General features: G+C 72.7%; 50 protein-coding genes and 1 pseudogene (2 of these 51 running past the window's edge). 25 read left to right on the forward strand and 26 right to left on the reverse strand.

Translation table 11 applies throughout. The features are described from left to right. Together ACIGA3_RS15720 and ACIGA3_RS15725 are read right to left on the reverse strand one after the other, a co-directional pair. A protein-coding gene (locus ACIGA3_RS15720) for an N-acetylmuramoyl-L-alanine amidase (RefSeq protein WP_399715189.1) crosses the window boundary here: on the reverse strand, positions 1 to 1,239 show its 5' portion. It extends 729 nt beyond the left edge of the window; 1,239 of the gene's 1,968 nt are visible here — the first part of the coding sequence; it begins with the start codon at positions 1,237 to 1,239; its stop codon lies off the left edge, out of view. Positions 1,240 to 1,503: 264 nt separating this feature from the next. Next, a complete protein-coding gene (locus ACIGA3_RS15725; RefSeq protein ID WP_399715192.1) occupies positions 1,504 to 2,640 on the reverse strand; it encodes an aminoglycoside phosphotransferase family protein in 1,137 nt (378 codons plus the stop codon). A gap of 314 nt (positions 2,641 to 2,954) precedes the next feature. On the opposite strand from ACIGA3_RS15725, the gene ACIGA3_RS15730 reads away from it, so the two are divergent. After that, positions 2,955 to 4,448, forward strand: a complete 1,494-nt coding sequence (locus ACIGA3_RS15730; RefSeq protein WP_399715194.1) for a hypothetical protein — start codon at positions 2,955 to 2,957, stop codon at positions 4,446 to 4,448. Between the two features lie 12 nt (positions 4,449 to 4,460). On the opposite strand, the gene ACIGA3_RS15735 is transcribed toward ACIGA3_RS15730, so the two are convergent. The 3 genes from ACIGA3_RS15735 to ACIGA3_RS15745 all read right to left on the reverse strand — a co-directional run bounded on the left by ACIGA3_RS15735 (position 4,461) and on the right by ACIGA3_RS15745 (position 8,278). After that, on the reverse strand, positions 4,461 to 5,723 hold the full coding sequence (locus ACIGA3_RS15735) for a PP2C family protein-serine/threonine phosphatase (protein ID WP_399715197.1): 1,263 nt from the start codon (positions 5,721 to 5,723) through the stop codon (positions 4,461 to 4,463). Between the two features lie 282 nt (positions 5,724 to 6,005). Further along, positions 6,006 to 6,530 (reverse strand): DUF4232 domain-containing protein, encoded by a 525-nt coding sequence (locus tag ACIGA3_RS15740; RefSeq protein WP_399715199.1) that lies wholly within the window; start codon positions 6,528 to 6,530, stop codon positions 6,006 to 6,008. A 104-nt stretch (positions 6,531 to 6,634) separates the two neighbouring features. Continuing rightward, positions 6,635 to 8,278, reverse strand: a complete 1,644-nt coding sequence (locus ACIGA3_RS15745; protein ID WP_399715201.1) for an alpha/beta hydrolase — start codon at positions 8,276 to 8,278, stop codon at positions 6,635 to 6,637. A gap of 311 nt (positions 8,279 to 8,589) precedes the next feature. On the opposite strand from ACIGA3_RS15745, the gene ACIGA3_RS15750 reads away from it, so the two are divergent. From ACIGA3_RS15750 to ACIGA3_RS15760, 3 genes are all read left to right on the forward strand, one after another. Next, positions 8,590 to 9,339: a chaplin gene (locus ACIGA3_RS15750; RefSeq protein WP_399715204.1), complete on the forward strand. Its 750-nt coding sequence runs from the start codon at positions 8,590 to 8,592 to the stop codon at positions 9,337 to 9,339. 212 nt (positions 9,340 to 9,551) lie between these two features. Then, positions 9,552 to 10,406 carry a GNAT family N-acetyltransferase gene (locus ACIGA3_RS15755; protein WP_399715207.1) on the forward strand — a complete coding sequence of 285 codons (855 nt, stop codon included), beginning with the start codon at positions 9,552 to 9,554 and terminating at the stop codon, positions 10,404 to 10,406. Positions 10,407 to 10,469: 63 nt separating this feature from the next. After that, complete coding sequence (locus tag ACIGA3_RS15760; protein ID WP_399715209.1) at positions 10,470 to 11,246, forward strand: GNAT family N-acetyltransferase; 777 nt, start codon at positions 10,470 to 10,472, stop codon at positions 11,244 to 11,246. An 8-nt stretch (positions 11,247 to 11,254) separates the two neighbouring features. Here the strand turns inward: ACIGA3_RS15760 and ACIGA3_RS15765 are convergent, their stop codons facing one another. The 3 genes from ACIGA3_RS15765 to ACIGA3_RS15775 form a co-directional block, all read right to left on the reverse strand. Further along, on the reverse strand, positions 11,255 to 11,521 hold the full coding sequence (locus ACIGA3_RS15765) for a GlsB/YeaQ/YmgE family stress response membrane protein (protein WP_399715212.1): 267 nt from the start codon (positions 11,519 to 11,521) through the stop codon (positions 11,255 to 11,257). Between the two features lie 145 nt (positions 11,522 to 11,666). Continuing rightward, positions 11,667 to 14,390 carry a glycosyl hydrolase 2 galactose-binding domain-containing protein gene (locus ACIGA3_RS15770; RefSeq protein ID WP_399715453.1) on the reverse strand — a complete coding sequence of 908 codons (2,724 nt, stop codon included), beginning with the start codon at positions 14,388 to 14,390 and terminating at the stop codon, positions 11,667 to 11,669. 326 nt (positions 14,391 to 14,716) lie between these two features. Next, positions 14,717 to 15,343, reverse strand: a complete 627-nt coding sequence (locus ACIGA3_RS15775) for a sigma-70 family RNA polymerase sigma factor (RefSeq protein WP_399715215.1) — start codon at positions 15,341 to 15,343, stop codon at positions 14,717 to 14,719. Between the two features lie 102 nt (positions 15,344 to 15,445). On the opposite strand from ACIGA3_RS15775, the gene ACIGA3_RS15780 reads away from it, so the two are divergent. After that, entirely contained in the window at positions 15,446 to 16,447 is a 1,002-nt protein-coding gene (locus tag ACIGA3_RS15780; RefSeq protein WP_399715217.1) for a MerR family transcriptional regulator, read from the forward strand. On the opposite strand, the gene ACIGA3_RS15785 is transcribed toward ACIGA3_RS15780, so the two are convergent. Continuing rightward, the gene (locus ACIGA3_RS15785) at positions 16,422 to 17,798 is read right to left on the reverse strand and encodes a cryptochrome/photolyase family protein (RefSeq protein ID WP_399715220.1); all 1,377 of its coding nucleotides are present in this window, start codon (positions 17,796 to 17,798) and stop codon (positions 16,422 to 16,424) included. The two genes, ACIGA3_RS15780 and ACIGA3_RS15785, sit on opposite strands and share 26 nt — an antisense overlap. Before the next feature lie 70 nt (positions 17,799 to 17,868). Then, a complete protein-coding gene (locus tag ACIGA3_RS15790) occupies positions 17,869 to 19,455 on the reverse strand; it encodes an SDR family oxidoreductase (RefSeq protein ID WP_399715222.1) in 1,587 nt (528 codons plus the stop codon). Positions 19,456 to 19,651: 196 nt separating this feature from the next. Here ACIGA3_RS15790 and ACIGA3_RS15795 point away from each other — a divergent pair, with 196 nt between their 5' ends. Beyond that, positions 19,652 to 19,819 carry a hypothetical protein gene (locus tag ACIGA3_RS15795; RefSeq protein ID WP_399715225.1) on the forward strand — a complete coding sequence of 56 codons (168 nt, stop codon included), beginning with the start codon at positions 19,652 to 19,654 and terminating at the stop codon, positions 19,817 to 19,819. 68 nt (positions 19,820 to 19,887) lie between these two features. Here the strand turns inward: ACIGA3_RS15795 and ACIGA3_RS15800 are convergent. Then, positions 19,888 to 20,187, reverse strand: a pseudogene (locus ACIGA3_RS15800) (beta-glucosidase); the annotation flags it as partial. Positions 20,188 to 20,427: 240 nt separating this feature from the next. Here ACIGA3_RS15800 and ACIGA3_RS15805 point away from each other — a divergent pair. The 3 genes from ACIGA3_RS15805 (at position 20,428) to ACIGA3_RS15815 (ending at position 24,734) form a co-directional block, all read left to right on the forward strand. Further along, positions 20,428 to 22,548, forward strand: coding sequence for an MMPL family transporter (locus tag ACIGA3_RS15805; RefSeq protein ID WP_399715228.1), 2,121 nt, complete (start codon positions 20,428 to 20,430; stop codon positions 22,546 to 22,548). Positions 22,549 to 22,698: 150 nt separating this feature from the next. After that, entirely contained in the window at positions 22,699 to 24,066 is a 1,368-nt protein-coding gene (locus tag ACIGA3_RS15810; protein WP_399715231.1) for a sensor histidine kinase, read from the forward strand. After that, positions 24,063 to 24,734, forward strand: coding sequence for a response regulator (locus ACIGA3_RS15815; RefSeq protein WP_399715234.1), 672 nt, complete (start codon positions 24,063 to 24,065; stop codon positions 24,732 to 24,734). Before ACIGA3_RS15810 ends, ACIGA3_RS15815 begins: the two co-directional genes overlap by 4 nt. A gap of 359 nt (positions 24,735 to 25,093) precedes the next feature. Here ACIGA3_RS15815 and ACIGA3_RS15820 read toward each other — a convergent pair whose 3' ends face one another. Next, entirely contained in the window at positions 25,094 to 26,125 is a 1,032-nt protein-coding gene (locus ACIGA3_RS15820; protein WP_399715237.1) for an acyl-CoA dehydrogenase family protein, read from the reverse strand. A gap of 53 nt (positions 26,126 to 26,178) precedes the next feature. Between ACIGA3_RS15820 and ACIGA3_RS15825 the strand changes: the two genes are divergently transcribed. The 3 genes from ACIGA3_RS15825 (at position 26,179) to ACIGA3_RS15835 (ending at position 28,685) form a co-directional block, all read left to right on the forward strand. Then, positions 26,179 to 27,087 (forward strand): aldo/keto reductase, encoded by a 909-nt coding sequence (locus ACIGA3_RS15825; protein WP_399715240.1) that lies wholly within the window; start codon positions 26,179 to 26,181, stop codon positions 27,085 to 27,087. Positions 27,088 to 27,183: 96 nt separating this feature from the next. Beyond that, entirely contained in the window at positions 27,184 to 27,579 is a 396-nt protein-coding gene (locus tag ACIGA3_RS15830; protein WP_399715242.1) for a VOC family protein, read from the forward strand. 35 nt (positions 27,580 to 27,614) lie between these two features. Beyond that, positions 27,615 to 28,685 carry an adenosine deaminase gene (locus tag ACIGA3_RS15835; protein WP_399715244.1) on the forward strand — a complete coding sequence of 357 codons (1,071 nt, stop codon included), beginning with the start codon at positions 27,615 to 27,617 and terminating at the stop codon, positions 28,683 to 28,685. On the opposite strand, the gene ACIGA3_RS15840 is transcribed toward ACIGA3_RS15835, so the two are convergent. Together ACIGA3_RS15840 and ACIGA3_RS15845 are read right to left on the reverse strand one after the other, a co-directional pair. Further along, entirely contained in the window at positions 28,667 to 29,182 is a 516-nt protein-coding gene (locus ACIGA3_RS15840; protein ID WP_399715247.1) for a DinB family protein, read from the reverse strand. The two genes, ACIGA3_RS15835 and ACIGA3_RS15840, sit on opposite strands and share 19 nt — an antisense overlap. A gap of 45 nt (positions 29,183 to 29,227) precedes the next feature. Next, on the reverse strand, positions 29,228 to 30,130 hold the full coding sequence (locus ACIGA3_RS15845) for a LysR family transcriptional regulator (protein WP_399715249.1): 903 nt from the start codon (positions 30,128 to 30,130) through the stop codon (positions 29,228 to 29,230). Positions 30,131 to 30,272: 142 nt separating this feature from the next. On the opposite strand from ACIGA3_RS15845, the gene mgrA reads away from it, so the two are divergent. From mgrA to ACIGA3_RS15860, 3 genes are all read left to right on the forward strand, one after another. Then, entirely contained in the window at positions 30,273 to 31,265 is a 993-nt protein-coding gene (gene mgrA / locus ACIGA3_RS15850) for an L-glyceraldehyde 3-phosphate reductase (RefSeq protein WP_399715252.1), read from the forward strand. Positions 31,266 to 31,676: 411 nt separating this feature from the next. Beyond that, entirely contained in the window at positions 31,677 to 32,087 is a 411-nt protein-coding gene (locus ACIGA3_RS15855) for a hypothetical protein (protein ID WP_399715254.1), read from the forward strand. 151 nt (positions 32,088 to 32,238) lie between these two features. After that, on the forward strand, positions 32,239 to 32,697 hold the full coding sequence (locus ACIGA3_RS15860) for an ATP-binding protein (RefSeq protein ID WP_399715257.1): 459 nt from the start codon (positions 32,239 to 32,241) through the stop codon (positions 32,695 to 32,697). A 213-nt stretch (positions 32,698 to 32,910) separates the two neighbouring features. Here ACIGA3_RS15860 and ACIGA3_RS15865 read toward each other — a convergent pair whose 3' ends face one another. Next, the gene (locus ACIGA3_RS15865; RefSeq protein ID WP_399715259.1) at positions 32,911 to 33,801 is read right to left on the reverse strand and encodes an RNA polymerase sigma factor SigF; all 891 of its coding nucleotides are present in this window, start codon (positions 33,799 to 33,801) and stop codon (positions 32,911 to 32,913) included. 289 nt (positions 33,802 to 34,090) lie between these two features. On the opposite strand from ACIGA3_RS15865, the gene ACIGA3_RS15870 reads away from it, so the two are divergent. Continuing rightward, positions 34,091 to 34,573, forward strand: coding sequence for a VOC family protein (locus ACIGA3_RS15870; protein ID WP_399715261.1), 483 nt, complete (start codon positions 34,091 to 34,093; stop codon positions 34,571 to 34,573). Between the two features lie 17 nt (positions 34,574 to 34,590). Here the strand turns inward: ACIGA3_RS15870 and ACIGA3_RS15875 are convergent, their stop codons facing one another. Continuing rightward, positions 34,591 to 35,493, reverse strand: a complete 903-nt coding sequence (locus ACIGA3_RS15875; protein ID WP_399715264.1) for an aminoglycoside phosphotransferase family protein — start codon at positions 35,491 to 35,493, stop codon at positions 34,591 to 34,593. A gap of 133 nt (positions 35,494 to 35,626) precedes the next feature. On the opposite strand from ACIGA3_RS15875, the gene ACIGA3_RS15880 reads away from it, so the two are divergent. From ACIGA3_RS15880 to ACIGA3_RS15900, 5 genes are all read left to right on the forward strand, one after another. Then, positions 35,627 to 36,421: a VOC family protein gene (locus ACIGA3_RS15880; protein WP_399715266.1), complete on the forward strand. Its 795-nt coding sequence runs from the start codon at positions 35,627 to 35,629 to the stop codon at positions 36,419 to 36,421. A gap of 33 nt (positions 36,422 to 36,454) precedes the next feature. Then, a complete protein-coding gene (locus ACIGA3_RS15885; protein WP_399715268.1) occupies positions 36,455 to 37,165 on the forward strand; it encodes a ribonuclease H in 711 nt (236 codons plus the stop codon). Positions 37,166 to 37,261: 96 nt separating this feature from the next. Continuing rightward, positions 37,262 to 38,473 carry an FAD-dependent monooxygenase gene (locus ACIGA3_RS15890; protein ID WP_399715270.1) on the forward strand — a complete coding sequence of 404 codons (1,212 nt, stop codon included), beginning with the start codon at positions 37,262 to 37,264 and terminating at the stop codon, positions 38,471 to 38,473. A gap of 108 nt (positions 38,474 to 38,581) precedes the next feature. Beyond that, the gene (locus ACIGA3_RS15895; RefSeq protein WP_399715273.1) at positions 38,582 to 40,069 is read left to right on the forward strand and encodes an MFS transporter; all 1,488 of its coding nucleotides are present in this window, start codon (positions 38,582 to 38,584) and stop codon (positions 40,067 to 40,069) included. Further along, the gene (locus ACIGA3_RS15900) at positions 40,066 to 40,632 is read left to right on the forward strand and encodes a TetR family transcriptional regulator (protein WP_399715275.1); all 567 of its coding nucleotides are present in this window, start codon (positions 40,066 to 40,068) and stop codon (positions 40,630 to 40,632) included. Before ACIGA3_RS15895 ends, ACIGA3_RS15900 begins: the two co-directional genes overlap by 4 nt. A 1-nt stretch (position 40,633) precedes the next feature. Here ACIGA3_RS15900 and ACIGA3_RS15905 read toward each other — a convergent pair whose 3' ends face one another. Next, entirely contained in the window at positions 40,634 to 41,518 is an 885-nt protein-coding gene (locus ACIGA3_RS15905; protein WP_399715277.1) for a LysR family transcriptional regulator, read from the reverse strand. Between the two features lie 148 nt (positions 41,519 to 41,666). Here ACIGA3_RS15905 and ACIGA3_RS15910 point away from each other — a divergent pair, with 148 nt between their 5' ends. Then, a complete protein-coding gene (locus ACIGA3_RS15910) occupies positions 41,667 to 42,551 on the forward strand; it encodes an SDR family oxidoreductase (RefSeq protein WP_399715279.1) in 885 nt (294 codons plus the stop codon). Between the two features lie 64 nt (positions 42,552 to 42,615). After that, positions 42,616 to 43,110: a DUF6328 family protein gene (locus ACIGA3_RS15915; RefSeq protein ID WP_399715282.1), complete on the forward strand. Its 495-nt coding sequence runs from the start codon at positions 42,616 to 42,618 to the stop codon at positions 43,108 to 43,110. Here ACIGA3_RS15915 and ACIGA3_RS15920 read toward each other — a convergent pair. From ACIGA3_RS15920 to ACIGA3_RS15945, 6 genes are all read right to left on the reverse strand, one after another. Continuing rightward, positions 43,107 to 43,766: a DUF2238 domain-containing protein gene (locus ACIGA3_RS15920; protein WP_399715284.1), complete on the reverse strand. Its 660-nt coding sequence runs from the start codon at positions 43,764 to 43,766 to the stop codon at positions 43,107 to 43,109. The two genes, ACIGA3_RS15915 and ACIGA3_RS15920, sit on opposite strands and share 4 nt — an antisense overlap. Positions 43,767 to 43,863: 97 nt before the next feature. Beyond that, on the reverse strand, positions 43,864 to 44,898 hold the full coding sequence (locus ACIGA3_RS15925) for a hypothetical protein (protein WP_399715286.1): 1,035 nt from the start codon (positions 44,896 to 44,898) through the stop codon (positions 43,864 to 43,866). Between the two features lie 129 nt (positions 44,899 to 45,027). Beyond that, positions 45,028 to 46,029 carry a polyprenyl synthetase family protein gene (locus ACIGA3_RS15930; protein WP_399715288.1) on the reverse strand — a complete coding sequence of 334 codons (1,002 nt, stop codon included), beginning with the start codon at positions 46,027 to 46,029 and terminating at the stop codon, positions 45,028 to 45,030. Then, entirely contained in the window at positions 46,026 to 47,066 is a 1,041-nt protein-coding gene (locus ACIGA3_RS15935; protein ID WP_399715290.1) for a tetratricopeptide repeat protein, read from the reverse strand. The genes ACIGA3_RS15930 and ACIGA3_RS15935 overlap by 4 nt, the downstream gene beginning before the upstream one ends. Positions 47,067 to 47,242: 176 nt before the next feature. Then, a complete protein-coding gene (locus ACIGA3_RS15940) occupies positions 47,243 to 47,920 on the reverse strand; it encodes an AIM24 family protein (protein ID WP_399715292.1) in 678 nt (225 codons plus the stop codon). 72 nt (positions 47,921 to 47,992) lie between these two features. Further along, positions 47,993 to 49,204 carry a serine hydrolase domain-containing protein gene (locus tag ACIGA3_RS15945; protein ID WP_399715294.1) on the reverse strand — a complete coding sequence of 404 codons (1,212 nt, stop codon included), beginning with the start codon at positions 49,202 to 49,204 and terminating at the stop codon, positions 47,993 to 47,995. A gap of 314 nt (positions 49,205 to 49,518) precedes the next feature. On the opposite strand from ACIGA3_RS15945, the gene ACIGA3_RS15950 reads away from it, so the two are divergent. Beyond that, positions 49,519 to 51,315 carry a M4 family metallopeptidase gene (locus ACIGA3_RS15950; protein WP_399715296.1) on the forward strand — a complete coding sequence of 599 codons (1,797 nt, stop codon included), beginning with the start codon at positions 49,519 to 49,521 and terminating at the stop codon, positions 51,313 to 51,315. A 145-nt stretch (positions 51,316 to 51,460) separates the two neighbouring features. Continuing rightward, positions 51,461 to 52,669: an SGNH/GDSL hydrolase family protein gene (locus tag ACIGA3_RS15955; protein ID WP_399715297.1), complete on the forward strand. Its 1,209-nt coding sequence runs from the start codon at positions 51,461 to 51,463 to the stop codon at positions 52,667 to 52,669. Positions 52,670 to 52,678: 9 nt separating this feature from the next. Here ACIGA3_RS15955 and ACIGA3_RS15960 read toward each other — a convergent pair whose 3' ends face one another. The 3 genes in view from ACIGA3_RS15960 to ACIGA3_RS15970 are tightly spaced (at most 11 nt apart) and all read right to left on the reverse strand, a layout consistent with a single transcriptional unit that may run on beyond the window. After that, entirely contained in the window at positions 52,679 to 53,029 is a 351-nt protein-coding gene (locus tag ACIGA3_RS15960; protein ID WP_399715300.1) for a UBP-type zinc finger domain-containing protein, read from the reverse strand. Continuing rightward, positions 53,026 to 54,471 (reverse strand): ATP-binding protein, encoded by a 1,446-nt coding sequence (locus ACIGA3_RS15965; RefSeq protein WP_399715455.1) that lies wholly within the window; start codon positions 54,469 to 54,471, stop codon positions 53,026 to 53,028. The genes ACIGA3_RS15960 and ACIGA3_RS15965 overlap by 4 nt, the downstream gene beginning before the upstream one ends. Positions 54,472 to 54,482: 11 nt before the next feature. Continuing rightward, positions 54,483 to 55,746 carry the 3' portion of an FAD-dependent oxidoreductase gene (locus tag ACIGA3_RS15970; RefSeq protein ID WP_399715303.1) on the reverse strand. Its footprint extends 413 nt past the window's final position, so only the last 1,264 of its 1,677 coding nucleotides appear in the window; its start codon lies off the right edge, out of view — the gene reads right to left on this strand; it ends in the stop codon at positions 54,483 to 54,485.

A 55,746-nucleotide genomic window follows, 5' to 3' on the forward strand; every position in this document is an offset into this window, starting at 1 on the left:
GGTGGAGGCGGTCGGACCGGGCACGTTCTCATGGCCCAGGATGTGCTGCCGGTCCAGCGGCACCCCGTACGCGCGGGACAGGTACTTCACCAGCCGTGCCGAGGACCGGTACATGGCCTCCGTGTACCAGGCGTCCGGCGCGGTGAGGAAACCCTCGTGCTCGATGCCCACGGAGCGGGCGTTCACATCCCAGTTCCCCGCGTGCCAGGCGACGTCCTTCGCCTTCACATGCTGGGCGATCAGACCATCGGTCGAGCGAATGGTGTAGTTCCAGGACACATAGGTCGGGTCCTGGATCAGGTTCATCACCCCGTCCCAGCCGCCCTCGGTGTCATGGATGACGATGTACTTGACGCGCTGGGCCGCGGGCCGGACCCCGAGGTCGTGGTTGCCGTAGTCGTTGTCGCCGAACTCCTCGTACGGCGCCGGGACCGACACGCACGACACCGACCTCGGACACTCGACATCGCCCGCGCGTGCCGCACGCAGCCCGGTCCGCTTCAACTGGGCGGTATCGGCGCTGAGTCGAGGGCTCGCCGTCAGCTCGACCCGCTGGCCGGCGTCGGTGGTGCGCCGCTCTCCGGTGCGCAGCACGTCGTACACGTCGTCCGCGTACGCGGCGGCCGTCGCCTGGTCGTCGGCGGCGGAGAAGCGGGCCACCGCGCCGTACCAGACGGCCGGGTCGGCGCTGAGCGGCTCGCCCAGCTCCCGCTGCGCGGCCGCCAGCAGTGCGGCGCCGCCGGCGATGTTGGCGGCCGGGTCGGCGCGCAGCCGGGCCGCCGGGAGACCGGTCAGCTCCGCCGCGCGGCGCAGCGTGGTCAGCCGGGCGGGCAGCTTCGACGGGGCGGGCGCCTTGGCCTCGGGGTGCAAGGGAGTACGGGTGCTGTCGCCTCGCGCGTCCTCCGTGCCCTCCGCGTGATGCTCGGTCGCGGCCAGCGCGGTACGCGCGTCGGTGAGGTGCATCGGGCCGTAGCCGCCGCTCACGCTGGGCGCCCCGGCGTGCGCGTCCCAACGGGACTGGAGGTAGGAGACGGCCAGCAGCACGCTCCGGGGCACACGGTACTCGGCGGCCGCACTGCCGAAGGCGCGCTGGAGCTGATCGGCCGGGGGAGCGGTGGGCGCGGCCGGGGCGGCGCCGAGCAGCGGCAGCACCAGGGCGGCCGAGACGAGCGTGCCCGCGGTCCGCTTCAGGCGTCTGACGCCGGGTACGGACGACGGGGCGGGGGCGAATCCTCGCAATGCGGCCTCCTGTGACGGGCGGGGCGTGGCGGGACGGGCGGCGCCGAGCTGGGTCAGTGGTACCGGCTTGCCGACGATCCGTCAATGATGCCCTCGGGAAGATGATTTCCCACGTCACAAAGGGTTTCGGGCGAGTTTCGCGCTGATGGCGCGCGGGCCTGCGAGGCGTCAGTGGCGTATACCAGTGACCCCCGCCCCGCAGGCCCGGCACCCGGAACCGCGGTACGCCGCCGCTCGGGCGCACCGCGGTGCTCTGGGCCCGCTCTAGCGGGTGCCGACCGCCGCGCGCACGGCCCGGCGGGCCATGTGGCAGTCGTCGTGCAGCCTCCGCAGCAGCAGCCGCTGCTCCTCACCGGAGGGCGTCACGCCCGACGGGGCCGGGGCCGGGGGAGTGCCGTGCATCGAACGCTGCACGGCCGTCTCGTAGGTGCGGATCTCGCGGGTCAGCACCAGCATCAGGTTCACCAGGAAGGCGTCGCGCGAGGCCGGGCCCCCCGACTGGGCGAGCTGGCTGATCTGACGGCGCGCGTCCGGGGCGTCACCGAGGACCAGCCACAGCGTGGCCAGGTCGTACCCCGGCAGATACCAGCCCGCGTGCTCCCAGTCGACCAGCACCGGACCGGCCGGGGACATCAGGATGTTGGACAGCAGCGCGTCGCCGTGGCAGAACTGGCCCGTGCCCTGGCGGCCGGCCGCGTGCGCGATGCCATGCAGCAGCTTCTGGAGGTCGCCCAGGTCGCGGTCGGTGAGCAGTCCCAGCTCGTGATAGCGGGAGATGCGGGCCGCGTAGTCCAGTGGGGCGTTGAAGGTGCCCGCCGGGGGGCGCCAGGCGTTCAGCCGGCAGATCGCGCCGAGCGCGGCGCGGATGTCCGCGCGCGGCGGGGTCTCCAGCGGGTGGCGGCGGTGCGAGGCCACCCGGCCGGGCATCCGCTCGATCACCAGTGTGCAGTTGTCCGGATCGGCCGCGATCAGCCTCGGCACGCGCACCGGTGGACGGTGCCGGACGAAGGAGCGGTAGGCAGCTATTTCGTGCCGGACGCGCTCCGCCGCGGCGGGCGCGTGGTCCAGCAGGCACTTGGCGACCGCCGTGCTGCGGCCTGTCGTACCGACGAAGGTGACGGACCGTCCGCTGCGGCGCAGCACCTGCACCGGGGCGAACTCCGGGCAGATCCGCTGGACCGAGGCGATGGCGGTGCGGAGTTGGGCCCCCTGGGGGCCGGACAGGTCCAGCCTGCCGCTGAGCGGCTGGGAGCCGGGCTGCCCGGGAATGCGTGGTGCCCGGCCCACGCCCAGGAGGGGTGCTCCGGGTCGCGCCGCCGGGTCCAGATACGGTCCGCCGCCCACGGGGCGGGGACGTGGTGGCCGGGGCGGGGCGGACACGGAGGACGATGCTGCGTACATGGGAGATACAGATCCCTTCGTGTGCCTGCTGTGCCTGCCTGTGCGTCGCTTGCGCTGAAGCCGTCGTGAAGTCTTCCGGTACGAAGCCTTCTCGGGGGAAGCCTGCTGACGAGCTGTGCGCCCACCCGTCCCGGTCCTCCCTGGCGCACCCTGGGGAATGTCCCTGGGCGGCCGGGCCGGGGTGGCGCTTTCCTACCTGACACCCGACGTCCACTGGCACACCATCTGGCGCACCCTGGCGAACCCTGGCGAATAGTCGCCCGGCAACCTGCACGGGGCTACTGTCAACTCAGCCGAGAACCTGGGGGCTTGACGTGAGCGGACAACCCAATACCCGGTTTGCGGACCTGTTCGGCCTGGCCGGCTGGTCCAAGGGCGAACTCGCGCGGCTGGTCAATCGGCAGGCGGCGGCCATGGGCCACCCCCAGCTGTCGACGGACACCTCGCGGGTGCGGCGGTGGATCGACATGGGAGAGATCCCGCGCGATCCGGTGCCGCGGGTGCTGGCGGCTCTGTTCACCGAGCGTCTCGGCCGTGTCGTGACCATGGAGGACCTCGGTCTGGTACGGCACGGGCGTGCGGGGAAACGGCAGGGCGACGGGAAGAGCGATGATCCCGACGGCGTGTTGTGGGCGCCCGAACGAACCGCCGCGGTCCTCACCGAATTCACGGGAATGGACCTCATGCTCAACCGACGCGGCTTGGTGGGCGCGGGTGCCGCGCTCGCCGCGGGAGCCACACTCAGCAGCGCCATGCACGACTGGTTGCACACCGACCCCACGCTCCGGGCCGACGCCCCCGTCCTCGACAACCCCCTGTACGCGGAACCCGCCGGATTCGACCGCTACGAGGCCGCCCCCATCGGGTCCCAGGAGGTCGAGGAACTGGAGGGCTCGGTAAAGGTGTTCCGGGCCTGGGACGCCGCCCGTGGCGGCGGCCTCCAGCGCAAGGCGGTCGTGGGCCAGCTCAACGAGGTGGGCGGCATGCTCGCCTACCACCATCCACCCCAGCTCCAGCGGCGCCTGTGGGGCGTCGCCGCCAATCTCGCCGTTCTCGCGGGCTGGATGTCCCACGACGTGGGTCTGGAGCCCACGGCGCAGAAGTACTTCATCATCGCCACGCACGCCGCGCACGAGGGCGGCGACCGCCCGCGGGCCGGGGAGGCGCTGTCGCGGGCGGCCCGCCAGATGGTGCATCTGGGCCGCCCGGACGACGCCATGGACCTGATGAAGCTGGCCCAGTCCGGCTCGGGGGAGGAACTGCAGCCCAGAACGAAGGCCATGTTCCACACCATCGAGGCGTGGGCGCAGGCGGCGATGGGCAAGGGCCAGGCGATGCGCCGCACCCTCGGCCAGGCCGAGGACCTGTTCGTCTCCGACCGCCAGGAAGGCCGGCAGCCGGACTGGATGCAGACCTTCAAGGACGAGGATCTGTACGGCATGCAGGCCCTCGCCTACCGCACGCTCGCCGAGCACGACCCGAGCGCGGCCGTGCACGCCCAGCACTACGCCCAGAAGGCGCTGGCGCTCAGGATCGACGGGCGGGAGCGGTCGAAGATCTTCGACCATCTCTCCATGGCCTCGGCCTGCTTCATCGCGGACGACCCCGAACAGGCGGACCGGTACGCCCGGTTGGCGCTGATGGCGATGGGAGCCAACTCCTCCCGCCGTACCTGGGACCGGCTGCGCGAGATGTACCGGCTCACCGCCGAGTACGCGAGCTATCCGAAGGTCGGCGAACTGCGGGAGGAGATCAGGCAGGCCCTGCCCAAGCCCAGGAGCCGGGACGGAGGCGCGGCGCCGGCGTAAAGAAGGTACGCGCTACCCGGAGACCCTGACGACGAGCACACAGGCGTCGCCGTGCTGCCCCGCGCCCAGCTCCCCGGCCAGCAACCGCACGCACTCCCGCGCGGTACGGGCCGTGCACAGGCGTGGGCCGAGACCGAGCAGGCGGTCCACGTCCGTGTCGTTCAGCCGGTCGGTGTGCAGTACGAGCAAGTCACCGGGTCGCAGGGTGAGTTCGTCCTGCCCGTAGGGGGAGTGTGCGCTTGGGGGCGGGTCGTCCGGTGCGGTCAGCCGGCGGCCCGTCCCATCGCGGAACAGCAGCGGGACGGGGTGGCCGGACCGCGCCCAGGTGAGGGTACGATTCTGCGGCTCGTAACGGCAGCAGACCGCGCCACGCAATGAGGTGGCTGGGCCCAACTGATCGAGTATGGCGAGCAGTCGACCGGGGCGGGTGCCCGCCAGTGCCATGCCGTGCACGGCGCCGAGCAGCGTGGCGGGGTCCGGGCCGGTGAGGTCACCGACACTCAACAGGGCGGCCCCACCCGGTAGTTCGAGCACATCACACCAGTCGCCCGCCGCCGTGACAGGAGGTGAGCCCGGCAGGTGGTGCGCCGCGAGGTCGAGAGTCGGCGGTCCCTGGATGAGACGCTGCCGGGCAGGAGGCGGTCCCGGGACCTCGCGTACCGACCTGCCGTGGAGGCGTAGTTCGCTCACGTCCCGGACCACGGCCCACATGGAGACGGTGCCGCCGTCCGCACCCAGCACGGGTTCGCCCATCATGTGCACGGTCCGCACCGAGTCGTCGGGCCGCAGTACGCGGAACTCGCCGTCGATCGGCCTGGCGTCCACCAGGCAGTCCGTCACCATCGCGGTGAGCCGCGGCCGGTCCTGCTCGTGCACCAGCGCCGGGAGTTCATCCAGGGTGAGCGCGGGTACGGACGGCTCCAGGCCGAGGATGCGGTACAGCTCGACCGACCACTCCGCCTCGTCCGTGAGGAGACCCCACTCCGCCCGGCCCACCAGGCCGAACGGCGCGCCCCCGGGTGGCGCGGCAGCTGCCGGGCCGTCCCGTAACTGCTCCAAGTGGGCGTCGAGATCATCGAGTTGATGCAGGGCGAGGTCGTACAGGGCGCGCTGCCAGCGTCCCTCGGGGTCCTGGTCCGTTCCGTTCCCGCGCACGTCCCGCCGTACGGCGTCCACGTCGCCCTTCAGTCGCCGCGTCTGCGAGATCAGCGCCTCGACCGGGCCGCGTCCTGGCGGCTGGGCGGGTGGGCGGTCCGCGGAGACTGGGGGCGGCATGACGCACTCCGAGGGGACGGTAGGGCCAGGGGGAACGGAGGGACCGCTACGACTGTGGCACAGCCCGCGATGCCCCGTAAGGGATTTGGCAACACACGATACGGGGATGCTTCAGGCATATGCCAGAGTCTTCCCGGGGTGGTCCACATGGTCCCGAAGGCTAAGCGCCGTGCCGGTCAAGTCGTAGTGAGAATACGGGACTTGGCCCATGCGCCTGGACTCCGGCACGGCACTCGGCCGGGCGTTCGCCGCTCACCTGTTCCCGTCGTCGGCTTCCCGTCGTCAGCCGAGGCCGATGGCCTTGTCGGCCTTGGCGCGCGTCGGCTGCCACCAGGTCGTCACCGGCTCCCAGACCCGGACGTCGCGCCCGGTGCCGAGCTGCGCGGCCGAGAAGGCGCGGCCCCACTGGGACGCCGAGGCCGACACACCGATCGAGGTGGACCGCCGCGCCTCCGGGTCGGCCGGGTCGCCGATGGTGCGCACCGCTCCGTAGGCCGTCTTCCCGGCGTCCAGCCGGTAGGTGCCCCGGCCGCCCTCGGGCGTCGGCAGCGCGGCCCCGTCAAGATCACCGAAGGTGATCGTGGGAACCCGGTCCACGAGACAGGCGCGGGAGCCGGAGTTGGTCACCGAGAAGCGGACGACGGTCGTCTTCCCCTTCACCGCCTTGGCGTGAAGGGTGAGCGCCTTCTCGGCGCACCGGGCGGGCGCGGCCTGGTGCTGTGGGGCGGCCTGGCCGGGCGCGGCGGCCAGCAGCAGGGCGGCGGATGCGGCGAGGACGGGCACGGTGTGGACGGTACGGAAACGCATGAAGGATGTCCCCCTGTCACGATCGGGTCCGGTCGGCGGGCTGGGGCCGCGCCTACCCAGTGTGACGCCGGACATGACCCCGGAGTTGCGGCGTCACCCTTCGCTCAGGGGTCCGTCGACACGGTGGAGCTCCACGCCTTCCCGTCCGCCGGGCACGAGCTGCCGTTGGGCGGCAGCGTGCCGTACATCAGGAAGTCGTCGACCTTGCGGTGCACACACTTGGACGAGGTGTAACCGGTGTGGCCGTCGCCCTTGTTGTCGAGCACCACGGCGGAGGAACCCAGCCGGCGGGCCGTCTCCTCGGTCCAGCGGTACGGCGTCGCCGGGTCGCCGCGTGTGCCGACCAGCAGTATCCGGGAGGACGGCACGTCCTTCACCGCGTCCCGTATGTAGTCGGTGCCCTTGGGGCGGCCGTAGCACATCAGCAGCTGGGTGAGCCGGTAGCGGCCGAAGACCGGCGACGCCGCCTCGTAGGAGGTGCGCAGCTCGGCGAGGTCCTTGGTGAGGCGGGCGGCGGAGGGCCGGTCGGGGTCGTCCGCGCAGTTGATCGCCATCAGCGCGGCCGTGAGGTTGTCGATCGGCACCTGCTGCGGATCGGTCAGGCCGCCGTTGTTCTTGCCGGACCCGTTCGCGCGCATCGGCAGTCCGAAGCCGCCCGAGGCGAAGCTGAGCACCCGGCGCGCGTCCCCGTCCTCCACCAGCGTGGCGAGCGCCCGCTCCAGGGACGGCCACAGTTCCTTGCTGTACAGGCCCGTCCCGATGGCGCCCACCAGGTCCTGGCCGGAGAAGGTGCCACCGAAGTCAGTGGGCACCGGGTTCTCGTCCAGCGAGCGGACCAGCTGGAGCACCTGCTCGTCCGCCGCCCGCCGGTCCTGGCCGAACGGGCAGCCCACGTCCGTCACACACCAGTCCAGGAACCCCTCCAGCGCCGTCTGCTGCCCCTGGGCGCCCGCCACTCCCTGCTCGGACAGCGGCTCGGTCAGCGTGTCCACGCCGTCCAGGGCCATCCGGCCGACCTTGCGCGGGAACTGGGCCGCGTAGACCGCGCCGAGCCGGGTGCCGTAGGAGAAGCCCAGATAGTCCAGCTTCTTCTGGCCGAGGGCCTGGCGTATGACGTCCATGTCGCGGGCCGCGTTCACGGTGCCTATGTGCTTGAGCACCGGCCCGGAGTACTTCGCGCACAGCTCCGCGGACTGCCTCAGCAGGGTCATCAGCTGCTGCGGGCGGCTGATGTCGACGCTCGCGTCCGGGCCGGCGGAGTCCGACGGGGGCTCCTCACCGGCGCCGCAGCCGACGGGGGAGGAGCGGCCGACCCCGCGCGGATCGAAGGCGACCACGTCGGAGCCGTTGGTGAGGTCCATGAACTCCTTGCCGCCGGCCGCCAGCTGGGTCACCCCGGAGGCGCCGGGCCCGCCGAAGTTCAGCAGCACCGCGCGGTGGGAGGAGCCGGTCGCGCGGTAGCGGGCCAGCGCGAGATCGAGCGAGCCCGCGCCGGGGTGGGCGTAGTCGAGCGGGACGGTCACCTTGCCGCACTGGAGGTCCCTGGGCATGTCCGGTCCCTGACAGCGGCCCCAGGCGATCTTCTGTTCGTAGAAGCGGGCCATGCCCGGTCGATCGGCCTGATCGGACCCGGGCTCGGCGGCCACCGCCGCGGGCAGGCTCGCGCCGAGCAGCGCCAGGGCGAGCACTCCCGCACCCGCGCCGCGCCGTACGGCGGACCGTCTGGACTGCTTGACCTTGGCCGGCATCGAACGCCTCCCAGGGCGCCACCGCCCTGAACAGGGGCGGCGCCGTCCTCACCATAAGCGGGCCCCGCACGGGTCGCCTCCCGGCCGTCCGGGTGGCGACCCGCGCTCCGGGCCGGCCGGAGTGACCTCCTCCGGCCGGGTGAACGATCCACCCATCCGCGTGGGCGGCGGGTCGACGGCTTGACGTGCGGTTCGAACGATCGTGCCCCCCGAACGGGTGAAAGCCGCACAGGCCATAACCCGAATGGTTCGGCCGCGTTCTATGTGGTGCGGGTGACTGCCCGCTACGACCTCTGGAAGGCAGGGAACCTATGAAACGGGCTACCCGAAACGGTGTGATCGGCGTCGCCGCCGCCTCCGGTGCGATGGCCATGGCCATGCCGGTGTCCGCCGCTTTCGCGGCCGGTGGTGCCAGCGCCGACGGCGCCGCGGTCGGCTCGCCCGGTGTGCTCTCCGGCAACACCGTCCAGGCCCCGGTCAGCGTGCCGGTGAACGTGTGCGGCAACAGTGTCGACGTGGTCGGGCTCCTCAACCCGGCCTTCGGCAACTCCTGCGCGAACACCGGCTCCGACGACGGCGGCGCGGTGAGCGACGGCGGCTCCGGCAGCAAGGCCGGTGGCAGCAAAGCCGGTGGCAGCCGGGCCGGTGGCGGTAACGGGGGCGGCGGCGCCACGGCGCACAGCGTCACCCAGGGCTCGCCCGGCGTGCTCTCCGGCAACGGCGTCCAGCTGCCGGTCGACATCCCGGTGAACGCCTGCGGCAACAGCGTGGACGTCGTCGGTGCCCTCAACCCGGCCTTCGGCAACCACTGCGAGAACCACTCCGAGGCGCCGACCCCGCCGCCGGTGGCGCCGCCCACCCCGCCCAGGCACCAGCCTCCGGCCCCGCCGAAGCACCAGCCCCCGGCGCCGCCGAAGACGGTCCCGCACACCCCCGTGGCACCGCCCAGCCTGGCGCACACCGGATCGGACTTCGCCGCCCCGGCGCTGGCCGGAAGCGCGGCCTTCCTGGTGGCGGGCGCGGCCCTGTACCGGCGTTTCCGCCCGGACAGCCTGCGCTGATCCCGCTCCACCACACGGCCCCACCGACCCAGCACCACTCGGTGGGGCCTTTGTAGTGCCTGCGCCCGGTACGCGCACGGCCCGTACGGTCCCGGCGTGACGCGGGGCCGTCCGATCGGGAAGGATGCGGCGCGTGCGACCGTGCCGTACGCCCTCACCGGCTCGACGGCGGCCCGGCCACGCCCCCGACCCCACGGAAACGGAGCGCAGCGATGACGTCACCGGCCCCCCAGGAGTTCACCGTCACCCAGGCCGCCCTGGACGACTGGCCGGTGATCAGCGGCTGGGCGGCGGCCGAAGGCTGGAATCCGGGACTCTCCGACGCCCCCGCCTTCTTCGCCCAGGACCCCGAGGGCTTCTTCCTCGGCCGTATCGACGGCGAGCCGGTGTCCGCGATCTCCGTCGTCAACTACGGCACGGACTACGCCTTCCTCGGCTGCTACCTCGTCCGCCCCGACCTGCGCGGCCACGGGTACGGCCTGACCACCTGGAAGACCGCGCTCGCCCACGCCGGGGAGCGCACCGTCGGCCTGGACGGCGTCGTCGACCAGCAGGACAACTACCGCCGCTCCGGCTTCGAACTCGCCCACCGCACCGCCCGCTACACTGGCCCCGCCCCGGCGGCCGAGCCGCCCACCGCGGTGCGCCACGCCCAGCCCGGCGATCTCGACGCCATCACCCGCTACGACAGCGCCTGCACCCCGGCCGACCGCCCCCGCTTCCTCGCCGAGTGGCTCACCGCGCCCGGCCACCACGCCTACGTACGCCACGACGGCGACCGCCTCACCGGCTACGGCGTGATCCGCCCCGGCGCGGACTGTCTGCGCATCGGCCCCCTCTTCGCCGACACCGCCGACGACGCGCACGCCCTGTTCGCCGCCCTCACCGCCGACCACACCGGCCGGCAGATCGCCATCGACGTACCCGAGCCGAACAAGGCCGGGGTCGACATGGCCCTCGCGGCCGGACTCAGCCCCTCCTTCGAGACGGCCCGCATGTACACCGGCCCGGTCCGCGACCACGCCGCCGAGCGCGTGTTCGGCATCGCCACGCTCGAACTCGGCTGACCACACGGCCCGTTCGGGAAAATGCCGTTGCCCGGCCCCGGCCCGGATGCTGGAGTGACCCGCATGGACCACTCCGCGGTACTCGCCCGCTACGACCATCAGATGCGGCGGAACGCCCGCCCCGACGCGCCCGGCGCCCGGATCGAGCGGGCCGGTGCCGTGGTGCGCCAGGTCGCGGGCGGGCGGGGCTGGAACGGTGTCGTCTGGTCCGGCCTCGACGCGGCCGGGGCCGACCGTGCCATCGAGGAGCAGATCGCCCACTTCACGGGCCTGGGCCGGGACTTCGAGTGGAAGCTCTACGGCCACGACGGGCCGGCGGATCTGGGCGAGCGCCTCACCGCCGCGGGGTTCCGGGCCGAAGAGCCGGAAACGCTGATGGTCGGCGAGATCGCGGAACTCAACCTGGAGGAACGCCTCCCGGACGGCGTCCGCCTGGTCCGGGCCGCAGACGCGGCGGGCGTCGATCTCGTCGTGGACGTGCACGAGAAGGTCTTCGGCGCCGACGGCACCGCCCTGCGCGACCATCTGCTGGCCCGGCTCGCCGCCGATCCCGGCACGGTCCTCGCCGTGGTCGCGCTGGCCGGGGACGAGCCGGTGGCCTCCGCCCGGCTGGAGCTCGTGCCGGGCGGGGACTTCGCCGGACTCTGGGGCGGCGGCACCGTCGAGGAGTGGCGGGGCCGGGGCCTGTACCGCGCCCTGGTCGCCCACCGCACCCGCGTCGCCGCCGCCCACGGCTGCCGTCATGTCCAGGTGGACGCCTCCGCCATGAGCCGCCCCGTCCTGGAACGCCTCGGGCTGCACGCCCTGACCACCACGACGCCGTATCTGTACAAGAGGTGACCCGAGGGTCAGTGGCGGCGGCCCAGCGTCCGGTCCAGCGCGGCGATGCCGACCGCGGCCAGGGCGATCTGGATCAGCCACTCGATCCAGTCGGGCCCGTCGGTGTCCGCCACACCCAGGCCCGCCGCGATGGCCGAGCCCAGCAGGGCGGCCACGATGCCGACGAGAATGGTGACGATCACGCCGATGTGCTGGCGTCCCGGCACGACCAGCCGCCCCAGCACACCGATGACGATGCCGATGATGATGGCGCTGATGATCCCTGATACTTCCATGTCCACCCCTAGTGGTCTCGGCCCCTGCTGATGTGGCAAGTGCCCGCTGCGGACGGACCCAGTCCACTCCGGCGCCGCCGCCCAGGAACTCCCACCGGGAGAGTGCCCGTGGCGGCGGCCGCCGACGCGGCGGAGCGGGCGGGAATCAGGAAGCGGGGACGGTGTGTTCGGGGGTGTTCCAGCCGGAGACCCGCACCCGTGGCGCCGAGCCGCGCAGGTCGGCCGTGCGGTAGGTGGCGGTGAGCGTCACCGTCTCGCCCGGCCAGAGCCCGACCTGGTTGTCCGACCAGCGCACCGGAAGCACCGGCCGGCCCTTGCCGTCGACCAGATGGACGTCGGTCAGCAGCGAGGGCGTCCGGCCGCCGCCGGTGCGGCGCAGGGTCACCGTCGTGGTGGACAGTGCGCCGGAGGACCTGGTGGCCGCGACGGCCGACACCGGGACCCGTGCCATGGAGGCGAGGCCCTTGAGGTCCGCGTAGGCGGTAGTCGGCGTGTAGTACCAGTCGGTGTGCGCCCAGTCGAGGGTGTCGGGCCTGGTGGAGAGCCAGTACACGTTCCGGCTCACCTCCCTGCCGTCCGGGCCGGTCAGCACCAGGCGCAGCAGATGGGTCCTGGAGGTGCCGCCGACCTGCCGGGGCAGCGCGAACGCGGTGTTGTGCGCACCGTCGCCGGGTACGCGCATCCCGGTCAGGGTCCGCTCGTAGCGCGGGGTGCCGTCCGGGTCGGACAGGGTGGCCCGCGCGGTGAGGCCGGTGGCGGGGGCGTGCCGGTCGTTGACGACGACCACCGAGCGGTCGTCGTAGGAGTACTGGACGTGCAGCGGCTCGCCCGCCTTCTTGGCGCCGAAGTAGGCGCCGTTCTGGTCGAGATAGCGGTCCATCAGCTGCCAGTGCAGGGAGGTCCAGCCGCTGTTGAGCATCCAGTGCACGATCCCCGTGGCCGGCTTGTCGGCGTCGTGCGCGTTGCGGCGGAACGCCTCGAACTCGGCGCGGACGTTCTCGTACTGGGCCAGCTGCGCCTTGCGTACATAGTCGGTGAGGCCGGCCGGGGCGCCGTAGCGGGCGGTGAGGGCGTCGTTGTAGAGCTTGAGGGTGGAGAAGACCGCCGAGGGGGAGCGGTGGTACTGCTTGGCCGCCGGGGTCTTCCACAGGGTGTCCAGCTCGGCCGGGGTCATCATCCGGCGCAGGGTGTCCAGGGTGGGGATGCTGGGCCCGGCGCTGGTCTCGGAGTTGAAGCCGGTGGCGCCGCCCTCGCGCTTGGCGTACCAGTAGGCGGGCGGTACCCAGTCGTAGGGGCCGCTCATCTTCATGCCCGAACTGCCCAGCTTCGGCGCGGAGTTGTCCGAGGCGGCCGGGATCACGGGGGTGGGCCAGTCGGCCGCGGTGAGGGCGTCCAGGTAGTTCTTCTCGATCTTGGCGTTCGGTGCCGCGTCGCTGCCGATCAGGAAGGAGATGACGCTCGGGTGGCCGCGCAGCCGGGCCGCCTCGGCGGCCATGGACGCCTTCGCCACCACGTGGTCGTCCGCGTCCCACTTCTCCCCGGACCCGTCCTCGTTGACCTGGCCCTCCCACTTGTCGCAGCACTCCCAGCCCGGCAGCGTCAGCACGCCGAGCCGGTCGGCCAGGTCGAAGAACTCGTCCGGCTCGATGTGCCCCTCCAGCCGGACCGTGTTCAGCCCGAGGTCGAGGACGTAACGCAGCCGGTCCTCCACATAGCCCCGGTCCCAGCGCAGGAACTGGTCCGGCGACCAGCCGCCGCCCCGGATCAGCAGCGGGCGCCCGTTGATCCGGTACTGGCGGGCGCCGTCCTTGTTCAGGGGTGCCCGGACGTCACGGATGCCGAAGGTCTCGTGCGCGGTGTCGGAGACGGTACCGGCCACGGAGGCGGTGAGCTCGAGGTCGTACAGCGGCTGGCCGCCCATCCCAGCGGGCCACCACACCCTCGGCGACCTCAGGCGCAGGCCCGGGACGTCGGCGGGGGAGAAGGCGACCGTCCGTGACTCGTGCGCGGCGAGGGCGACCCGGCGGGTGAGCGTGGCCCCGGCGACGCTGCCGGAGACCAGCGCGGTGACCGCCCGGCCGCTGTCGTTGCGGACCCGCGCCTTCACGGTCAGGCCGGCGCTGGCCAGGGACGGCACGGCCAGCTCGGTCACCACATGGGCGTCGCCCAGCGCGACCGGCCCGCCGCGCCGGACCAGGACGTCGCGGACCAGGCCCATGTTCTGGTCCGGGGGCGGCTGGAGCCAGTCGAGCCAGCCCATGCTGAGGTCCCGGTTCGGGTCGTTGGGCCGCACCCGGAAGGCGACCGTGTTCCGGCCGGGCCGCACCAGCGGGGTGATGTCCAGCTCATGCCGGGTGTACGCGCCCTTCACCTGCGCGTCCGTCGCCACCCGGTGGCCGTTGACGTGGACTTCGGCGGCCGGGACGACCCCGCTGAAGTCCAGACGGGTGCGCCGGGAGGTGTCGGACACGGTGAAGTCGGAGCGGTACCACCAGGGCACCTTGAAGTCGGCCTTCGGGATTCTGCTCAGGTTGGTCGAGCGGAAGGGGTCCGGGTAGCGGCCCTCGGCCAGCAGGGCCGCGAGGACGGTGGAGCGGGGGCCCGCGTGGTGCCAGCCGCGTGCCGGGTAGCCGGGGGAGGAGACGGCGGCCGCCGACTCGCGGACCTTGGCCGTGGACTGCAGCGCGAAGGAGGCGAGCGGGGTGGCCGTGCCCGCCGCGTCCGGGACGCGGGTGGCCCCGGAGGGCGGGCGCGGCGCCGGGGCGCGGTCCTTCGGGCCCGCCCAGGCGGTGGTGGTGAGGGTGCCGATCAGGCCGAGGAGCGCGGCGGCCGTGGCGAGGCGGCGGCCGGGGGCGGGGCGAGCGGACAGGGCGGACTCCAGCCTCGAGAGGTCACGGAACGCTGTGGCCCGGCTCAAGCTAGAAAGCGCCGCGAACCGTGTCAAAGACCTCCGGCCGGGACGCGCCGCCCCCGCGCACGAGGAGGCCGGTCCGCTCCGGCGGACCGGCCTCGCGTCCTTCGTTGTCGATGGGGGGCTGCGTACGGTCCTCCTTCCGTCGAGCCGAGCGGACTCGACCGCGTCCGGTGGGCCAGCGGTGGAGTGCCGCGTATCGCGTATCCGTCCATTCTGCGCCTTTTATTCCCGTATGGGTAGGGGTGTTCAGGCAATACTTCACACGGAATTCGCGCCCCCGCTCAGCCGCCCGCTTCCACCGGCTCCGGCCGCTCGATGCCGTGGCGCAGCCGGTGCAGGCCCCGGCGCGCGTGGCTCTTCACCGTGCCCAGCGGCCAGCCCGTCCGGGCAGCGATCTGCGGCTGCGTGAGGTCCTCGTAGAAGGCCAGGTAGAGCACCCGCCGCTGGGCCGCAGGCAGTCGCCCCAGCTCGCGCCGGACCAGGAGCCGGTCGAGCACCGTCTCCGGGTCGGCGGAGGTCTCGGCGGTGAGCGCGGTACGGGACAGGGACGCGGCCGCCGCCGCGACCAGCTCGCCCCGGCGGGCCCGGGCCGCCAGCGCGTCGAAGATCTTGCGCCGGGTGATGCCGACGATCCAGCCGCCCAGCGGCCCGCGCTCGGGGCGGTAGCCCGAACGGCCCCGCCACACCCCGAGGAACACCTGCTGGGTCACGTCCTCCGCCTCACCGGCGTTCCCCAGCGCGCGGCGGGCGAGCGCGTACACCAGCGAGGACCAGCGCCGGTACACGGCCGCGAGACAGTCCTCGTCCCCCGCGGCCAGGCCCCGCGCCAGCTCCTCGTCGTCGCACCCGTCCCCGGCCGGGGCCACGGGCGGCGCGGCGGTGGCGGACGGGGTCGGATACGAGGTCATGACCTGGCTCCTCGGGTGGGACGGTCAGGTCATCGTGTGAGGCGGCCGGTGCGGGCGACAACTCGCGTCGTTTCTGCGTCGTTCCCGGCGTACAGTCGACGTATGGACGACCAAGCCGAGGTTCCGGTACCCGGAGCCGGGCTGACCACGGGCGCCCTCGCCCGCAGACTCGGTGTCTCGCCCACCACCCTGCGCTCCTGGGACCGCCGCTACGGCCTCGGCCCCGCCACCCGCGCCGACGGCAGACACCGCCGCTGGACGCCCGACGACGTGGCCGTGCTGGAGTCGATGTGCCGGCTGACTTCCTCGGGCGTACCGCCCGCCGAGGCCGCCCGCGCCGCGCGCGACGCCAGGCAGCCGCCTGGCGACCGAGCCCAGACCCCCGTGCTCCGCTCCCGCGCCCCCGGCGCACTGCCCCTGGGAGACGTGCGCCAGGAGTGCCGGGGACTGGCCCGCGCCGCCGTCCGCCTCGATGCCCCGGCCGTGGAGGAGCAGTTGGACGGTGTCGTCGCCGAGTACGGCATCACCGTCGCCTGGCAGGACGTGATGGCGCCCGCCCTGCACGCGGTGGGCCGCAAGTGGGTCTCCTCGGGCGACCGTTACATCGAGGTGGAGCACCTGCTGTCCTGGCACGTCTCCACCGTCCTGCGCCGCCACACCCCCCGGCTCGGTCCGGCCGGCACCCCCGTGGCCGGGCCCGTCCTGCTCGCCTGCGCCCCCGATGAACAGCACACCCTCCCGCTGGAGGCGCTCAACGCCGCGCTGGTCCAACACGGCGTCCCCACCCGGATGTTCGGCAGCGCCGTCCCCGCCGACGCGCTCGCCGCCGCCGTACGGCGCCTGGGTCCGGCCGCCGTCGTGCTCTGGTCCCAGGCCCGCCCCACCGCGAGCCTGCCGCTGGCCCGGCATGTCGCGGCCATCGAATGGGGCGTACGCGGCGCCCGCGGGCAGACCCTGATGATGCTCGGCGGCCCCGGCTGGGCCGGCCGCTCCTGCCAGGGCATGCTCCGCCCGACCGGCCTCGCCGACGCCCTCGACACCCTCACCGCCGCCTACGGCACCGAGCCCGCCCGGGACCTCACTCCAGCCCGCGTGCGTGCTTGAACCGTTCCAGCCCGTCCCTGAGGTCGACCACCGGGTCCGGGTAGTCCGCGATCGCCGCCCGCTCCGACCCGCTCAGCTTCCACGGCTCGTGCACCGCCGGGCCCTCCACGTCCGCCAACTCCTCGACCCAGTAACGGACGTAGGCGCCGTCCGGGTCGTACCGCTTGGCCTGGGCCGTCGGATTCAGCACGCGGTTGGGGCGGGTGTCGGTGCCCGTGCCGGCCGTCCACTGCCAGTTGAGCTGGTTGTTGGCCACGTCCCCGTCGACCAGCAGGTCCAGGAAGTGCCGGGCGCCCACCCGCCAGTCCACGTACAGCGTCTTGGTCAGGAAACTCGCGGTCAGCAGCCTGCCCCGGTTGTGCATCCAGCCCTCGTGCCGCAACTGCCGCATCGCCGCGTCCACGATCGGGTAGCCGGTACGGCCCTCCCGCCACGCCTCGATGTCCGCCTCGGCCTTCCGCCCGGTGCGCCAGCGGTCGCGCCTGGTCCGGTAGTCGGCGTGGGACACCTCCGGCCGCACCGCCAGCACCTGCCGGTTGAAGTCCCGCCAGGCGACCTGCCGTACGAACGCCTCCGCGCCCGCACCGCCCTCCAGCCGGGACCGGTGCACGAGTTCCACCGGCGAGACGGTGCCGAAGTGCAGATGCGGGGAGAGCCGGGAGGTGCCGTCGCCGGCCAGGTCGTCGTGCCGGTGCTCGTACTCACCGATCCCCGAGCGCAGCCAGGCGGCCACCAGCCGACGAGCCTCCGCCTCCCCGCCCTCGGCGAGCCCCGGCGAGGTGCCCGACACCGCGCCGCGGGACGGGAGTTCCTCGGACTTGATGCCCTCCGGCACGCTCACCTTCCGGGGCACGCCGAGCGGGTCCCGCAGCGACTGCTCCGACCAGCGCCGGAAGTACGGGGTGAACACGGCGAAGTGGTCCGAGGCCGTCGGGGTCACCACGCCGGGCTCGACGGCACCGGTCACCGTGTCGTGGACGTGCAGCCTGCGCCCGTCCGCCTCCAGCGCGCGGCGCAGGGCGTGCTCGCGGCGCTGCGCGTAACCGCTGGCGTCGGCGGCCATGTGCACCTCGTCGGCGTCCGCCTCGGCGACCACCTTGCACACCTCGGTCACCACGTCCCCGGAGCGCACCACGAGCCGGCCGCCGCGCTCGCGCAGCCCGGCGTCCAGGTCCCGCAGGCAGTCGGCGAGGAACGCCAGCCGGTTGGGCGCGGCGAAACCCGCGCCGTCGATGCCGTCGTCGCGCACGAACAGCGGCACCACCTGCCGGGCCCCGTCCAGGGCCGCGCGCAGCGGCGGATGGTCGTGCAGACGCAGATCGGCGGTGAACAGGACGACCGAGGTGTTCATCGAACGGCTCCGGAGCAGGGGATGCGGACGGTGGACTCTTCCGGGCGAGGGCGCCGTACGGACGCGTCCGTCAACGCCGCGCCCGCCTTCTCAGCCTCCGGTTCCTCAGACCCAGGTCCTTCAGCCCCCGTTTCGCGAGGCTCCGGTTCTTCATCGTGGGCATGGGACCGTGGACGGCGGCGCGCGCGATGTTGCGGGCCATCCCCCCGAACACGATCGCGTGGAACGGCGACACGGCCCACCAGTACGCCTGGCCGAGCAGCCCGCGCGGATGGAACACCGCCCGCTGCCGGTACCGGCTGCGTCCCTCGCCGTCCGGCTCCGCGTACATCTCCAGCCAGGCGAGTCCCGGCAGCCGCATCTCGGCCCGCAGCCGCAGCAGATGGCCCGGCTCGATCTCCTCGACCCGCCAGAAGTCCAGCGAGTCGCCCACCCGCAGCCGCTCCGCGTCCCGGCGGCCCCGGCGCAGCCCCACCCCGCCCATCGCCCGGTCCATCCAGCCGCGCAGGCTCCAGGCGAGCGGGAAGGAGTACCAGCCGTTGTCGCCGCCGACCCCCTCGATCACCCGCCACAGCCGGTTCAGCGGCGCGTCCACCAGCGTCTCGCGCTCGTCGGTGTACAGGCTGCCGCCCGCCCAGTCCGGGTCGGTCGGCAGCGAGTCGCTCGGCGCGCCGGGCACCGACGCCGACGACCAGCGGGTGACCACCTTCGCCTCCCGCACCCGGCGCAGGGCCAGCTGGACCGCCTCGTCGAAGGTGAACGGATGCCCCGGCGGGTCGGGCAGATACCGCCGGATGTCGTGCTCGCGGCACACCACCTCGTAGCGCAGCGACTCGGTCAGCGGGCGGGCGATGGACGCGGGCACCGGGGTCACCAGCCCCACCCAGTGGCTGGACAGCCCCGGCGTCAGCATCGGCACGGACAGGATCAGCCGGTGCGGCAGGTGGGCCAACCGCGCGTACCTGAGCATCATCTCCCGGTACGTCAGGATGTCCGGGCCGCCGATGTCGAAGGTCCGGTTCACGTCCTCCGGCAGCCGCGCGGAGCCCACCAGCAGGCGCAGCACGTCCTTGACGCCGATCGGCTGGATACGGGTGTGCACCCAGCTCGGGGTCACCATCACCGGCAGCCGCTCGGTCAGATAGCGCAGCATCTCGAAGGAGGCCGAGCCGGAGCCGATGATCACCGCCGCGCGCAGCACCGCTGTCGGCACACCGGACGCCATGAGGATGTGACCGACCTCCGCACGCGAGCGCAGATGCGGGGACAGTTCCCGCTCCGGCACACCGGCCGGTGTGAGACCGCCGAGGTACACGATCCGGCGTACCCCGGCCGCCTTCGCCTGCTCACCGAAGACACGGGCCGCGAGGCGGTCGGTCGCCTCGAAGCTGTCTCCGCTGCCGAGCGCGTGCACCAGGTAGTACGCCACGTCGACGTCCCGCATCGCCTCGGCGAGCGAATCAGGGTCCGTGACATCCCCCTTGACCACCTCCACGTCACCGGCCCACGGGTGGTCGCGCAGCTTGCGGGGGGTACGGGCCAGACAGCGCACCTGGTACCCGGCGGCGAGCAGCTCCGGTACGAGCCTGCCCCCGATGTAGCCGGTGGCACCGGTCACCAGACAGCGGAGCCCGCCCGTGGAGTCGTCGTCGTTCATCGTTTCCGGCTCCTTGGCATCAATCGTTCGCCCGTGGTCCGCCACGGCTCCCGGTGATCCCTTCCCGCCGGGCGCGATATGCGGATGCGGGTTGTGCCGGATGGCGTACACGGGCATGTCCGAGTGATAGCCGGGCAGCCGGTGAGGTACAGGTTCTGTGTCCCGTCCGAAAGTTCCGCCGGAGGTGTCCGCCGCCATGACTGCGAAGGTGCTGGAGAGTTTTCCCGCAGGCTCACCGCGCGGCTCCTGGCCCGCGGAGGAATACGCCGCCGCCCGCCGGGCCGAGGGCGAGCCCGCGACGGTGATCATGGACCTCAAGTCGGACGCGTTCCTGGTCGTGATCGAGGGCCGCGCGGACGACTAGGGCCCGTATCGAGTCGTGATCAATTGGTGGTCCGGGTGAGGTCTTTGATCCAGATCACCGCCGTACCGCTCGATCTCTCTTACGGAGAAGGGGAGTTCGGCGGGCATCGTCAGTCCGCCGAACTCGATCTCCGAGCCCTGGGGCGCGCCCACCCTGGTCGGGGCGTAGCAGTTGATCCCGTACCAGTCGACCGGCTCCGAGATGACCTTCAGGCCGACCTCGACGTCGCCTGGCATCAACTCGCCGAGGCCGTCCGGGTATTGGCCCGTCGGCACCGGGTCCGCGAACAGCCGGTTGAGGAGGAGGCCGTAGCAGGCCGCCGCCTCCAGGTCCTCCGGCTCCTCGGGCGCGGGCCAGGTCGGCCGGGCCCCTCGCGCCCTCCCGGCGGGGGATTGATTTCTGCTGCGGGTCGGTGAGGGCTGGTCGCGCGGTTCCCCGCGCCCCTTCCGGGGCGGCGCGCCGTCCGCCGACTACTCCCCAGGGAGTAATCCGCACCCGCTGTCGCCCCCGGCAGTACGCGTCACCTCGCCCTCCCGCCCGACGAAAGCCGTGGTTCTCACCGGAAGTCTGGGGACCGAAGCAGACGTCACCCGGAGGGAGATCGGTCAATGAGGGCCGCAGAGACAACCACGACGAGGACGGGACGCAGGCGAGCCGTTCCATGGGCGGTGCTCGGGCTGTGGATTGCCGTGATCGCGCTCGTCGGGCCGTTCGCGGCGAAGCTCGCCGACGTGCAGCACGACAAGGTCACCGACTACCTGCCGGCGAGCGCGGACTCGACGCGAGCGGCGAAGATCGAGGACAAGTTGCCCGGGGGCGAGACCACCGAGATGGTGCTCGTCTACCACCGGGACGGCGGGCTCAGCGCCGCCGACCGGAAGACCGCGGCCGGGCAGGTCGCGGAGATCACGCGGCAGCACGAGCTGATCGGCGGTGCTCCCAAGGGGATTCCGTCCAAGGACGGCACGACCCTGATGTACCCGGTCGCCAGCAATGAGCCCGGGGCGAACGAGGCGCAGCGGGACAAGCTCGTCAACGACGTCCGCGAAGTCGCCCAGGGCGAAGGCGGGTTGAGCGTCGACGTGGGCGGCACCGGCGCGCTGGCCACCGACTCCGGCGCGGTCTACGACTCGCTCGGCGGACCGCTGCTCTACACCACCGTCGCCGTCGTCGCCGTACTGCTGATCCTTATCTACCGCAGCCCCGTGCTGTGGCTCGTGCCCCTCGTCGTCGCCGGGATCGCCGACTACATGTCCATGGGTGTCGCCTACGGCCTCAACCAGGCCTTCGGCACGACCGTCTCGGGGCAGAGTTCGGGTGTGATGACGATCCTCGTGTTCGGGGCGGGCACGGACTACGCGCTGCTGCTCGTCTCGCGCTACCGGGAGGAGCTGCGGCGCTTCGAGCGACCGTACGAGGCCATGGTCGCCGCCCTGCGCGGCTGCGGGCCCGCCGTGCTCGCCTCCTCAGGCACCGTCGCCGCCGGACTGCTGTGCCTGCTCGCCGCCGACCTCAACAGCAGCCGGGGCATGGGCCCGCTCGGCACCGTCGGTGTGCTGTGCGCGCTGATCGCGATGATGACCCTGCTCCCCGCCATCCTCGTAGTGGTCGGACGGCGTGTGTTCTGGCCGCTCGTGCCCGTCTTCGGGAGTACGCCCAAGCAGCGGCGGAGCCTGTTCTCGGCGATGGGCAGCTCTGCCGGACGCAGGCCGCTGACCGTACTCGCGAGCGGTGCCGTACTGCTCGGCGCCCTCGCCCTGGGCTCGCTCAACCTGCCGGGACCGCTCAAGCAGGAGGACTCCTTCGTCACCAAGCCGGAGGCCGTCGTCGCGATGGAGACCCTCGCCAAGTCCTATCCCGGGCAGGGCAGCCAGCCCATCGACGTGATCACCCCGCAGGGGCGCGCCGACGAGACCCTCGCGACCGTCCGTGGCACACCGGGCGTCGGCAGCGCGGAGAAGGGGCGTACGGGAGACGGCTGGACCGAGATCTCCGTCTTCGCGAAGAGCGCACCCCAGTCGGCGGGGGAGACCGCCACCATCAAGTCCCTGCGGGACGAACTGAAGGGCTCCTACGTCGGCGGGGACAGCGCCCAGCAGATCGACCTGGAGGTCACCAACGCCCGGGACACGAAGATCGTCGTGCCGCTCGTCCTCGTCTCCGTGATGCTCATCCTGATCGGGCTGCTGCGGAGTCTGGTCGCACCGCTGCTCCTGGTGGTCGCGGTCGTCGCGGTGTGGGGTGCCTCCCTCGGGATCGGCGGACTGGTCTTCGAACCGCTCCTCGGCCTCAAGGGCACCGATCCGGGGCTCGGACTGCTGTCCTTCGTGTTCCTGGTCGCCCTCGGCGTCGATTACGGCATCTTCCTCATGCATCGGATGAGGGAGGAGTCCCTGGCGGGAGCAGAACCGACCGCGGCGGCACTCACCGCGCTGCGCACCACCGGCGGCGTCATCGCCTCCGCCGGACTGGTCCTCGCCGCGACCTTCGCCGTGCTGACGAACATGGGCCTGGTGCAGCTGGTCCAGCTCGGCTTCGTGATCGCCGTCGGCGTCCTGCTCGACACCTTCCTCGTACGGACGTACCTGGTGACCAGCGCCAGCGTCGCCCTGCGCCGGAAGGTGTGGTGGCCGGGCGTGCTCTCACGGGAGCCCGACCCGGCCGAACGGACCGGACCGGCCGGACCGACCGAGCCGCCGCGGCAGGCGGAAACCGTCGGCGCACCCTGAGCACGCTGATCGAACGCCTCGATCGAGCAATCTGATCGAACGCTCTGATCCAGCACGCCGATCGAGCACCTTGATCCGGCGGGCCCGCCCGGGTGCCTCTCCTTCCTGAGGGGCGCCCGGGTTCCCGCACGAGTACCGGAAGATGGAGCCGTGGAAGAACGGGGAACGACCACTGTCGCACGCGACCGGTCGGCGGCGGAGACGACGGCCGGTGGCGGCGGGCGGTCCCGTCGCGTCGAGCACATCATGTCCGCCATCAACCGCGAACCGCTGACCGCACCACACCGCACCCGCAACGACGCGGTCCTCGCGCTGGGCGTCGCCGTGCTCGCCGTAGCCATCGCCCTGACGGGCGGCGAAGGGATCCCGCCCGACCATCTCGGCTGGACGCTGCTGCTCGCCGGGCATGTGCCCCTCGTATGGCGGCGCCGCCGTCCGGTGGTGGCCCTGCTCGGGGTGGTGGCCTGCGTGGCTCCGTACTACGCCCTCGACTACAACCCCGCCCTGCCCATCCCCGCGACCATCCTGGCGCTCTACACCGTCGCGGCGACCGGCACCGTACGCCGCACGCTGATCACCGGTGTCGCCGTCCTCGGCCCGACAGTGATCAGCGACGGCCTCACCAACCCGAAGGGGGCGCCGGAGTCCCTGGAGATCTCCGGCTGGATCATCGCGGTCCTGTTCATCGGTATCGACGTCCGCTACTACCGCTGGTTCGTCGCCTCCATCGTCGAGCGGGCCGAACGGGCCGAACGCACCCGGGAGGAGGAGGCCAGGCGCCGCGTCGCCGAGGAACGGCTGCGGATCGCCCGTGACCTGCACGACCTGCTCGCCCACAGCATCACGCTCATCGGCGTGCAGACGTCCGTGGCGGCCCACGTCCTCACCGCCGACCCCGATCGCCTCGACCGCAAGGCCGTCGCCCAGGCACTGGACGACATCGCGGGGACCTGCCGGACCGCCCGGGGGGAACTGCGCACGACGCTGGAGGTGCTGCGGGCGCAAGACACGGTCGTGGGAGTGGGCGCGGATCCGGGAGCGGGGGCCGGTTCCGTGTCCGGTTCTGTTTTTGGGGCCGAGGACATGCGGGGGCCGCTGCCCGGGATCGACGGACTGGCCGGTCTCGCGGAGACCGGCCGGGTGGCCGGGGCCAAGGTCGAACTGTCCGTCCGCGCGGACGGCATCCCGCCCTCCATAGGCGCCGCCGCGTACCGGATCGTGCAGGAGGCGCTCACCAACGCCGTACGTCACGGTGGCCGCGAGGACCTCACCGTGCGGGTGGGTCTGTGGACCGCGGACGGCGCACTGCGGGTGAGTGTCAGGGACGACGGGACGGGCGGGAACGCCGGCTCGGGCGGCGGGGTGGGCCCGTCCGACGGCAGGCCGGGGTTCGGGCTCGTCGGAATGCGGGAGCGGGCCCGTAGCGTGGGCGGGACACTGGACGCCGGTCCGGGGCCCGCTGGGGGCTTCGAGGTGACCGCCACACTGCCGCTGTCCCGGGAGGACGAGGTCCGATGACCATCCGCGTACTGCTGGCCGACGACCAGAACCTCGTACGGGCCTCCTTCGCGATGCTCGTCTCGTCGGCCGGGGACATGGAGGTCGTCGCCGAGGCGGGCACCGGGCGGGAGGCCGTGGCGCTGGCCCGGTCGACGCGGGCCGATCTCATCGTGATGGACATCCGCATGCCCGACCTCGACGGGATCGAGGCGACCCGGCTCATCGCCGCCGACGAGGATCTCGCGGGGGTGAAGGTGCTCGTCCTGACGACGTACGAGACCGACGAGCACATCGTCGAGGCACTGCGGGCCGGGGCGTCCGGCTTCCTCGTGAAGGACATCAGGCCGGCCGAACTCCTCGACGCCATCCGGACGGTGGCCGCGGGGGAGTCCCTCCTCTCGCCCGGTCCCACCTCGCGGCTGATCGCCCGCTTTCTGCGCGCGCCGAACACCGTGACGACATCCGCAGTGGGCGGGCCGAGCGGGCTGTCCGAACGGGAACGGCAGGTGCTCGCGCTGGTCGCGCGCGGTCTCAACAACTCCGAGATCGCCGATGCGTTGGGACTCAGCCCGCTGACCGCCAAGACCCATGTCAGCCGGATGATGGGCAAGTTGGGGGCGCGGGACCGGGCACAGCTGGTGATCGTGGCGTACGAGTCGGGGCTTGTGATACCGGGGACTGCCTGAGTTCGGGCCGACTCCGGGCCGACTCCGGGCCGACTCCGGGCCGACTCCGGGCCGACTCCGGGCCGAGCTCGGGTTGCGTTCCGGGGGTCTGTTGTGCGATCCCTCAACTCCCTGTGTTTGCACGGGCATTGCTCTGTCCCTCGGTGCGTACAAGGGCCTGAGTGATGACGTCCTCGCCCAAGTGCATCCCAGAGGCGCTTTGCCGCTTCCGCGATCATGCCCTCCGGCAGGGCCTCGAACTGCTGCCGGTGCCGCTCGGGGTACGGACTGATCACGACTCGATACGCGCCCTGGCGCGCCGCCGGTCGGGCGGGTCCCGGTTCACCCTCAGGGTCGAACTGCGCCATCGCCGGACCGCGTCACCGGGCGAGTGCCTCCAGATGTGCCCTCCGGGTCTCCGCCGTCTGGCCCTGGATGAGGAGGAACATCCCCTCGCGGGCGAGGCGTTGGGCCCGGGAGGTGAGGGACATCGATCGGCCGCCCCCTGCTGCCACCGCTGCCGTGGTGGCTGTGGTCAGGGCCGCGTATGCCTCCGCTCGTACCGCCAGGCGTTCCTCCACTCGCTCCAGCGGGGACGGGTGGTCGGCCAGGGCGTAGGCGCGGGTGCGGATGTCCGTGAGGCGGGTCCGCAGCGGGGCTGCCGTGTCATCGTCCAGCAGGGAGAGTGCCGCCGCGGCGATGCCGAAGACCGCCGGGTTGGTGTTCAGGGTCTTGGCCCGGTCGGTGGGGGCCCAGTCCGCGTACGGGATGCGCAGGGCCAGCGAGTCGTCGGGTACTCGCAGGCGGTCCAGCTCCAGGGACACCGTGCTCGCCCCGGTCAGGGCGGCCAGGCGGAGGGGGCCGGAGGGGCGTAGACCCTGTTGTTCGCGGGCTTCCACGAAGGCGAAGACCGCCTCGTCGTCGTCGGTCAGGCCGGCCAGGAGGAGTACGTCGTTCAGACCCCAGCCGGTGTACCACGGCACCCTTCCGTCGAAGCGCCAGCCCGTGCCGTCGTGGTGAGCCCGCACCGGGGCCTCGGGGTGGGCGCGCAGTTGGGCGTATGCCACTCCGGACAGCAGCTCGCCGCGCGCCAGCGGGCCCAACAGGCGGTCGCGGGCGTCCGGTTCGCCCCGGGTGAGAACCTGGACCGGTGTGTGGTGCTGCGACTGGACGAACCAGGTCGAGCCGCACGCGCCGGCCAGGATCTCGGAGACCTCGCGCACCACGGCGGGCGGGGCCGCCGCGCCGCCGTACCCGGCCGGGGCGGTCAGGCCCAGCAGCCCGGACCGCTTCACGGCCTCGATGTGGCTCGCGGGCACGCCCTCCTGGTCCACCCGCTCCGCCTCGGGCTCCAGCACCTCCGCGGCGAGCAGGCGGGCGCGGGCGACGAGCGGGTGATCGGTGATCGTCATGCGCGCATTCCTACCCCGGCCGCCCCGCCCGCCACCTGTGGCACACTCCGCCGATGACCACCGAAACGATCACCGCGGCGGACGCCGGCACCGTCATACTCGGCGACCTCGCCGTCCACCGCGTCGGCCTCGGCGCGATGCGGCTGACCGGCAACGCCGCCTTCCACCTGGGCACCCCCAGCGACCGGGCCCGCTCGCTCGCCGTCCTGCGCCGGGCCGTGGAACTCGGGGTGAACCACATCGACACCGCCGCCTTCTACTTCTCCGCCCTGCGCTCCGCCAACGAACTCGTCAACACCGCCCTCGCCCCCTACCCGGACGACCTGGTCATCGCCACCAAGGTCGGCCCCTTCCGCGAGCAGGACGGCTCCTGGGGCACCGCCGCCCGCCCCGACCAACTGCGCGGCCACGTCGAGGAGAACCTCCGCCAGCTCGGCCGCGACCACCTCGATCTCGTGTACCTGCGCCGTATGCGCCAGGACTCCATCGCCGAACACTTCGGCGCCCTCGCGGAGTTGCAGCAGGCGGGCCTCGTCCGGCACCTCGGCATCTCGGCCGTCGAACCCCGGCACCTCACCGAGGCCCTGGCCATCGCACCGGTGGTCGCCGTGCAGAACCGGTACGGGCTCGACACCCCCGACCCCGAGGCGGCCGAGCTGCTGGGGCTGTGCGGCGAGCGCGGCATCGCCTTCGTCCCGTACTACGCCGTATCCGGGGAGACCGCAGAACGCGGCGCGCACGAGCGGCGCGCGGCCGACGCGGACACCGCCGTCGCGGAGATCGCCCGCGCGCACGGCGCCAGCCCCACCCAGGTCCGGATCGCCTGGACCCTCCACCAGGGCCCGCACGTCCTCGCCATCCCCGGCACGGGTGACCCCGCCCATCTCACGGAGAACATCGCGGCGGGCGCCCTGAAGCTCACCGACGACGAACTGGGCCGCCTGGACGCCTTCCACGAGTAGCCGAGCACCCCGTCGGGCGCCCCGAAAGAGATGACTGGCGTCCCGGTAGTTTTACGTATAACCTCTCCCGCTAACCACCCCCACCGGAAGGCCCCGATGCGCCGCGTTGCCCTGGTCACCCTCGTCGTGGACGACTACGACGACGCCATCCGCTTCTACACCGAGGCCCTCGGATTCCGGCTGGCGGAGGACGAGCCCCGCCCGGACGGCTCACGCTGGGTCGTCGTGGAGCCCGGCACCGAAGCGGGCGCCGGCACCGGGCTGCTGCTCGCCCGCGGGAAGAACGACGACCAGCGTGCCCGCGTCGGCGACCAGACCGGCGGCCGCGTCGGCTTCTTCCTGCACACCGACGACTTCGCCCGCGACCACGCCCGCATGACCGCCCACGGGGTGACCTTCCTGGAGGACCCCCGCCACGAGCCGTACGGCACGGTCGTCGTCTTCCAGGACCTCTACGGCAACCGCTGGGACCTCCTCCAGCCCGCCGCCTGAACCCCCATCCGCACGACCCGCCGAGGAAGCACGCCATGACCGCGCCCCGCATCGATACCGAGACCCTCCGCCGGCTCCCCAAGGCCGTCCTGCACGACCACCTCGACGGCGGCCTGCGCCCCGCCACCGTCATCGAACTCGCGGCCGCGGTCGGCCACACCCTGCCCACCACCGACCCCGACGAGCTGGCCGCCTGGTACGTCGAGGCCGCTGGCTCCGGCGACCTGGTCCGCTACATAGGCACCTTCGAGCACACCCTCGCCGTGATGCAGACCCGCGAGGGCCTGCTGCGCGTCGCCGAGGAGTACGTCCTCGACCTCGCCGCCGACGGCGTCGTCTATGCCGAGGTGCGCTACGCCCCCGAGCTGAACACGCGCGGCGGCCTGACGCTGCCCGAGGTCGTGGAGACCGTGCAGGAGGGTCTCGCCGCCGGTATGGCCAAGGCGGCCGCCGCCGGGACGCCCGTACGCGTCGGCACCCTGCTGTGCGGCATGCGGATGTTCGACCGGGTCGGCGAGGCCGCCGAACTGGCCGTCGCCTACCGTGACGCCGGGGTCGTCGGCTTCGACATAGCCGGCGCCGAGGACGGCTTCCCGCCCGCCGACCACCTGGCCGCCTTCGAGCGGCTGCGCGCCGAGAGCGTGCCGTTCACCATCCACGCGGGCGAGGCGTACGGCCTGCCCAGCATCCACCAGGCCGTCCAGGTGTGCGGCGCCCAGCGCCTCGGCCACGGCGTCCGCATCACCGAGGACATCGTGGACGGCAAGCTCGGCCGCCTGGCCGGCTGGGTCCGCGACCGCCGGATCGCACTGGAGATGTGCCCGACCTCCAACCTCCAGACCGGCTGCGCCACCTCCATCGCCGAGCACCCCATCACCGCCCTGAAGGACCTCGGCTTCCGCGTCACCCTCAACACCGACAACCGCCTGGTCTCCGGCACCACCATGACCCGCGAGATGGCGCTGCTGGTCGAGGAGGCCGGCTGGACGGCGGAGGACCTGCGCACGGTCACCGTGAACGCGGTCAAGAGCGCCTTCATCCCGTTCGACGAGCGCAAGGCGCTCATCGAGGACGTCGTCCTGCCGGGTTACGCCGCGGCGCTCTGAAGCAGCCCCTTGACGTAGGCGGCCTGTCCGACGTGCTGGAGATCGTCGGACAGGACGCTCACCAGCCGCACGCCCAGGGTGACCGGCGGCTCCCAGCGCTCGTCCACGACGCGCTCCAGATCCTTGGCGGCCAGGGTGCGCAGCACGCCGAGGGTCTGGTCGTGCACCGCGTCGTAGTACCCGGCCAGCAGCACGGTCGAGGGGACCCGCACCTTCGCGGCCTGCTCGGGGCTGTGGCCGTAACCGGTGTCGTGGTGCGGCAGGTCCAGGTCGAAGCGCTCGGCCCAGTCCAGCGACAGCCACACCTGGTCCAGCCCGAAGGCGTCGGCGATGTGGTCGTCCTGCACCCGGCTGAGATGCCACAGCAGCCAGGCGATGGAGTTGGCGCCGGGCGCGGGGGAGTGGTCCAGGTCGTCCGCGCCGAGGCCGTCGAGCACGGTGTGGACTTCTTCCCGGATACGGTCGTAGCCCTCGATGAGGATCTCCTTCGCGTACATGCTCCCACCCTCGCGCATCCCCGCGCCTGGCGCGAGGGCGTGGCGTCAGCCGGGTTCGCCGGGCTCCGCGTCCGGGCTGCCGAGCAGGGCGATCAGCGCGCGGGCGGCCGGGCTGGTGGCCCGCTCCGGCGGCAGCAGGGCCACCGTCTCGTACGCGGCCTCGTCCACGCCCTTGAACGGGAGCGCGGTGAGCGAGGTCCGCTTGTGCCGGAAGTGCCGGGGGACCACCGCGATGCCGAGGTTCTCGTCCACCAGGTCCAGCAGGCTGTGCACGTCGTTGACCTCCAGCGCGACCGTACGGCGCACCCCGGCCGCGGCGAACGCGGCGTCCGTGGCCCGGCGCGGCCCCCAGTCCGGATGGAAGTCCACGAACACCTCACCGGCCAGGTCGTCGGGGTCCGGCACCGCGCCGAGCGCGGCGAGCCGGTGCTCCGGATGGCACAGCACGGTCATCGGCTCGCTGGTCAGCGGCACCGAGCGCAGATGGTCACCGTCGGCCGGGGTGCGGTAGGCGAAGGCGAGGTCCAGGCGGCCCGTCGACACCCCCTCGGCCAGCGCCCCCGAACCGCTCTGCCGCAGCCGGATCTCCACGTCCGGGTGCTCCCGCCGGAAGGCGGCCAGCAGCCCCGCCACATGCACCCCGGCGATACACTGCTCGGCGCCCAGCGCCAGCGTGCCGCGCAGCACGCCCTGCACCGCCGCCACCGCCTCGTGCGCCGAACGCACCTGGGCGAGGATGCGCTCGGCCTCCACCAGCAGCGCCCGCCCGGCCTCCGTCAGCGTCACCCGGCGGGTGGTGCGCACGAACAGCGGCGCCCGCAGCTCCCGCTCCAGGGCGCGGATCGACGCGGAGAGCCCCGACTGGGACACCATCAGGCGCTCGGCGGCACGGGTGAAGTGCTGGTCCTCGGCGACCGCGACGAAGTGCTGGAGATGACGCAGTTCCATGATTGAGAAGCCTAGCCGCTGAAATCCATCGGATTCTTCTGTTGGACCGCTGACCGCGCTCCGGTGAAGAGTGGGGGAGGCTGCCGGACGCCCAGGTGTCCGGCGCCGGGAAGACCGTGTGCCAACCCCTTATGGAGTCGCGTTGTACACCGCCCACCCCGACCGCTACGCCGACCTGCCCTACCGGCGCTCCGGACGCAGCGGACTGAAGCTCCCCGCGCTGTCGCTCGGCCTGTGGCACAACTTCGGCCCCGACCGGCCGGTGGAGACCCAGCGCGCGATCCTGCGCCGCGCCTTCGACCTTGGGATCACCCACTTCGACCTGGCCAACAACTACGGCCCCCCGCCCGGCGCCGCCGAGTCCGCGCTCGGCGAGGCTCTGAAGGCCGACTTCACGCCGTACCGCGACGAGTTGGTCATCTCCACCAAGGCCGGCTATCTGATGTGGCCCGGCCCGTACGGGGAATGGGGCTCGCGCAAGTCCGTGCTGTCCTCGCTCGACCAGAGCCTGACGCGGATGGGCCTGGAGTACGTCGACATCTTCTACTCGCACCGCTTCGACCCCGACACCCCGCTCGAGGAGACCATGGGCGCGCTGCACTCGGCGGTCCAGCAGGGCAAGGCGCTCTACGTCGGCGTCTCCAACTACTCGGCGGAGCAGACCCGCGAGGCCGCGCGCATCCTGGGCGAGCTGGGCACCCCGCTCCTCATCCACCAGCCGCGCTACTCCATCCTGGACCGGCGCCCGGAGGACCAGGGCCTGCTGGACACCCTGGACGAGCTCCAGGTCGGCTCCATCGTCTACTCCCCGCTGGAGCAGGGCCTGCTCACCGGCCGCTACCTCGACGGCATCCCCGAGGACTCCCGCGCCGCGAGCGACAGCCCGTTCCTCAAGTCCGACGCCGTCACCGAGGACCTGGTGGGCCGGCTGCGCGCGCTGAACGAGATCGCCGCCTCCCGCGGCCAGACCCTGGCCCAGATGGCCCTCGCCTGGGTGCTGAGGGGCGGACGGGTGACTTCCGCTCTTGTCGGAGCGAGCAGCACCAGGCAACTGACGGACAGCGTCGGCGCCATCCGGAATCTGGAATTCGACGCGGATGACCTGGCCCGTATCGACGCCATCGTGAAGACATGAACTCGCCGGAACGGTGGTAGCGGAAGGCGGAAGTTTTTCCCGCCTTCACAATTTCTTCGCGTATTCCGGCGCGGGCGCCACTGAATTCCTGCCACGTCGGAGAAGCGGAGCCCGGAGCAGAGCCCAGGGGAGCCTCACCCCTGGGCTCTACCCGTGCGGGGGCTGGGGAGCAGGGGCCTTGGCGCGCCGTCCACGGTCGATAATCCGCCAACTAATGGGCGGCACTCCCGCGCGCCACATGATTCGGCCAGAATCGGGCATCGCATATGCCAGCAGAGTGGCCGGAAAGACATGGTGACAGTGTTTCCATTGTGGCGATACTCGAAATGCCAGGGGCACTTCACCGCACAGGAGCCGCACGGATAAGAGAGGGCCCGGTCGGCACACCGGCGAGGCAACGGGGGAGTGATCGTGCACGATGAATTCCTGTGCCATGTCACCGCGTACGGGATCTGCGGCGGTCAGCGGGTAGGCGTACCGCTCGGCACCTACCGCGCGCCCACCCTCGCGCTCGCCCTGTGGTGGCTGCGGGACCGCGCCTCCTGGATCGCCGAGCGCCTGGACCCCAGCCCCGAGGGCGAGAAGATCCCGCCGGGCGCCCTCGTCCCCGTCGCGGACACCGTGGCCGACGTCCCCACCCTGCTGCGCGCCTGGTGCTCCGACGACACCCGGCAGGAACTGGTCGCGGACGAACTGGCCGGCGGGCGCCTGGTGCGGATCGCCGCGAGCGACGACACCACCGAGTACGAACTCCTCGCCGAGTCGGTCGACGCCCTGCGTATGCAGCGCACCGTCCCCGCCTTCGTCGTCCCCGTCGCCTGACCGCGAAACCCCAGGTGCGGCCCGGTCGCTGCGAACCCGGCAGAGGTGTGTGAAGGGCGACCGCATCGGGGGGAGTGGGCGGCCCGAGTCGGGGTACGTGCAACACAGGCAACAGGCGACCGGCCGGACCGGGCACTTCGAGAGAGACACCATGACCGAACACCTGGGCGTGGCAGTGGCAGTGATACCGACTGGTTTCGACGTACCCGTGGAACCCCTTCGGCGTGCGGCGCACTACACCGGAGAACCAGGATGCATCGCCGACGCGCGGGCCTTCGCCGCGCGCTTCCTGGAGCAGCTGCGGACCGAGTGGTGCGCCACCGTCGACAGCCGGACGGGCGGGGACCTGCTCCTGGTCGTGAGCGAGCTGGTCACCAACGCCGACCGGCACAGCGGCGGCCCGTACATCCTGGAGCTGGAGGGCACCGACAGCGCGGTCAGCGTGTCGGTGTACGACAGCAGCGTGGCGCTGCCCCGCTGCTTCCCCAAGGACCCCGAGCGGGTCGGCCACCACGGCCTGGAGATCGTGCGCGCGGTGGCCTCGGAGATCATCGTGGACCGTGTACCGGTGGGGAAGCGCGTGCGCGCCCTCATCCGGCTGGACGGCTGAGCAACCCGCTCCACAGCCCTCCGGACCCAGTGAACGCCGACCGCGAACCGGTCGGCGTCTTCGTGTGTCCGGCTTTCGTGTGTCCGGCGGTCTCCGAATCGGCCTGAACGAGACTTGAGCAGACGAGCAGACGAGCAGACATGACAAAGGGCGGCCCGGCCGGACCGGACCGCCCCTCTCAGCTCACGACCTCAGAGCGTCAGCGCGTCGTGCTCAGGCGCAGCCCAGCTCGCCGAGCATGCCCTCACGCAGCCGCGAGATGATGCGCTTGATCAGACGGGAGACGTGCATCTGCGAGCAGCCGAGCTTCTCGCCGATCTCCGCCTGCGTGGCCTCCTCCACGAACCGCATGTGGATGATCTGCCGGTCGCGGTCGCTCAGTTCGGCCATCAGCGGGGCCAGCGCGTGGAAGTCCTCCACCAGCCGCAGGCCCTCCTCCTCGACGCCGATGAAGTCCGCCAGGACCGCTTCGCCGTCCTCGCGGCCGTCGCCGGTGAGCGCGGCGTCCAGCGAGCTGGAGTTGTAGCCGTTGGAGGCCAGCTGGCCCTCGACGACCTGCTCCACGGTGATGTTCATGAGCGTGGCCAGTTCCGCCACGGACGGGTCGCGGTCCAGCCGGCTCGACAGCTCCTCACGGGCCTTGGCCAGCTCCACGCGCAGCTCCTGGAGGCGGCGCGGAACGTGCACCGCCCAGGTGGTGTCGCGGAAGAACCGCTTGATCTCGCCCACGATGTACGGCAGCGCGAAGGAGGTGAACTCCACCTCGCGCGACACCTCGAACCGGTCGATCGCCTTGATCAGGCCGATCATGCCGGTCTGGACGATGTCCTCCATGTCGTCGCCGCGGCCCCGGAAACGTCCGGCGGCGAAGCGCACCAGCGACATGTTCATCTCGATGAGGGTGTTGCGGGCGTACTGGTATTCGTGCGTGCCCTCTTCCAGCTCCGCCAGGCGGCGGAAGAACTGCCGTGACAGGGCCCGCGCGTCACGCGGGGCCACGGATGCGGGGTCCGCGATGCCAGGAAGGATCTCCTCGTCCGTCCTGTCCTGCGCGGTCTTCCCCGCGACCTCTGCCTGTGACCGGATGCCGACGGCGGTGTCCATTACCTCTCCCACGTAAGTCACGGTTCGACGACTGCTCCCCCCGGCCCCGGTCTCCCTGGGCCATGGATGCCGCGTGGTCCCCGGCTACCCGGAAAACCCCGCCCCATGCACGTCTTCTCTCACGGGCCGGGTACCCCCGGTCACGCGACGCATGCAGACGAATTTCGAGGTGGCTTGAAATCGACGGAGTGGCTTGATCTTATCGGCCCACGACCGATGAGTCCTGGGGCGGGTGACGGTCGGTACAGGTGAGCGCGCGACCGGCGCGGCGATTCGCACAGGAGGCCCCATGTCCAACGGTGGTTTCACCACATGTCTCTGGTTCGACGGCCAGGCCGAGGAGGCGGCGCACTACTACGTGTCCGTCTTCAAGGACTCCGGCGTCGGCCGCGTCACCCACTGGAGCGAGGCCGGCCCCGGTGAGGCCGGAACCGTGCTCACCGTCGAGTTCACCGCCAACGGCCAGAAGTTCGTCGCCCTCAACGGCGGCCCCGAGTTCAAGTTCAGCGAGGCGATCTCGTTCCAGATCCTCTGCGCCGACCAGCGGGAGGTCGACCACTACTGGAACCGGCTCATCGAGGACGGCGGCGAGGGCGGCCCCTGCGGCTGGCTCAAGGACAAGTACGGCGTCTCCTGGCAGGTCTGCCCCGAGCGGCTGCTCGACATGACCAGGGACCCCGACCCGCAGAAGGCCGCCCGCGCCTTCAGCGCCATGATGAAGATGGGCAAGCTCGACCTCGCCGCCCTGGAGACGGCGTACGCGGGCACATGACCGGGCCCGGCGCCCGGTCACAGGCTCTCGGCGAGCACCTCGCCGATCGTGTGCCGGGCGTTCTCGGCCAGTACCGGGTTGGTGCGCCAGTAGTAGGGGAGCTGGACCAGGGCGATGGACAGCGCCCAGCCCCGGCCGCGCGCCCACTCGGCGTCGTCCGCGCCCACCGCGTCGCGGAAGACGCACCGGGCGGAGGCGGGCAGCAGGTTCCAGGCCACGATCAGGTCCACGGCCGGATCGCCCACCCCGGCGCAGCCGAAGTCGATCACCGCGCTCAGCTGCCCCTCGGCGGTGACCAGAACATTGCCGGGGGAGAGGTCGCCGTGCGCCCAGACCGGCGGGCCGGTGTGCGCGGGGGCGGTCAGCGCCCGCTCCCACCGGGCGGCCGCCTCGGCCGTGTCGACGCGGCCCGCGAGCTGGGCCAGCGCCTCACGGGTCGACTCGTCCTGGCCGGTGAGCGGGCCACCCCGGTAGCCCTTGGGCGCGTCCACGGTCGCGGTCTGGCGCAGTGCGGCCACGAACGCGCCCAGCTCCTTGGCCAGTTGCTCCGGCTGCTCCACGGCGCCCGCGACCGGGTTGGCGCCGTCCAGCCAGCGGTAGACCGACCAGGGCCAGGGGAAGTCACCGTCCGGCTCCCCGGACCCCACCGGCTCCGGCACGGCCACCGGCAGGCCGGGGCCCAGCCGGGGCAGCCAGTCCCGCTCGTGCGTCACGTCCGCGACCGCGCCCGGATACCGGGGGAGCCGTACCACCAGGTCCGGACCCAGCCGGAACATCGCGTTCTCCGTGCCGGACGACCTCAGCCGGCTCACCGGCAGCGCGGCCCACGCCGGGAACCGCCGTGCCACCAGGCGGCGCACCAGCCGGGCGTCGATGTCGATCTCACCCGCACGCATCTTCTGAGTACTCACCGGCCCCATCCAAGGTCCGGCGCGTCCCCGCTGTCGACCGAAAAAACGAGACCACCGAACGGCACACCGTCCCCGAGCGCCCCGCCCACCGGGTGGCTAGCGTGATGTTCCGGGACGAACCGTCAAGAGGAGAGGGCCGACCATGGCCGTACAACCCGAAGGAACGCCCTGCTGGGCCGATGCGATGTTCACCGACCTGGAGGGTGCCAAGCAGTTCTACGGCGACGTCCTCGGCTGGACGTTCGGCGAGTCGTCGTCGGAGCACGGCAACTACACCCAGGCGTACGCGGACGGCAAGGCCGTCGCCGCCATCGTCCCGCCCATGCCCGGCCAGGAGGGCGCCTCGCAGTGGTGTCTCTACTTCGCCTCGCCGGACGCCGCCGCGACCGTCGCGAAGATCCGGGAGAACGGCGGCGAGGTGCTGATGGAGCCGATGCGGGTGGGCGACTTCGGCACCATGAGCCTCGCCCGTGAACCCAGCGGCGCGGTGTTCGGCGTCTGGCAGGGCGACGCCCACGAGGGCTTCGAGGCGGTGGCCAAGCCCGGGGCCTACTGCTGGTCGGAGGTGTTCACCCGCGAGCCGGAGAAGGCGGACGCGTTCCTTTCGGCCGTCTTCCCGTACCGGATGAAGGAGATGGCGGACGAGCACGTCGACTTCCGGCTTTTCGACCTGGGCGCCGACCCGGTGCTCGGCCGGATGCGGATGGGCGAGGAGTTCCCGCCCGAGGTCCCCTCCTACGTCAACGTCTACTTCACCGTCGAGGACTGCGACGCGGCCGTGGCCCGTGCCGTCGAGCGCGGTGCCGTGCTCCGCTTCGGCCCGATGACCAGCCCCTTCGGCCGGTTCGCCGCTCTCACCGACCCGCAGGGTGCCAACTTCTCGGTGATCGACGTCACCACCACCGAGGGAGACATGCCCGACTTCAAGGACGCCTGACCCGGCCGGTCCGGGCCCCGGCGCGGCCGTGGCATGATCGTGCACATGCGTGAACGTGTGGTGGCCGCGTGCGACGGGGCTTCGAAGGGAAACCCCGGGCCGGCCGGATGGGCGTGGGTGGTCTCCGACGACGACGAGCGGACCCCGGCCCGCTGGGAGTCGGGTCCGCTCGGCCGGGCCACCAACAACGTCGCCGAACTCACCGCGCTGGAACGGCTGCTGGCCGCCGTCGACCCCGACGTGCCGCTGGAGGTCCGGATGGACTCCCAGTACGCGATGAAGGCCGTCACCACCTGGCTGCCCGGCTGGAAGCGCAACGGCTGGAAGACCTCCGCGGGCAAGCCGGTCGCCAACCAGGAACTCGTCGTCCGTATCGACGCGCTGCTCGACGGGCGCTCGGTCGAGTTCCGTTACGTCCCCGCCCACCAGGTCGACGGCGACCCGCTGAACGACTTCGCCGACCGCGCCGCCAGCCAGGCCGCCGTCGTCCAGGAGGCGGCGGGCAGCGCCCACGGCTCGCCCGAGCCGCCGCCCTCACCCGACACCCCGGCCCCGGCCCGCCGCAAGGCGCCCCGGCGTGCCACCGGTGGGTCGGCATCCGCGTCCGCTGCTGCTTCCGCGCGGACCATCAAGGCCAAGTTCCCCGGGCGCTGCCTGTGCGGCCGTTCCTACGCCGCCGGCGAGTCCATCGCCAAGAACGCGCAGGGCTGGGGCCACCCGGAGTGCCGTACCGCCAACGGCTGACCGTCCCCGCCGGAGCCTTCCGGGCCCGGTCGTACGCCGACGCTGCTACCCTGCGAGGCCGAACGACTACGTCCGGTGACTTCCAGGGGTGTGCGCGTGAAGGTCGTCTGCGTCGGAGGCGGGCCCGCGGGCCTGTACCTCGCCATCCTGCTCAAGCGGCAGAACCCGTCCCACGACATCACCGTCCATGAACGCGCCCCCGAAGGCTCCACCTACGGGTGGGGCGTCACCTACTGGCAGGGGCTGCTGGACCGGCTCCGCGCCCACGACCCCGAGTCGGCGCACGCCATCGCGGAGAACTCGGTCCACTGGAACGAAGGCGTCGCCCACGTACGGGACTCGAGCACCCGGCAGCCGGGGGACCAGGGCTTCGGCATCGGCCGCCACCGCCTCCTCGAACTGCTCGCCGAGCGCGCCCGGACCCTGGACGTACGGCTGGAGTTCGAGAGCGAGATCACCGAACTCCCGGCCGGGGCGGGCCTGGTGGTGGCCGCCGACGGCGTCGGCAGCGCTCTGCGCACGAGGTACGCGGACGAATTCGGCACCCATGTCACCCACGGCCGCAACCACTTCCTCTGGCTCGGCACGACCAAGGTCTTCGACGCCTTCACCTTCGCCTTCGTCGAGACCGGGCACGGGTGGATCTGGGCCTACGGCTACCCGTACGACACCGGGCACAGCACCTGCGTCATCGAGTGCTCGCCCGAGACCCTCACCGGCCTCGGCCTGCACCGCGCCGACGAGGGCGAAGGACTCGCCCTGCTGGAACGGCTCTTCGCCGAACTCCTCGACGGCCACCCCCTCATCGGCCGCACCAGCGACGGCGCGAGCGTCCCCTGGCTGAACTTCCGCACCCTCACCAACCACACCTGGCACCACGACGGCCTCGTCCTGCTCGGCGACGCCGCCCACACCACCCACTACTCCATCGGCGCCGGCACCACCCTCGCCCTGGAGGACGCCATGTGCCTCGCCACCGCCGTGCGCGAGCACCCCGCCCTGCCCGACGCCCTCGCCGCCTACGAGAAGCGGCGCCGCACCGAGCTGCTGTCCGCGCAGAGCGCCGCCCGCTACAGCGCCCGCTGGTACGAGAGCCTGCCCCGCTACATCGACCTCCCCCCGCACCGCATGTTCGCCCTGCTCGGCCAGCGCCACTCCCCACTGCTGCCCCACGTCCCGCCCCAGCTCTACTACGGCCTCGACAAGGCCGCGGGGCAGCTCGAACCGCTGCGCCGGCTCAAGCGCTGGCTCGGCCCCCGCGCCGCCCGCGCCCTGCACGCCGCGCGCACCCCCGACCGCCCCCGCTGACCCCCTGCACCCCAGCTCAGGACACGGGTAAATGTTGGTGAATAGCCATTCACTGGATAGAGTGAATGGCTATTCACCAGTCACGCACATTCACCCGCAGGAGCGTCGATGGGCCCCTCCGCCCCCATACCCGAGCCGCCCGGCACCCTCGCGGCGCCGCCCCGGCTGCGGGAACGCCTCACCATCCCCGTGCTGGCGTCGGGCGGCATCCTCATGGCCGTCATGCAGACCGTGGTCGTCCCGCTCCTGCCCGACCTGCCCCGGCTCACCGGATCGTCACCGGCCGCCGTCTCCTGGATGGTCACCGCCACCCTGCTCTCCGGCGCCGTGCTCACCCCCGTGCTCGGCCGCGCCGGTGACATGTACGGCAAGCGCCGGGTACTGACCTCCGCGCTCGCCCTGATGACCGTCGGCTCGGTGCTGTGCGCCCTGTCCTCCGACATCACCGTGCTCATCACCGCCCGCGCGCTCCAAGGCGCCGCCGCCTCCGTCGTCCCGCTGGCCATCAGCATCCTGCGCGACGAACTCCCGCCCCAGCGGCGCGGATCGGCGGTGGCGCTGATGAGCTCCACCGTCGGCATCGGCGCCGCGCTCGGCCTGCCACTGGCCGCGCTCGTCGTGCAGTACGCCGACTGGCACACCATGTTCTGGCTGACCAGCGCCCTCGGCGCGCTCGGGGTCGCGGCCACCTGGTGGGCGGTCAGGGAGTCGCCCGTACGCGAGCCCGGCCGGTTCGACGTGGTCGGCGCGCTGGGCCTGGCCGCCGCGCTGGTGTCCCTGCTGCTCGCCGTGTCCCAGGGCGGCCAGTGGGGCTGGGGGAGCCCCGCCGTCATCGGGCTCTTCGCCGCCTTCGTCGTCGTGCTCGCCCTGTGGTGGTGCCATCAGTTGCGGAGCGCCCGGCCTTTGGTGGACCTGCGGCTGGTGACCCGGCCCAGGGTGGGCCTGTCCCATGTGGCGGCCCTGCTCACCGGCTTCGCGTTCTACGCCAACTCGCTCGTCACCGCCCAGCTCGTCCAGGCGCCGAAGGCCAGCGGATACGGGCTCGGGCTGTCCATCGTCGCCACCGGACTGTGCCTGCTGCCCGGCGGCGTCACCATGCTGCTCTTCTCGCCACTGTCCGCCCGGATCTCCGCCAGGCGCGGGCCCAGGATCACCCTCGCGCTCGGCGCCGCCGTCATCGCCTGCGGATACGCGCTGCGCATCGCCGACAGCCGTGACCTGTGGATGATCATCCTCGGGGCGACCGTGGTGGCCACCGGCACCACCCTCGCCTACTCCGCGCTGCCCACGCTGATCCTGCGCGCCGTGCCGGCCGCCCAGACCGCCTCCGCCAACGGCGTCAACGTCCTGATGCGGACCATCGGCCAGGCCGTCTCCAGCGCCGCCGTCGCCGCCGTGCTGGTCCACCACACCAGCCTCGTCGCCGGCATACCGGTGCCCACCCTGCACGGCTATCTGCTGGCGTTCGGCATGGCCGGCGCCGTCGCGCTCGCCGCCTGCGCGGCCGCGCTCACCATCCCCGGCGACAGCACCCCCGGCAGCGCCCGCCGCGCCGAAGGCGCCACCCAGGGGGCCCGCGCCCTGGAGGAGGCGTGACCACCGCCTCCGCCCCCGCGCGCCGCGACGCCGAGGCCACCAAGGCGGCCATCCTCAAGGCCGCCCGGCACCTCCTGGCCCGGCACGCGCACGCCGACATCACCCTCAAGGCCGTCGCCGACCGGGCCGGGGTCAGCCCGCCGCTGGTGCTGAAGTACTTCGGCAACAAGGACGCCCTGTTCGCCCGCGTCATGTCCTTCGACGCCGATGCCGACGACCTCCTCGACGCGCCCCTCGCCGACCTCGGACGGCACATGGTCCGGCACGTCCTGGCCAGCCAGCGGGACCGGGGCGCCGACCCGCTGCTGCGCATCGCCTTCGCCCCGCTGCACGGCGACCGCGGCGACATCCTGCGCGCCAACTTCCGCGCCCAGGTCACCGACCGCCTCGCCGCCCGGCTCACCGGTTCCGACGCGGCCCTGCGCGCCGAGCTGGCCGTGGCGGCGCTCATCGGGGTCGGCGTCATGTACGGCATCGCCCGCGGCCCCCACCTGCGCGAGAGCGGCCCGGACGAGGTGGCCGACCGCTACGGACCGCTCGTCCAGGCGCAGTTGACGCCCTGACTCACCCCTCGGGGCCGGTCAGCAGCGCCTGCGCGCAACGCCGGAACGCGGCGAGCAGGCGGCCGCTGTCGCCCGCGCGGGTGGCCAGCGCGACATGGCACGGCTCGACACCGCGCAGCGGGATCGCGGTCAGATCGGGCCGCGCCGGCATGCCCGGCGCGGCCGCCGCGATGGCCAGCGCCTGTCCCGACGCGACCAGTTCGAACTTGTCCTCGATGTCCCCGATGAACGGCCCGTCCGGCGCGGGGCGTCCGTCCGGGCGCGGGTCGATCCGCCAGAACGCGTCCCACAGCGGGTCCGGGACGCGGGGGAGGGGCTCGTCGGCGATGTCGTCCACCGTGACCGACTCCTTGCCCGCGAGCCGGTGGTCCAGCGGGACCACCACCACGCGCGGCTCGTCGTAGAGCACGCTCACCCGCAGCCCGTCGGTGGCGAACGGCAGCCGGGCCACCAGGGCGTCCACCCGGTGGCCGAGCAGCGCCTCCCGCGTCTCGTGCCAGCGCAGATGCGCGGTGCGCACGTCCGCGTCCGGGAAGCGGCGCCGCAGTTCCCGTACGGCCGGGGTGACCAGTACTCCCGTGGTGTAGCCGATGGTGATCCGGCTGGGCTCGGCGGCGGCCCGTGCCTCGGTCGCCGCTTGCCGGGCGGCCCGCAGGAGCGCCTCGGCGCGCGGCAGGAAGACCTCGCCCGCCTCGGTGAGCCGGGTGCCCTGCGGGGTGCGGTCCAGCAGTTCGACACCCAGTTCCCGCTCCAGCCGCCGTACCTGACGGCTCAGCGAGGGCTGTGTGATGTGCAGGGCGGCGGCCGCGCGGCCGAAGTGCCGGTGCTCGGCGACGGCCGTGAAGTACCGGACCAGCCGGAGATCGAGATCCGCGAAGTCGGACATGCCTTCCAGCGTACGGCTCCCGGCACATCACCCAGCCTGCGGTGATGCCCGGAACGTATTGCGCCATGCGAAAGAAGCCTTGGACGCGTGCGTTCCGCCCGGCCGACGATGGAGGCACTTCCACCGACCATCCGAGGAGAGCGTCACCATGCGTGTTTTCGTCACCGGGGCCACCGGGTTCATCGGCTCCGCCGTGGTGCCCGAACTGATCGGCGCCGGGCACGAGGTCGTCGGCCTCGCCCGTTCGGACGACGGCGCGGCCGCGCTGAAGGAGGCGGGCGCCGAAGTGTTCCGGGGTGGCCTGGAGGAACCCGAGGGCCTGGCCCGCGCGGCGGACGGCGCCGACGGCGTGATCCACCTGGCCTTCGTCCACGACTTCACCGACTTCGACGCGGCCGGCGCCACCGACCTGCGGGCCATCGAGGCGATGGGCGCCGCGCTGGCGGGCTCGGGGCGGCCGCTCGTGGTCACCTCGGGCACCGCGATCGCCCCGGCGGGCCGCCTTGCCGTCGAGACCGACGCGCCCGCGCCGGGGACCCACCGCACGCCGTCCGAGGAGGCCGCCGTCGCGCTCGCCGGGCAGGGTGTGCGCGGCTCCGTGGTGCGGCTCGCGCCCTCCGTGCACGGGCGCGGTGACCACGGCTTCGTACCGCACCTCATCCGGATCGCCCGCGAGAAGGGGGCCGCAGGCTACGTCGGGGACGGCGCCAACCGCTGGCCCGGAGTTCACCGGCTCGACGCCGCCCGGCTGTTCCGGCTCGTGCTGGAGCAGGCCCCGGCGGGCACGCGGTGGCACGCGGCCGCCGACGAGGGTGTGCCGTTCCGGGACCTCGCGGAGGTCATCGGCCGGCACCTGGACGTGCCCGTGGTGAGCGTGCCGCCGGAGCGGGCGGGGGAGCACTTCGGGTTCCTCGGCCGGTTCGCCGGGGTGGACAACCCCACCTCCAGCGCCCTGACCCGCGAACGGCTCGGCTGGCGCCCCGACGGGCCGGGACTGCTCGCCGACCTGGACGAGGGCCACTACTTCGTGTGAGCAGCAGGGTCCGCCCGGACAGGTGACCGGTTTGAAGGAACGTTTGCGCGGTTAATTGGATCGCATGACCGAGGAGGCACCGCGCAGGGGGCGGGACGAGACAGCGGAAGAGCGGGCCGACCGCAAGTGGGGCGAGCTGATCCAGGAGGTACGCGTCGCGCAGACCGGCGTCCAGATCCTGTTCGGGTTCCTGCTCACCGTGGTCTTCCAGCCGAAGTACGCTCAACTGTCCAGCACCGATCAGCTCATCTACATCGTCACCGTCGTCCTGGGTGCCTGCGCGACCGGCGCCCTCATCGGACCGGTCTCGCTGCACCGCCTGGTCTCCGGGCGCCGGGTGAAGCCGCAGGCGGTGCGGCTGGCCGGGGCGCTCACCTTCGTCGGCCTGGTGCTGCTCCTGGCCACCATGGCCTGCTCGCTGCTGCTGATCCTTCGGGTGGCCACTCACAACGGCTATGTGCCATGGCTGGTCGGGTCCGTCGTCGGCTGGTACCTGATCTGCTGGTACGGCCTGCCCATGTGGGCCAGGCGACAGCACACCGACCCCGAGGACGACTAACGACTGATGTTGGTACGGGCCTCCAGGGCCGCCAGTGAGCGGTCGTGGACCCGGCTGAGCAGCAGCAGCGACAGCACGGCGCCGATCAGGGCGCAGAACATGTCCCACTGGGTGTCCCAGACATCGCCCTGGGTGGCGAGGAAGGCGTCCGCGCCGTGCCCGCCGATCACCGCCGCCAGCCACTCCAGCAGCTCGAAGCAGGCGCTGAAGGCCAGGCAGGCGCACACCGTCAGCGGGGCCAGCCAGCGGCTGCCACGCAGCGGCGAGGTACGGGTGAGCAGTTCGCGCACCAGGATCGCCGGGACGAACCCCTGCATCAGATGCCCGAACCGGTCGTACGGATTGCGGGCCAGCTGGAAGGTGTCCCGCACCCAGTCACCCGCCGGCACCTGCGCGTAGGTGTAGTGGCCGCCGACCGCCAGCACCAGGGCGTGCGCGGTGAGCAGAGCGCACAGGAGCCCGGTGAGCGGGAAGCGCCGCCACAGGAGCACCACCAGCGGCAGCCCGAGCAGCACCCAGAAGGTCTCCAGGAACCATGTCGCACGGTCCCGCGCGCCCCACGCGGACACGGCCAGGCCCACGGCGGCCACGCCGGCGAACACGGCGGGCGGCACCGGGCGGCGGACGGACGGCCGGTCGGGGTGGACTGCGGTCATGGCGGGCTCCAGAGAGTGGGCGACGTGGCAGCCCCATCGTCAGGGCGCCCGGCGCGCGGGGCATGAGTACCGGTACTCATGCCCCCACCGGGCATCCCTAGGGCTTGTCTCCCACGGCGCCGCGCAGCGCGGTGAGGCAGGAGCCGATCGCCTGCTGCAACTCCTCCAGGCGACGGACCATGTCGTCCTCGTAGAAGTCCTGGGCGTCGTCGAAGGTCAGCTCCTCGAAGGCCCGCGTCGCCTTCTGGAGGCTGCCGTAGAACCGGGTGCGCCGCTCCTGGACGCGCAGCTCCGGATCGGCCTCGACGGTGTCGGCGACCAGCGTCTTCAGCGTGTCGTACGCCTCGACAGCCCACTCGCCGGTGTCCTCGTCCTCCTCCAGCTCGTCGATCAGCGAGAGGTGACGCTCGGCCTCCTCGCGCAGTTCGAGGGGTGCGTCGACGGTCTGGCCCGCCGGGGTCCTGATCTGCCCGGACTCCGCGATCTGCCGGACGTAGCCGATCTTGTCGGCGGCCCGGCTCTCGGTGGCGACGGCCTTCTTCAGGTCGTCGGTGCGCACCACGTCCCGGGCCAGCTCTGCCTGGAGTTCGGGGTCCTCCTTGATCCGGTCCAGCAGGGCGGAGCGGGCCGCGCGGGCGGTGGAGGGGTCGGCCAGGATGGCGGCGCGCAGCGCGGTCGGGTTCTCGGCCACCTCCAGCGCCTTGGTCGGGCGGATGCCCTCGGCCGCGGCGGCCTCCGCGATGGCGGTGCCCCGCTCGGAGGTGGCGCTGCTGCGGGCGGAGTAGTAGCTCAACCACGCGTCGGAGTCCGGGAGTTCGACCTCCTGGCCCGGCTGAAGCGTCTCGAACTGCGGGACCAGGCCGTCGTCGGCGGCCCGGTCCCAGGCCCGGTAGTAGCGCATGACCCGCTCGGGCGAGCACTCCGCCAGCTCCGCGAACTCCTTCGCGGACACCTTCGGGGTCTCCCCGGCCGCCTGCCCGCCCGGCCGCACACTGCGCGCCACCATCAGCGCGAAGGCCCAGCCGCCGGTGCGCGCGTACACCCCGAACTCGCGGGCGTCACGCGCCACGAGGTCGGACAGGGGCGCCGGGGCGGCGGCGGTCGTCTCGGCGGGGTCGATGGCCAGGGTCACGGATGGCTCTCCTGCGTACGGGGGCTCGATGGTGCGGTTGCCCGGCCGGCCGGGCACCGGGGGCAGCCTATATGGCCCGATAGGCGATGTTTCGCCACAGCCCGGCAGGAGGGACGAGTGCGGGCCGTCTCATCGTTCGCGGTCCGCGAGGGAGTCCAGCAGGGCGACCAGCTCACCCGCCGCGCCCGCCTCCAGCGGCAGCCCGTCGAGCAGCGTCCGGGCGGCCGCCATGTGCGCGCGGGCCTCGGACAGGGCCGCCGTACGGCCGCCCGCCGCCTCGATGAGCGCCACCGCCTCCGCCGCGCGGCCCGGCGCCCGCAGCAGGCCGCGCAGGCGGTTGCCCTCGGGCGAGGCGAGCGCGGTCAGCACCGGGTACGTCTTCTTGCCCTCGCGCAGGTCCCCGCCCACCGGCTTGCCGGTGACCTCGGGGCGCCCCCAGATGCCCAGCACGTCGTCCGCGAGCTGGAAGGCGACCCCCGCGTGCCGTCCGGCCCGGTCCAGCGCGGCGACGACCGGGCGCGGAGCCCCGCCCAGCAGCGCGCCGAGCGCGAGCGAACAGCCCAGCAGCGCCCCCGTCTTGCCCTCCGCCATCACCCGGTACTCCTCGGGCGTCACCGCCTCCGGGCCGGTCCAGGGGCGGGAGGCGAACAGCAGGTCGTCGGCCTGCCCCCGCATCAGGTCGGCCAGCGCGCCGGAGAGCAGCCGGACCCCGCCCGGCACGTCGGCCAGGGTGCCGACCGCCAGCGCGAACAGGGCGTCCCCGGCGAGTACGGCGGGACCCGTGCCGTACGCCTTCCACAGCGCGGGGCGGCCGCGACGGGTCACGTCGCCGTCCATGATGTCGTCGTGCAGCAGCGAGAAGACGTGCACCAGCTCCACCGCGACCGCCCCCGGCACCCCCGCCCCGGCATCCGCGCCGACCGCCCGCGCCCCGAGCACCGCCAGCGCCTGCCGCACCCCCTTGCCGCCCGCCTCCGTGCCGTCGCACCAGCCGAAGGAGTACGCGGCCATCTCGGCCAGCCACGGGTGCAGCCCGGCGATCGCCTCCCGCAGCGCGGGCCGCGCCAACTCGCGTGACGCATGCAGGACGTGGGTCGCCGGCATCCGCTCGGCGCGGAACACCGCCGTCACCGGGCACCCTCCGCCTCGGTCACGAACTCGGCCTGCGCCCGCGCCACCATCTCCCGCGCGTGCCGCAGCCCTGACCGCTCCAACACCACGGCCAGGTCGGCCAGTTCGGCCGCCGTCTCCTCCGGGTCGCGGCCCAGTCGGGCCAGGGACTTGGCCAGACCGAGGCGGGACAGCGCCTCGCCCCGGGGCTCGTCCATCGTGCGGAACTCGGACAGCGCCAGGCCGTACAGGTCGCGCGCCTCCTCGTGACGCCCGGCCCGGTAGAGGACGTTGCCGCGCATCTTGTGGTTGTAGGCGAGCGCGCTGGACAGGTTCATCGACCGGCACGTCTCCTCCGCCCGCGACAGCAGCTCCAGCGCCCGGCCGGTGTCCTCGTCGCGCGCCGAGAGGATGTCCGCGAGACCGCGCAGCGCCCAGGCGTGGCCACGCCGGTCGTCGGCCCGCTCGGCTATCTCCGCCGCCTCCTCGAACAGCGCGTACGCCCGGTCGAAGTCGCCGGTGTTGCGGTGCATCTGCGCGATGCCCTCCAGCGCCCACACCGTGTGCCGGGCCTCCCCGCGCCTGCGGGCCTCGGCCAGCAGCTGTTCGTGCAGCCGGCCGACCGCCGCGTAGTCGCCCTGGATGCGCCCGGTCTCCGCGAGCCCTGCCAGCGAGTAGCCCCGGACCACGATGTCGCCGCCGCGCTCGCCGAGTTCGGCCGCCAGCCCCAGCAGCCGCCAGGCCAGCGGGAACGCCCCGCGCTGCCGGGCCAGCGTGCCCCCGCTCCACAGCGCCCAGGCCATCGCCGCGGTGTCCTGGGCCGTACGGGCCGCCCGGTAACTGGCCTTCCACGCACGGTCCGCCTCCGCCGTGCTGCCGAGCCGCCGGTGCGCCTCGGCCACCGCGAGACCGCAGCGGGCCACCTCGGCGGGGTGCCCGGCCCGTTCGGCCTCACGCAGCCGCTCGGTGCCCTCGGCCAGCACATCGGTCAGCGAGGAATTGACGGACAGGGTGGTCAGGGCGCCCTGGTACTCCGGGGCGGAAGCCTTGCCGTACATGTGAACCCTTCTATACACCACGTGTATACGCGACGCGTATAGCACGCGGGGGAATCGCCCCGGTCCAGCGGGGGGCCGGGGCGTGGTCGGTCGTGGGGCAAGACGCGGGTACGGCGACGGGGGTTGCCCGTGCGACGCGGATCACTCCGGGTGGCGCGGGAAACCCCCGTACGGAATCAGTGCTGTTGGGGCTTCTGGGGCGTGGCCTCGCTCGGCCGGACCACCACGACGCCCTCGCCCTGGAGCATCAGCTGCACCGCCTCGCCCGAACCGCCCCGCAGCATGGACCCTATGGACTGCGAGCGGTGCAGCGAGGTCCGCAGCTGTGCGGTCCAGCCGACCACCGCGTCCGTGTCGACGTACACCGGCGTCTGCTCCGAGACCGGGATCACCAGCGGGTTGCCCTCGCAGATCAGGCCCAGTCTGCCGTGCCCGCTGAACACGCTGTTGAACAGGCCGCCGCCCGCGATGCCGGAGCCCTTCACCGTCTTGATCTCGTACGACAGCGAGGCGTCGAAACACAGCACATTGCGGCCGTTGACGGTGAACTGGTCGCCGGGCTCCACCTCGACGATGAAACAGTTCTGCGCCTCGTGCGCGAACCACGCCTCACCCCGTCCGCGCACCACCATCAGCGGCAGCCCCTCGCCGGTCACCGCGCGCTTGAGCATGCCGCCCACGCCCTGGCCCTTGCGCTCGAACTGGAGGCTGCCCCGGTGGGCGATCATCGCGCCCTGGCGGGCGAGCATCTCACCGTCCACCGCGTACTTGACGCACTTGCCGTTCTCGATCGTCATCCCCGGCTCGACGGCCGGACGGACCATGTGCTCACTGGAAAAGAGGTCACCCTTCATGAGCGCATGGTGTCCCGGACGGAACCGTTCCGCCAAGATCGCGGACCTGACGGGCCGTCCGGGACGGCGGGCTCAGCGCGCCGGGGCCGGGGCGATGTCCGCGTTGCGCTCCACCAGTGCCGCACCGCGCCGCTGCTTGGCGCTCTTCCCGCAGAACGCCGGTTCCAGGGCGCCCGCGAGCGCGTTGAGGACCTTGCCGTTGTTGGAGGTGGTGGCCACCGCCGTCAGCGCGCGCTTGCCGTCCTTCGTGGCGAACGCGTACGTGTAGTAGCCCTGCACCGCGCCCGTGTGCCCGTACACCGAGACCCCGCAGGACAGGTCCCGGCGGCGCAGGCCGAGGCCGTACGCGGTGGTCGCGTCCACCTTGGTGAAGCGCTCCATCTGCGTGAGCCCGGCGGCGGAGAGCAGCTTGCCGCCGAGCAGCGCCGCGAGGAAGGTGTTGAGGTCCTTGGCGGTGGAGATGACGGCGCCCGCGCTCTGCGCCCAGGACACGGTCTGCCCGGTCGCGTCGACCAGCGGGTCACCGGCCCGGTCCGGGGTCAGATAGCCGCGCGCGAACCGGCCGGGGATCTTGGTGTCGGGGTGGACGTAGAAGGTGTCCCGCAGCTTCAGCGGCCCTGTGATCCGGTTCTGGTACGCCTCCTTGACGGGGCGTCCGGTGATCTTCTCGATGAGCATGCCCGCGACCACGAAGTTGGTGTTGGAGTAGGAGTAGGCCGCGCCGGGCGCGTTGACGCGCGGCTTCTTCAGGGAGAGCGCGACCAGCTGGGGGTAGGTGAACACCTTCTTCCGTACGGCCTCGAAGCCCGAGACGCTCTGGGCGAACATGTCGTTGGTGTAGTCGTACAGACCGCTGCGGTGGCTCAGCACATGCCGCACCGTGATGGCATCGCTCGGCAGCAGCTTCGGCAGATACCGGTTGACCGGGGCGTCCAGGTCCAGCTTGCCCTCGTCGGCGAGCTGGAGGAGGACGACCGAGGAGAACGTCTTGGTCACGCTGCCGATGCGGAACCGGTCGGCCGTGCTCGCCGCGCGGCCGGTGCCCCGGTCGGCCACGCCCCGGCTGATCAGATGACTGCGGCCCTGGTCGTCGATCCGGGCCAGCGCGGCCGGCGCGCCCTGCGTACGGACCGTGCGCAGCACGCCGTCCACGCCCGCCGTGTCGGGCGCGGGAAGCGCGGCCGCCGCGCCCTTCTCCCCGGTCGCCGCCTGTGCCGGGACCACGAGGAGCGACAGCGCCACCGCCCCGAGTACCGCACCCCTGCCCACCGCTGCCGAGACCATCAGGTCACCACTCCCGTCCACACCGTCGTTGATGCGACTTCCGTCACATTCCGGCCTGGAACCTAGGGGATTGACGCCGCGTCTCCCCAGTCGACACACAGTCGGCCACCCGCCGATCACTCCAGGGCGCCCTTTGGGCAAAGGATTGTCCTGGAGAGCAGCGAAATGGATCATTCCTTCTTTACGTGGCCATGACTCATCCGAAAGGGTGAACCCTCGGGGCGCGACCCGCCTGCCCCGATGGCTGCCCAACGGCGCCATGTGTCACGGCGGCCGGCGCGTCCGGCCGCTGTCGAACGAAGGAACCTCCCCTGGTGCGCAGACCGCACATACGCAGTGTGGCCGTCGCCGTCGCGGTGGCGACGGCGGCCACGGGCCTGGCCGGCACGGCCTTCGCCCGCCCCGCGCCGTCGACGGCCCGCACGGCCGCCGAAGGCGTCAGGACCGCCGCCCGGACCGCCCCCGTGGTGAACGCCGCCCGCGCGGCCGCCTTCGCCCACGCCGACGCCTCCGGGGTCGGCACGGGTGACGAACTCCGCACGCAGGACGTGATGTTCGACCCCGAGGGCGGGCGCCACGTCCGCTTCCAGCGCGCCCACGGCGGCATGCCGGTGCTCGGCGGCGACCTCGTCGTCCACCTCGACCGGCAGCTCGCCTACACCGGCGTGACCACCGCGGCCGGCCAGTCCGTACAGGCCGACGCCTCCGACGCCCGGATCACCGCCCGGCAGGCAGCCGCCAAGGCGGCCGACGCCGCCCAGGGCGATGCCGGGAGCGCCGAACTCGTCGTCGACGCGCGCGACGGCGACACCGCGCTCGCCTACCAGGTCACCGTCACCGGCAGTGCCCTGGACGGCGCGAGCGGCTCGCGCACGGTCGTCGTGGACGCCGTCACCGGCGAGGTCCGCAGCAACACCCCGGACGCGGACGAGTTCCTGTCGCCGAAGCTCCGCAAGGCGCTGCGGGCGCGCGGCGAGACGGTCACCCCGTCCACCTCCGCCCCGGCCGCCCCGGGCCTCGTCGCGGGCATCACCGCGGGTGCCTCGGGCTACCCGGCCACCGCGCGCGGCACCGGCAAGACCCTGTTCGTGGGCAGTGTCCCGCTGACCACCACGCAGACCTCGCGCGGCCACTTCCAGCTCAAGGATCCGACCAGGCACAACACCGAGACGCGGGACGCCAAGGGCAAGTACACCGAGACCTTCGGCAGCGGCAGCGCGATCACCGGCACCGCCAACACCTGGGGCAACGGCAGCACCAGCAACCGCAACAGCGCGGCCGCGGACGCCCAGTTCGGCATCACCAAGACCCTGGACTTCTACAAGGGGACCTTCAACCGCGCGGGCATCACCAACAAGGGCACCGCCGCCCGCGCGATGGTCCACTGGGGCCGCGGGGTCGGCAACGCCTTCTGGGACCCGGCCTGCGGCTGCATGCTGTACGGCGACGGCGACGACATGATCAAGAAGCCGCTGGTCGTCCTCGACGTCACCGGCCACGAGCTGACCCACGGCGTGGTCGACGCCACCGCCAAGCTGGAGGCGACCTACGTCGACCGCTACGGCAACCAGTACGGCGAACCCGGCTCGCTCAACGAGTCCCTCGCCGACATCTTCGGGTCCAACGTGGAGTTCTACGCCAACAACGCGAAGAACCCGCCGAACTACCTGCTGGGCGAGAAGCTGGGCCTGAAGCAGAAGTTCCTGCGCCGCCTCGACCACCCCTCCCTGGACAAGCTGGAGGGCACCGTCGACTACTGGTCGAAGGCGACGTACAACACCGAGGTGCACGCCGGTTCCGGCGTCTCCTCGCACGCCTACTACCTCCTGGCGGAGGGCAGCGGCAAGAAGAAGATCGGCGGCGTCTCCTACGACTCCCCGACCTACGACGGCGGCGCCGTCAAGGGCATCGGCCGCGCCAAGGCCACGGCCGTCTTCTACCGCGCCCTGACCCGGTACATGGTCTCCACCACCGACTTCCACGACGCCCGTGTGGCGACGCTGAACGCGGCCAGGGACCTGTACGGCGCGACGAGCACCGAGTACCGGACCGTCGACCGGGCCTGGACCGCGGTCAACGTCAAGGCCGCCAACACCCCGGCGAACCGCTGACGCACACCGGCTCCGACAAGGCCCCGTCCCGCCTTCGCGCGGGGCGGGGCCCTTGTACAGGCGCAGACACGGAACGTACCGAGGTGCGGGGCGCGGGCGTCGGCGGGACCATCACAGGCATGGGCCAGACGAAGGAACCGGCCAGGTGAGCGGCCGGGGGAGAGCCTGCCGGGCGGCGACCGTCCTGCTGCTCACCCTCGCCGGTCAGGCGACGCCCGCCCTCGCGGCGACCCCGCCGGCCGAGGCCACCGTGCGCGGCTCCGGCGTCGTCACCTGGGCGGCGAGCGCGCAGCGCGTCGGGGCGGGCGCCGACCGGGCCTACCGGCTGATCGTGCGCGTCAGCGCCGGCGGGAGCGACCTGCGCCTCCGGCTCTCCAACGCCTACGGGGACCGCCCGCTCACCGTCGACTCCGCCCACGCGGGTCTCCAGGCGCGCGGCGCCGCCCTGCGGCCGGGCAGCAACCGGCCGCTCACCTTCGGCGGCGACCGGGCCGTCACCGTCCCGGCGGGCGGCACCGTCTGGAGCGACCCGCTGCCCGGCCGCGTCCCGGCCGGGGCCCGCCTCGCCGTCAGCCTGCGCACCCCCGGCGCCCAGGGGCCCGCCACCGGCCACGAGATGGCCCTGACCACCTCCTACCTCGGCCAGGACGCCGACACCGGCGGCGACGGCGACACCGGCTGGACCCTGACCACCGGCTCCTGGTGGTACCTCGACGCCGTCTCCGTGCGCCCCGCGCACCCCCGTACCGGCGCGGTCGTCGCGCTCGGCGACTCCATCACCGACGGCTGGGGGTCCACCCCCGGCCTCGACCGCCGCTGGCCCGACTACCTCGCCCGGCGGCTGCGCGCGGCCGGGGTCGGCGTCGCCAACGAGGGGATATCGGGCAACCGGCTCCTCGCCGGCAACAGCGGCGGCCCGAGCGCCACCCGTCGGCTGGAGCGGGACGTGCTCTCCCAGCCCGGCGTGCGCACCGTGATCCTCTACGAGGGCGTCAACGACCTCAAGGCGCGCGAAGGGGCGAGCGCGGCCGAGATCGTCGCGGGGTACCGGGAGATCACGAAGCGGGCCCACGCGGCGGGCCTGTGCGTGATAGGCGCCACCGTCGCCCCCTTCAAGGGCTGGCTCCAGTGGGACCCGGACGCCGAGACGGTACGCCGGGAGGTCAACCACCAGGTGCGCGCCGACGGCGACTTCGACGCCGTCGCCGACGTCGACCGCGCCCTGCGCGACCCCCGCGACCCCGAGCGGCTGCGCCCGGACCTCGACGCCGGCGACCACCTCCACCCCGACGACGACGGCATGCGGGCCATCGCCGGGGCGGTCGGCCCCGCGAGCCTCGACTGCCGGCGCTGAGGGTTCAGGTCAGCGCAGCAACCGCGCCCAGTCCGCCGGGACCCGCCCGGCCGGGCCCGGCACCGGCTGGTCGGCCGGGTGGCTCTCCGGGGGCGCCAGGGCGGGGCCGGACTCGTACACCTCCTGCGTGGCGTAGTTCCAGAACCAGTCCTCGCCCGGCTCGAAGCTGCGGAGCACCGGATGGCCGGTGGCCCGGTAGTGCGCGGTGGCGTGCTTGCCCAGCGAGTCGTCACAGCACCCGATGTGCCCGCACCGCGCGCAGCGGCGCAGGTGGAACCACCAGCTGTCCGACTTCTCGCACTCCACGCACCCCGTACCGCTCGGCGGCACCGACGGGTCGATCGCGGTGTCCTCGCTCATGCGCGCTCCTCGGTTCTCTCGGGTTCCGTGCCGGTACTCAGCGGAAGGCGGACCTGGAAGCGGGTGTCGCCGGGGGCCGACTCCAGCCGCAGGGTGCCGTGGTGCCTGTCGACGACGATCCGCCGCGAGATGTCCAGCCCCAGCCCGGTGCCCGCGCCGACCGGCTTGGTGGTGAAGAACGGGTCGAAGATCCGCTCCCGGATCTCCGGCGGGACCCCGGGACCGGTGTCCCCGAACTCCACCAGCGCCAGTTCCCCGTCCCGCGCCGTCCGCACGGTCAGCGTTCCGCCGCCGCCCGCTCCGGTCATGGCGGCCACCGCGTTGTCGATCAGGTTGGTCCACACCTGGTTCAGCTCCGCCGGATAGCCCGGCAGCGAGGGCAGCGTACGGTCGTAGGCGCGCACCACCTCGATGTGCGGGCCGAGCTTCCCGGACAGCATCAGCAGGGTGCTGTCGAGGAGTTCGTGCACGTCCACCACCCGGAACGGCGCCCGGTCCAGCTGGGTGTACTGCTTGGCCGCGTCGACGAGCTGGGAGACGCGGGTGGTGGCGTCCTCGATCTCGTTCATCAACAGCTCGGTCTCGATGGTGTAGTTGAGCCAGCCCACCGCGCCGCCCAGGATCTCCCGGTCCACCATCGACGCCACCCGCTCCAGCCAGTCGGCGTCCAGCCCGGCCTGCACGAACACCGGCGCGAGCCGCCAGCCGTCCGCGATGCCGTGGTCCGCCAGCCAGTCGGCGAGCGCGTCCTCCCGGTCGGACGCCTCCAGCGGACCGAGCACCGGCGCCTTGGCGACCCGCTCGGCGGTGCGCTCCTGGATCTCGATCAGGCTCGCCAGCGCGTCCCGGGAGAACGGCCCCTCCCCGATCAGCGCCAGCTTGTGCCGCATCCGCGCCACCCGCTCCCGCAGGGCCGAGGTGGCCCGCACGGCGGCCGCCGCCGGATTGTTCAGCTCATGGGTGAGCCCCGCCGACAACGAGCCCAGCGCCAGCAGCCGTTCCCGCTGCCCGATGGCCGCCTGCGTGCTCTTGGAGCCGAAGAACAGCCCCTCCAGCAGATGCACCGCCATCGGGAACCAGGCCCGCATGATCTCCGCGAACACCGGCGCGGGCAGCACGAAGAACCGCGTCGGCTCCGTCACCCGCATCGAGTTGTTGTACGCCTGCCGCACCCGGTCCCCGAGATACGCCTGCATCGCGCCGCCGTACACCCCGCGCTGCGCGGTCCGGGACACCTCCACGTCCTCGGCGCCGATCCGCCGCGAGAGCACGACCGCGCCCTCGATCAGCACATAGAAACAGGTCGCCGGGTCGCCCTCGGTGTACACCGGGCCCGGCTCGAACAGCTCCACCCGGCCCTCCCGGCACAGCCGCCCCAACTGCTCGGGCGCCAGCCGCTCGAAGAGGAACAGGCTGCCGATCTCGCCGGGGCTGCACGGCATCGGCCGCCCGCTCACGACTGCTCCAGATACCGGTGGACGAGCATCACGGCCATGGCTCCCTCTCCTACGGCGGACGCGACCCGCTTGGCCGACTCCGCGCGCGCGTCGCCCGCCACGAACACGCCCGGCACACTGGTCTCCAGGTGGTACGGCGGCCGGTCCAGCTCCCAGCCCTCCGGCAGACCCCCGTCCACGGTCAGATCCGGGCCGGCCAGGATGAACCCGCGCCGGTCCCGGCGTACGGTCCCGTCCAGCCAGCCGGTCAGCGGGGCGGCGCCGATGAACACGAACAGCCACTGCGCGTCGGCCTCTTCACGCTCACCCGTGTCCACCTGACGCAGCGTCAGCCGCTCCAGCCGGTCCGCACCGTGCGCCGCCTCCACCTCCGTGCGTCCGCGCACCGAGATGTTCGGGGCCTCGGTGATCTGCTGGACCAGGTAGTGCGACATCGACGCCGACAGGTCCGGCCCGCGCACCAGCAGCGTCACCGACTTGGCGAACCGGGACAGATACATCGCCGCCTGTCCCGCCGAGTTGGCGCCGCCCACGATGAACACGTCGTGCCCCTGGCAGGACGGTGCCTCGGTCAGCGCCGAGCCGTAGAACACCCCGCAGCCGGTGAGTCCGGCGCAGCCCTCGGCGTTCAGCCGCCGGTACTGCACCCCCGTCGCCAGGATCACGCTGTGCGCGCCGATCGCGGAGCCGTCCGCGAACCGTACGATCCGCGCCGCCCCGTTGACCTCCAGCCCCGTCACCTCGCGGGCGGTGAGGATCTCCGCGCCGAACCGGGTCGCCTGCCGGCGGGCCCGGTCGGTGAGCTGGGCGCCGGAGACACCGTCGGGGAAGCCGAGGTAGTTCTCGATCCGGGAGCTCTGCCCGGCCTGTCCGCCCGTCGCCGAGCGCTCCAGCAGGACCGTGCGCAGCCCCTCCGACGCCCCGTACACCGCCGAGCCGAGCCCGGCCGGGCCGCCGCCGATCACCACCAGGTCGTAGAAGTCGGCCGTCGGCGTCGTCGCCAGCCCCACCCGCGCGGCCAGTTCGGGAGCCTCGGGCTCGACCAGCACCCCGCCGTCCGGGGTGATCACCAGCGGCAGCCGCAGCCCGTCCTGCCCGGCCGCCGCCAGCAGCCGCCGCCCCTCCGGCTCCTCCGCCGAGTACCAGCGGTACGGCACCTGGTTGCGGGCCAGGAACTCGCGGACGTCCGACGACCGCGCCGACCAGCGGTGCCCCACCACTTTCGTGGACGGCACCGGCCGGTGGTCACCGGCCCGCCAG

It is taken from the genome of Streptomyces sp. NPDC085596, from assembly GCF_044541565.1.
GTDB lineage: Bacteria > Actinomycetota > Actinomycetes > Streptomycetales > Streptomycetaceae > Streptomyces.

What these genes read in the sequence shown, in the direction of transcription:
- ACIGA3_RS15825 (WP_399715240.1), top strand. Translation starts at nt 26,179, where the DNA reads ATGACCACCGAAACGATCACCGCGGCGGACGCCGGCACCGTCATACTC.
- ACIGA3_RS15830 (WP_399715242.1), top strand. Translation starts at nt 27,184, where the DNA reads ATGCGCCGCGTTGCCCTGGTCACCCTCGTCGTGGACGACTACGACGAC.
- ACIGA3_RS15965 (WP_399715455.1), bottom strand. Translation starts at nt 54,471, where the DNA reads ATGCCGTGCAGCCCCGGCGAGATCGGCAGCCTGTTCCTCTTCGAGCGG.
- ACIGA3_RS15875 (WP_399715264.1), bottom strand. Translation starts at nt 35,493, where the DNA reads ATGGGGCCGGTGAGTACTCAGAAGATGCGTGCGGGTGAGATCGACATC.
- ACIGA3_RS15885 (WP_399715268.1), top strand. Translation starts at nt 36,455, where the DNA reads ATGATCGTGCACATGCGTGAACGTGTGGTGGCCGCGTGCGACGGGGCT.
- ACIGA3_RS15960 (WP_399715300.1), bottom strand. Translation starts at nt 53,029, where the DNA reads ATGAGCGAGGACACCGCGATCGACCCGTCGGTGCCGCCGAGCGGTACG.
- ACIGA3_RS15880 (WP_399715266.1), top strand. Translation starts at nt 35,627, where the DNA reads ATGGCCGTACAACCCGAAGGAACGCCCTGCTGGGCCGATGCGATGTTC.
- ACIGA3_RS15940 (WP_399715292.1), bottom strand. Translation starts at nt 47,920, where the DNA reads ATGAAGGGTGACCTCTTTTCCAGTGAGCACATGGTCCGTCCGGCCGTC.
- ACIGA3_RS15870 (WP_399715261.1), top strand. Translation starts at nt 34,091, where the DNA reads ATGTCCAACGGTGGTTTCACCACATGTCTCTGGTTCGACGGCCAGGCC.
- ACIGA3_RS15795 (WP_399715225.1), top strand. Translation starts at nt 19,652, where the DNA reads ATGACTGCGAAGGTGCTGGAGAGTTTTCCCGCAGGCTCACCGCGCGGC.
- ACIGA3_RS15915 (WP_399715282.1), top strand. Translation starts at nt 42,616, where the DNA reads ATGACCGAGGAGGCACCGCGCAGGGGGCGGGACGAGACAGCGGAAGAG.
- ACIGA3_RS15775 (WP_399715215.1), bottom strand. Translation starts at nt 15,343, where the DNA reads ATGACCTCGTATCCGACCCCGTCCGCCACCGCCGCGCCGCCCGTGGCC.
- ACIGA3_RS15935 (WP_399715290.1), bottom strand. Translation starts at nt 47,066, where the DNA reads ATGTACGGCAAGGCTTCCGCCCCGGAGTACCAGGGCGCCCTGACCACC.
- ACIGA3_RS15815 (WP_399715234.1), top strand. Translation starts at nt 24,063, where the DNA reads ATGACCATCCGCGTACTGCTGGCCGACGACCAGAACCTCGTACGGGCC.
- ACIGA3_RS15895 (WP_399715273.1), top strand. Translation starts at nt 38,582, where the DNA reads ATGGGCCCCTCCGCCCCCATACCCGAGCCGCCCGGCACCCTCGCGGCG.
- ACIGA3_RS15765 (WP_399715212.1), bottom strand. Translation starts at nt 11,521, where the DNA reads ATGGAAGTATCAGGGATCATCAGCGCCATCATCATCGGCATCGTCATC.
- ACIGA3_RS15945 (WP_399715294.1), bottom strand. Translation starts at nt 49,204, where the DNA reads ATGGTCTCGGCAGCGGTGGGCAGGGGTGCGGTACTCGGGGCGGTGGCG.
- ACIGA3_RS15835 (WP_399715244.1), top strand. Translation starts at nt 27,615, where the DNA reads ATGACCGCGCCCCGCATCGATACCGAGACCCTCCGCCGGCTCCCCAAG.
- ACIGA3_RS15910 (WP_399715279.1), top strand. Translation starts at nt 41,667, where the DNA reads ATGCGTGTTTTCGTCACCGGGGCCACCGGGTTCATCGGCTCCGCCGTG.
- ACIGA3_RS15760 (WP_399715209.1), top strand. Translation starts at nt 10,470, where the DNA reads ATGGACCACTCCGCGGTACTCGCCCGCTACGACCATCAGATGCGGCGG.
- ACIGA3_RS15840 (WP_399715247.1), bottom strand. Translation starts at nt 29,182, where the DNA reads ATGTACGCGAAGGAGATCCTCATCGAGGGCTACGACCGTATCCGGGAA.
- ACIGA3_RS15735 (WP_399715197.1), bottom strand. Translation starts at nt 5,723, where the DNA reads ATGCCGCCCCCAGTCTCCGCGGACCGCCCACCCGCCCAGCCGCCAGGA.
- ACIGA3_RS15740 (WP_399715199.1), bottom strand. Translation starts at nt 6,530, where the DNA reads ATGCGTTTCCGTACCGTCCACACCGTGCCCGTCCTCGCCGCATCCGCC.
- ACIGA3_RS15750 (WP_399715204.1), top strand. Translation starts at nt 8,590, where the DNA reads ATGAAACGGGCTACCCGAAACGGTGTGATCGGCGTCGCCGCCGCCTCC.
- ACIGA3_RS15755 (WP_399715207.1), top strand. Translation starts at nt 9,552, where the DNA reads ATGACGTCACCGGCCCCCCAGGAGTTCACCGTCACCCAGGCCGCCCTG.
- ACIGA3_RS15805 (WP_399715228.1), top strand. Translation starts at nt 20,428, where the DNA reads ATGAGGGCCGCAGAGACAACCACGACGAGGACGGGACGCAGGCGAGCC.
- ACIGA3_RS15820 (WP_399715237.1), bottom strand. Translation starts at nt 26,125, where the DNA reads ATGACGATCACCGATCACCCGCTCGTCGCCCGCGCCCGCCTGCTCGCC.
- ACIGA3_RS15920 (WP_399715284.1), bottom strand. Translation starts at nt 43,766, where the DNA reads ATGACCGCAGTCCACCCCGACCGGCCGTCCGTCCGCCGCCCGGTGCCG.
- ACIGA3_RS15790 (WP_399715222.1), bottom strand. Translation starts at nt 19,455, where the DNA reads ATGAACGACGACGACTCCACGGGCGGGCTCCGCTGTCTGGTGACCGGT.
- ACIGA3_RS15860 (WP_399715257.1), top strand. Translation starts at nt 32,239, where the DNA reads ATGACCGAACACCTGGGCGTGGCAGTGGCAGTGATACCGACTGGTTTC.
- ACIGA3_RS15745 (WP_399715201.1), bottom strand. Translation starts at nt 8,278, where the DNA reads ATGCCGGCCAAGGTCAAGCAGTCCAGACGGTCCGCCGTACGGCGCGGC.
- ACIGA3_RS15865 (WP_399715259.1), bottom strand. Translation starts at nt 33,801, where the DNA reads ATGGACACCGCCGTCGGCATCCGGTCACAGGCAGAGGTCGCGGGGAAG.
- ACIGA3_RS15905 (WP_399715277.1), bottom strand. Translation starts at nt 41,518, where the DNA reads ATGTCCGACTTCGCGGATCTCGATCTCCGGCTGGTCCGGTACTTCACG.
- ACIGA3_RS15845 (WP_399715249.1), bottom strand. Translation starts at nt 30,130, where the DNA reads ATGGAACTGCGTCATCTCCAGCACTTCGTCGCGGTCGCCGAGGACCAG.
- ACIGA3_RS15780 (WP_399715217.1), top strand. Translation starts at nt 15,446, where the DNA reads ATGGACGACCAAGCCGAGGTTCCGGTACCCGGAGCCGGGCTGACCACG.
- ACIGA3_RS15785 (WP_399715220.1), bottom strand. Translation starts at nt 17,798, where the DNA reads ATGAACACCTCGGTCGTCCTGTTCACCGCCGATCTGCGTCTGCACGAC.
- ACIGA3_RS15725 (WP_399715192.1), bottom strand. Translation starts at nt 2,640, where the DNA reads ATGTACGCAGCATCGTCCTCCGTGTCCGCCCCGCCCCGGCCACCACGT.